This window comes from Streptomyces griseorubiginosus, assembly GCF_017614965.1.
Classification (GTDB): domain Bacteria; phylum Actinomycetota; class Actinomycetes; order Streptomycetales; family Streptomycetaceae; genus Streptomyces; species Streptomyces griseorubiginosus_B.
The window spans coordinates 1-56870 of sequence record NZ_WVUG01000016.1 but is presented as its reverse complement, the minus strand read 5'-3'; the positions used below and the strand labels follow the sequence as shown (position 1 = coordinate 56870).

Below are 56870 nucleotides of genomic sequence, written 5' to 3'. Positions count from 1 at the left end.
CGGCCTGTGCACTGCCGAGGATGTTCACTCCGAACGTTCCGCTGGCACGAAGGGCGGTCAGCAACTGCGAACGCCGGTCGAGCGAGACCAGCACCATGGGCGGCTCCATGGACAGCGAGGTGAAGGCGCTCACCGTGGTGCCGTACGGCAGGCCCTGCCAGCGGGTGGTGACCACCGCGACCGGCGTGCACACGACCGCCATGGTCTCGCGGAACGCGCTCTGGAGCGAGTCCGCGGTAGGCGTGGTCATACGTCCACTCCCTGCTTCCGCCATTGAACGACCCTCCCACTTTGATGTATCAGAATATAGCTCGTGACACTTCAGACGGGAATGGTCATCACGATAGTTCAGCAGCTGACATGGCAGACATGCCTCATTGACGTAGTACCGAACCCATGAGGGATAGTAGGCTCGAAGAAGGCGTACAGCGGAGGGCCGTTACCGACAGGTGGGGGTGACACATCGTGACTGTTCACGAACCCGAGGCGATCCCCTTGCGTGAGATCGCCTACCAACGCCTCCGCGAGGACATCCTTTCGTGTCGTCTCCACCCGGGACAGCGGATCAGCGAGCGCCGAATCGCGGCTGACACCAAACTGGGCATCTCCGCCGTGCGCGAGGCGCTGACGAGGCTCGACCATGAAGGGCTGGTCCACACGCAGCCGCGCCGGGGCTACCAGGTCAAGCCGATGACCCTCAAGGGAGTCGACGACCTGTTCAACTTCTGGGAGCTCCTCGGCCCGGAGGCGGTGCGCCGCGGCGTCAACCGGGGGGCACCGGAGCAGATCGACCGCGCGGTCACCGGACACAAACGGTTCAGGGAACTGGAATCCAGTGGCTTGTCCAGCAGCGAGTTGACCCAACGATGGCTCGACCTCTCGGAGGACACGTTCGCGGCACTGGCCGACGCGACGGACAACCCCTACATCACCAGTGCGTGGCGTCAGGTGGCCGCCGAGCTGCGACGGGTGTTGTCACTGCTCAATGACTCGGTGCTGATCTTCTCCTTCTCGTCCGAGTACATGACGGGCTGGAGCGAGGCGCTCAGCCGCCGCGACGGCGAGAGGGCCGCCGAGCTCACCCGTGACTACATTCATCAGTCACACAACCGGGTCCTTCACGTACTGGCGCGCTGGCCGTCGGTCACCGCCACGGAGATCGTCCCATTGCCGCAGTCGACCACACGGCCCGCGCGGCATGGGGCAGCGCAGCCTGGGACCATGGTCACCGACGGCACGTAGCAAGACCGGTATGCGCTCCAGCGGGCGGCGACATCGAGAGCGGTGCCGATAGCCGACTCCTGCCGGCGGGTCCCGACGCGGAGGTAAACAGTGACGCCGGTACCCGAGGCAGGAGCCCTCGCCGGAGACCACACACTTCGTTGGGGCCGCCGTTCATCGACGCGGAGAAGGGCTCGTTCGGCTCCCGGTCGCCGTGCAGCCGCATGATCGGGCTGAACCTGCCGTACTGGAACCAGCGGATCAGCGGTTCCCGGTACGCGGGGTCGTCCGGGTCGCCGCCCGAGCCAGAACGCGGCGACTCCGAGGGGCGGTAGTTCATCGTCGCCGGCTCCGGCCACTCGCCGCTCTCGGAGCGCTGATCGGTGCCCGAAAGTAGGGAACGGTTACTACCTTCGCAGCGTTCCAGTGCCGCGCGACCCGGCGCTACGGTCATGCGTGCCGCCCGGCCCCACACGTTGCCCCGACCCGCCAGGGCCGGTTGCTGCTTCATCACCGCACGCGGTCACTGCGCGCGGACCATGAGGAAGGACTACGGCACATGAGGCTCACAGCCGACGACATGGCCACACCATGACGATCATCGCTCTTGAAGAGCACTACACCACCCAAGCGCTCACCGACGCGAACGCCGGTCATCCGCTGCTGAAGCGCCTTCTCCTGCGGCAGCGCGACGGCCGCCTCCGCCAACCGGCGTTGCGCGGAAACATCCTGCAACAACTTCTCGACCTGGGCGATCAGCGGCTGGCGGCCATGGATGCCGCAGGCATCGACATCCAGGTCGTCTCGCACACCACGCCAGGTCCGGAAACCCTGGAGGTGAGTCTCGCCAGGCGGCTCGCCGTCGAGGCGAATGACATCGCGGCGGCGGCGATCGACGCCCGTCCGGACCGCTTCGCGGGGTTCGCCACGCTCCCGGTGCCCGATCCCGACGCGTCCGCCAAGGAACTCGAGCGTGCCGTCAACAGCCTCGGATTCGTCGGGGCGATGATCAACGGCCACGTAGACGGACGGTACCTGGACGACCAGTTCTTCTGGCCGGTCTTCGAAGCCGCCGAAGCCCTGGACGTCCCTCTCTACCTCCACCCGACTCTGCCGCCCCAGCCGGTGATCGACGCCTGCTACTCAGGATTCTCCGAGGACATCGAAACCGCTCTTTCCGCCGCGGCGTGGGGATGGCATGTCGACACCGGCCTGCACGTGCTCCGCTTGATTCTCGGCGGGGTGTTCGACCGCTTCCCCCGCCTGCAGCTCATCATCGGTCACATGGGCGAACTGCTGCCGCCCATGATCTGGCGCGCCGGCTTCATGCTGAACGGACTCAGCGGCCTGGACCGACAGTTGCAGGAGTACTTCTTCGAGAACATCAGCATCACCACCAGCGGCCTCTTCGATCACGCTTCCTTCGCCGCCGCGGTCCATGCCGTCGGTATCGATCGCATCCTGTTCTCGGTCGACTATCCCTACAGCAGCAACGACCAGGCGCGGGAGTTCCTCGACCGACTGCCGGTCAGCGTTCCGGACCGGGAGAAGCTGGCCCACGCCAACGCCGAGCGACTGCTCAGACTGAACGACCGCACACGAGCGCGGTAGATCGCGGAGCCGTCGACGACCGTCGGGGCGCGCTCGTAGCGTGTCCCGGCCCACGCTGCGCAGGCAGACCTCCGGCTGTCGCGGGGTCGGCCTGCGACAGCCACACCGGTGCCGGTACGTCGATCAGATCGGGTAGTGCCGCTCCCCCGACTGGATCGTGACCCAGCGCAGTTCGGTGAACTCCTCCAGCGCCGCCCGGGAGCCGAAGCGTCCGAAGCCGCTGGCACCGACGCCTCCGAACGGCATCTGCGGCTCGTCGTGGACCGTGGCGCCGTTGATGTGGCAGATTCCCGACCTGATGCGGCGCGCCACGTCCAGCGCGACGCCGCCATCGCGGCCGAACACCGCGGCGGACAACCCGTATTCGGTGTCGTTCGCCTTGGCCACGGCATCGTCGATGCCGTCCGATTCGATGACGGAGACGACGGGCCCGAACGACTCCTCCGAGTAGATCCGCATCTCAGCTGTGACGCCCCGGAGAACGGTCGGCTGGACAAAGAGCCCGTCCGCGTCGCCGCCGGCCAGCACGCGTGCGCCGTGCGCCCGGGCGTCCTCGATCAGCGCGAGCACGTGGTCACGGGCCTGCGCGTGCACGACGGGACCGATCTGGGAGGACGGGTCGTCGGGCGGTCCGACGACGAGCTTGGCGGCACGATCGGCCAGGGCCTGGCTGAACTCGGCGGCCACCGAGCGGTCGACGATCACCCGCTCGGTCGACATGCAGATCTCGCCCTGGTTCATGAACGCGCCGAAACTGGCCGCCGCCGCGGCGGCCTCCAGGTCGGCGTCGGGCAGTACGACCAGTGGCGCCTTCCCGCCCAGTTCCAGCACGACCCGCTTGAGGTGGCGCCCGGCGAGTTCGCCGATGATCCGGCCGACCCGCGTCGACCCCGTGAAGTTCACCCGGGCGGTGCCGGGATGGGCGACCAGGGCCTCGACGATCTCACCGGCATCCTCGGGCGCGTTGGTGACCAGGTTGACGGCACCGGCCGGCACCCCCGCCTCGTGCAGCACTTCGACGATCGCGGCGTGGGTACAGGGTGTCTGCTCGGACGCCTTGAGGACCACGGTGTTGCCGTACACCAGCGGCATCGCGATCGCCCGCACGCCGAGGATCAGCGGGGCGTTCCACGGGGCGATTCCCACGACGACCCCGGCCGGCTGCCGGATCCCGAGGGCTGTCAGCCCCGGCACGTCAGAGGGGATCACCTCACCGATCGCGGAGTACGCCTGCGCCGCGGCCTCGGTGAGCATGCCCTTGGCGACGTGGACGTTGAACATGGCCCATGGCCGGGTCGCCCCCATCTCGGCGCCCATGACCGTGGAGATTTCCTCTGCTCGCGCCTCGAGCAGCGCCGCCGCTCGCTCCAGTACCTCCCGGCGTCGGGCCGGCGGCAGGGCCGACCACGCCGGAAGTGCCGCAGCCGCGGCGTCCACCGCGCGGCGAGCGTCGGCGACGGAAGCGGCCGCGACCCGGGCGATCGGCTTGCCCGTCAGCGCCTCCGTCGTGTCGATGTAGCGCTCGGTCTCGGCCGGGACCCGGCGTCCGTCGATCAACAGGTCGCAGGTCGGGGTGGCGGACTTGGGCTTCGTCCCTGGCATGGGTGTCTCCTTTGGCAACACGGACTGCCCGCCGCGTCGGCGACCAGTGACCGCGAATAGGTGAAATGGCGTGGATCAACGCGGAGCGGGTCCGCTCAGCGGCGTCTTATGCGAGCGTCTGCTTCTCGGCTTCCAGACCCGCGTACCGGCCGCGGTGGAAGACCAACGGCGACTCCTCCGAAACCCCGTCGAAGTCGGCCGCCTCTCCGATGACGATGAAGTGGTCGCCGGGCTCGTACACGGTGGTGAGGCGGCAGTCGATCCACCCCGCCACCCCCTCCAGCACCGGCGAGCCCGTCACGGGTGCAGGGCGCCACGACAGACCGGCGAACTTGTCGGCCCCGCGCATGGCGAAGGTGTTGGAAATGTCCGCCTGTTGTGCGGTGAGCACGTTCACGCAGAAGGCGCCGGCCCGGCGTATCCGGGCGAAGCTCGTCGACGACACGCCGGGCAGAAAGCCGACCAGCGGCGGATCCACCGACACCATGATGAGACTGCCGACGGTGAGCCCGACCGGTTCGCCGTCGTCGAGGGCGGTGACCACGGCAATGCCGTTCGGCACCGCCGAAAGGACCTCTCGGAAACGGGCGGCGTCCTTTCGGACGTCGCCGTGCGTCAGTTCGGAACTGTCAATCACGGAATGCTCCTGTCCCGGGATCGCGGCTTCTCCGCGGTCCCGACAAATGATGTGTTTCTGTCGGCGCCGGGTCCGGTCGGCTCGACCGGGCCGCGGCTTCCGAAGTCTCTTTTCGTGAAAGTGCGCCGACGAGGCTCAGCTCAGCAGATAGCTGTGGAAGAGGCCGCCGGGGTCGTGTTTCTCACGTAGCTGCTCGAGGCGCTGCCGGTTCTCGGGCGCCATGAACGGAGCGGGGCGGTTGATGAGGTTCTCGTCGGCGAGCTGGATGCCCGCCGAGAGCGGCTCAAGCCGTCGCATCTGTCCGGTCGCCCACTCGATGCAGCGCTCGTCGTCCTGCCCGTCGTCCCAGACGGCGACCGGCGAGAGGTAGAGCGGGGCCTGCAGGGAGAACGCGCCGTTCGGCACCTCCGTCTCGCGCCACGGATAAAAGATGAGGTGGCTCTTCGGCGTGGGAAAACTGGTGAACAGTTCCTGGAGTTCCGGCAGGAGCGTGGCGGGCGACGCATGCGTCCACATGCCGTCCACGCAGTAGCGGCCCGGGGTGGCGGCGTTGCTCATGAATCCGTAGAGCTCGTCGAAGGAGGCCGGCGCGGCGAAACGGCGCTCCAGCGCCCGGTCGATCGCCGGACAGGTCTCGAGGACCGCGAGCGCGTCGCGTCCTTCCTGCTCGCTGTCGGTGAAGGAGACCGCGAGCAGCGGCAGGACGCGCTCCTGGGAGCCGGGCGGCTGCACACACAGGAGGAAGGGGTCCACGGACCGGGGCAGCGGCAGGGCCTCCAGAAACCACGGGAGCACGTCGGGGAGCGCGTCGATCGGATAGGTGTAGAAGCTGGCCAGGATGGACGCCGGCTTCGGATACAGGTCGAGGTAGAAGCGCGTGACGACGCCGAAGAAGCCGGAACCCGCACCACGGGCGGCCCACATGTAGTCGGGGTTGGTCGTGTCGTCGCAGTGGATGAGTTCTCCGTCGGCGGTGACCACGTCGATGGCCCGTACGCTCGAACAGGCCATTCCCATCGCCTGCCCGTTCCAGCCGAAGCCGCCCTGCAGCAGATACCCTCCCAGGCCGACGCCCGCGCAGTGGCCGCTGGGAAAGAAGAGCCCGTGCTCGCGCACCGCCGCGCCGAAGTCGTCCCCGGTGACGCTCGGCGTCACGGTCGCCGTCCGCGCCTGGGGATCGATGGTGTACTCGCGGAATTCCGAGAAGTCGATCATCATCCCGTCGCGGACCGCCGACCCGCTCATGCTGTGACCGCCGCCGCGGGCGTTGACCTTCAGGCCCTGCTCGCGCGCGCGACGTACGGCGTTGACGACGTCCTGGTCGTTCCTGACACGGACGATGACGTCCGGATACCGATCGGGCTTTCGCAGGTGCCAGACCGCGGACTGGCGCGCGACCTCGTACCCTGCGTCGCCTCTGTGCAGGACATCGCCCACAGCGGCAGGATCCGGGTTGCTCTGTCCGACCATGTCTCTCCCTCTTCGCGGCTCGGATGATCTTTTTCGCACCTCAGTGGTCCGGTCAGTCAAGATCGCTTCTTGGCGAGCTTTCCCACGAGGCTCATGAGTCGCGGGTTGCCGCTGGCGGCGAGCACGGCTCGCTCGACGGGGGCCTTTACCAGGCGTTCGGCCGGTGGGAGCGAGCCAGGCTGCCTGCTCTCACGGCCCATCCGGGGATTCACCGTGCAGCGGATGGGCATGCCCAGGGTCATGCGGCGCAGGCACTGGTTGTGGCGGTCGCACTGGACGATCTCCGGTGCGCGGCCGTCGCGGATCTTGTTCGCGAACTCGGGGTCGGCGAGCAGCGGACGAGCAAGCATCACAGCGTCACCGTGTCCCCCGGAGACGACCTGCGTCGCGCCGCCGGGACCATGGACGCCACCGATGAGCAGCGGGCCCGACAAGGCTTCGCGGAAGATCTTCGCCTCTCCGTGGGCGACCGTCGGCGTGTCGGTGGCGCTGATGCTGGCGTCCATCCGCTCGTAGTTGCCGTCTGTCAGGGCCACGTAGTCCAGGCCCGCTCGCTCCACATGCCGCGCGATGTTCGCGAACCCCTCGGGACCCTGACCGCCCTCGACATGCTCATTGGCACTGATACGCAGTCCGATCGGGAACGAAGCCCCGACCCGCTCGCGAATGAGGCGCACGATGTCCACCAGGACCCGGGCCCGGTTCTCGACGCTTCCGCCGTATTCGTCGGTGCGCCAGTTGGACCTCGGTGAAAGAAACGAGGCGAGAAAATAGCTCATCATCGCGGGGATCTCGACTCCGTCGAAGCCGGCTCGTTGGGCCCGCGCAGCGGCGACGGCTGTTTCCTGCGATATCTGAGCGATTTCGTCGACCGTCGCCTCCCTCGGCATCGCGGTGGTGACCTCGAACGGGGCGATGACACCTTGAGGCAATGTGTCCGGCTTGATCACGAGGTTCCTGGCACTCGCGGCGATGCACGGCCAGTCCGAGGGTTTCGCCATCGTCCCGAACGAGGCGGTGAGTTCGGCGAAGATGGGCGTCCCATGGGCATGGACCGCGTCCGTCATCCGTTTCAGGGCGGGCACGTAACGGTCGTCGTCGAACCGAAGAGTCCCCTTGACCGGCGACTCCTCGTACGCGCGGCGAGTCGCCGTCGTGCCGCCCAGGATGATCAGGCCGACACCTCCCTTGGCCCGCTCGCACAGGAAGGCGATCGTCTGCTCGCTCGGCCTGCCGTCCGGGCGCGGTGACACGGCGGCCATCGGACCCATGACGATCCGGTTGGCGAGCGTCACCTGGTTGATGGCGAGCGGAGAGAAGAGAACGTCGGTCGACTCGGCGTTGTCAGGCACGAAAAACCTCCGTCATTGGCGTCACGGGGGGGCGGGACTAGCACGTGATGGCGGTCAGCTGGGAGCGACTCCCAGTCGGCGACTTCGGATGGCCATGAGCTCGGCGCCGGTCGGGCAGGCATACCGCCGTGCCGACGTGACGGCGACGCGCGACGGCCCGACCCACCGCGCCCCGTTCGTCCCCCGACGGCGGACGTACGGCAGGCGATCGGCGCACGCCAGAGGGAGACCAACGTCATCGTCGCTCCTTGCACAAAGACCGGCGAAATATCTCCAAGCGCGGCCTGCGACAGCCATTGACAAATTTTCGTGTCCCAACGGTATGTTTGATGTGTCAGCTTGGCAAGGCTGATGTACCACAGGTTTCAAGTGAGGCAGCTGCGCCCTGGGAGCCGTCGGGTCCACGCCCGAACGAGTCCGCCCGCCCGCCCCACCTGACGCGACCAGCTCTTCCGAGCTCAAAGGAGAGAACGATGACTGTCACGTCCTCTGATCTGGACACCGGCACCGGTTACGGGCGCCCCGCATCGCGACACGACGCCCGCCTGACCGAGGTCGGTCCGGGGACACCGATGGGCGAGGCGCTGCGCCGCTACTGGCACCCGGTCGCCTCGTCGAGCGGGCTGACCAGCGACCTGCCGCACCGCGTCCGCATCCTGTGCGAGGACCTGATCGTGTTCCGCACCCGCAGCGGGCGCCCCGGCGTGGTCTTCGAGCGGTGCTCGCACCGCGGCAGCAGCCTCTTCTACGGCCGCATCGAGGAAGACGGCATCCGCTGCTGCTACCACGGCTGGAAGTTCGACGTGCAGGGCCACTGCCTGGAACAGGCCTGTGAGCCCGACCGCGGCCGGCGGCGGGATGTCGCCCGCCAGCCGTGGTACCCCGTCGAGGAGCGCTACGGCCTGGTCTTCGTATACATGGGCCCGCCGGAGCTGAAGCCCCCGCTGCCGCGCTACGAGTTCCTCGAAGACCTCGAGGAAGGCGAGATGTACGTCTCCGAGCTCCCCGTCCCGCACGGCAAGGTGACGGGAGCGCTCATCGACTTCAACTGGCTGCAGGCCTTCGAGAACGCGATGGACCCGGTGCACGCCACATGGCTGCACTACGAGCACAGCGGCCCGCAGTTCGACGGCGTCGGTACCACCGGAGCGCCCCACTCGTTCTACGACCCGTACTCCGTCTCCGACAAGATCGAGTACTTCAAGACCGATCACGGTGTCGGCTACCGCCAGCGCTACGAGGTCGAGCAGCCGGACGGCTCGACCGTCACCCGGTACTGGAGCCCGGAAGTCCACGTGCCCAACATCATCCTGCTGCCGGACTTCGTGAAGGTCGTCCCGGACGGGCGTCATGACTGCGTGCTCTTCGACGTACCGGTCGACGACACCCACCACCGGGCGTTCATGACGGCGCGGACGTCGGACCCCGACCGGCTCGCACGGATCACCAACAGCATCAAGCAGAACGGCAAGCAGCCCTGGGAGCTGACCGAGGAGGAGCACCAGCGCTACCCCGCCGACTTCGAGGCCCAGGGCTCCCAGGGCCCTGTCACCCAGCACTCCGAGGAGACGCTGGCCACCTCGGACAAGGGCGTGGTGATGCTGCGCAGGCTGCTGAAGCAGATGGTCGACGACGTCGAAGCGGGACGCACCCCGCAGAATGTCGACCTCGGTGAGGCCAAGCCGCGCAGGACGACAGCGGGTCACTTCACCGAAGGCGTGACCGCGCCCGTCACCGGTTCCTGAGAGAGAGCTGTTCGATGGCGACTACCTGGATAGACGCGGTCGTCACCGACCGAACCATGACGACACCGCGCGTGGTCGTACTGGACCTTGAACCGATCGACGGCAACCCGTTCCCGGAGCACGAGGCCGGCGCGCACATCGATGTGCTGCTGAGCCCGCTCGGCTCCGGCACCCCGCTGGTCCGCCAGTACTCCCTGTGCGGCGAGCCCGGCAACCGCAAGCGGTACCGGATCGCGGTCCTGCGCGAGGAGCGGTCACGGGGCGGGTCGGTCGCGATGCACCGGTTCGAGGTCGGCGACCACGTGCGGATCTCGGCTCCGCGGAACATCTTCCGGTTGGTGCCGGCGCGCCGGCACCTGCTGTTCGCGGGCGGGATCGGCATCACCCCGCTGGTGGCGATGGCCCAGCAGCTCGACGCCACCGGCGGGGACTACACGCTGCACTACTGCGCGCGTTCCGCCGCGGACGTCGCGTTGACCGAATGGTTCTCCGACCATCCGCGGATCGTCCTGCACCTCGATGACCAGCCGGCCGAGCAGAAGCTGGACCTGCGTCGTGACCTGGGGGATCCGGCCGAGGACACAGCCGTCTACGTCTGCGGCCCGGGTCCGTTCATGGACCACGTCCTCGACGGTGCCCGTGCGCTGGGCTGGCCACCGAGCGCGCTGCACAAGGAGCGCTTCACTCCGACAGCGGCCGCCGCCGAGGCCGCTCCGGGGGGCGAGGACGGTGACGGGTTCATCGTCCGGCTGGCCTCCAGCGGCGCCGAGTACCACGTCCCGCCGGAGGAGAGCGTCCTCGACGTCCTGCTCCGCAACGGCGTCGACGCCCCGTCCTCCTGCCAGCAGGGCATCTGCGGCGAGTGCGTGGTCCGTGTACTCGCCGGTGAACCGGACCACCGCGACGACGTGCTCACCGATGGCGAGCGGGCCGCGGGACTGTTCACGACGTGTTCCTCACGCGCGCTGAGCCCCCGCCTGGAACTGGACCTCTGACCGACACCCGACGAAAGGGAGCGCGCATGACCGCTCCGCCCCTGACAAGCATCGACGACGCCGAAGCGGCATTGCTCAAGGCGCTGCTGGCGCCGACCACCGAGCTCCTGAGCACCCTCCTGCACCCGCAGTTCACCGCCGTCCACTCCCCCGTCGGTCTGATCCACGACAGGGAACAGTTCCTCACCGACACGGGCAAACGCCCCACTCCCCAGGACATCCAGATCCTCACCGCCACCATCCGGCACTTCCCCGGCATGGCGACGGTGAGCTGCCTGCAGGAGATGCGCATTCCCTTCGTGCCCGACACGCCCGCCTTCGCGATCCAGCAGGCGGTCTCCCGGGTCTGGGTCCGCGCCGACGAGGGCTGGCAGCTCGCGCACATGCAAATGGCCCGGCGCCTGCCGCCCGCATAAGCACACGTCACTGGAGACACGCATGACCTCAGCACTCTTGAAGGCACACTTGCCACTCCTGTGCGTCCCCCCTCTTGTCGGCGGTGTGGCATGAGGGCCCCCCTGACCTACGACGCCGCCCGCACGGCCGCCGACGCGGTGATCGCGGCCGGTCGCGCCGAAGGGCTGCGGCTCGCCGTCGCCGTCGTCGACCGCGGCGGCATCACCCGCGTCCTGCTCGCCGACGACGGCGCCGGGCCGATCGCCGTCGAGACCGCCCGCCGCAAGGCCTACACCTCGGCCGTGTCCGGGTTCGCGACCGCGGCGTTCGCCCAGTTCGCCGCCAGCCCCGCGATGGCCGTCGCGCCGCCGCATCTCATCGACCCGAACCTGCTGCCCGTACCCGGCGGACTGCCGATCGTCGTCGACGGCTCCGAGGTCATCGGCGGCGTCGGCGTCGGCGGCGCCGACGGCGAGACCGACGACCGCATCGCCACCACCGCCGCCAAGAGCATCACCGACCTGCTCGCCTGAGCGGCCCGACTCCCAAGGATGTGCAGACCATGACGACTGTCCGCGATGTGACGTACGAGCTGTTGCGGACGCACGGGCTGACGACGATCTTCGGCAATCCGGGCTCCAACGAGCTGCCCTTCCTCGCCGGCATGCCCGACGACTTCCAGTACGTCCTGGGGCTGCACGAGGGCGCGGTGATGGCCATGGCGGACGGCTACGCGCAGGCGCGGGGCGGGCCCGCCATGGTGAACCTGCACGCCGCCGCCGGCACCGGCAACGCGATGGGGGTGCTGACGAACTCGGTGTACTCGCACAGCCCGCTCGTGGTGCTGGCGGGCCAGCAGGTCCGCAGCACGGTCGGTCAGGAGGTGGTGCTCTCCATCGTCGAGCCGGAGACTCTGCTGCGCCCGCTGGTGAAGTGGAGCTGCCAGCCGACCTGCGCCGAGGACGTACCGCGGGCGATCAGCCAGGCGATCCACACGGCGACGCTGCCCGCCCCGGGCCCGGTGTTCGTGTCGGTGCCGTACGACGACTGGGCCCGCCAGGCACCCGAGGAGACGGCGCACCTGCTGCGCCGGCGGACCGCGGCCGGGGCCTGCCTGGACACCGGCCAGCTCGGCGAGCTGGTGACCGCGCTCGACGAGGCGGCCAGCCCGGTGCTCGTGCTGGGGCCCGAGGTCGACGCGTCCGGCGCGAACGACGACGCGGTGCGGCTGGCGGAGTCCCTCGGCGCCCCTGTGTGGCTCGCCCCGTTCTCCTCGCGCTGCTCCTTCCCGACCCGGCACCGCAGCTTCCGCGGCCTGCTTCCGTCATCGGTGCGCGGGGTGACGGACGCACTGGCCGGGCACGACCTGATCGTGGTGATCGGCGCCCCGGTGTTCCGGTACCACCAGTTCGATCCGGGACCCTACCTGGCGCCCGGCGTCCGCCTCCTGCACGTGACCGGCGATGCCGCCGAGGCGGCCCGCGCTCCGATGGGGGAAGCCTTCGTCGGCGCGATCCACGACACCGTCACCCGGCTGGCGGACGCCGTCGCCTCCGGCCTGCGTCCCGGGCTCCCTCCCTTGCCCGACTTCCCGATCCCCTCGGCGTCGAAGGACCGGGTCCACCCGGAGCGGCTCTTCGCGGACCTGCGTGCGCTGGCACCCGACGACACCATCTGGGTGGCGGAGACGACGTCCACGACGAGCGCCTTCTGGGCTCAGATGGACATGCGCCACTCCGGCAGCTACCTCTGGCCGGCGGCCGGCGGTCTCGGATTCGGCCTGCCCGCCGCGGTCGGTGCCCAACTGGCCCGCCCCGAACGGCAGGTCGTCGCGCTCATCGGCGACGGATCGGCGAACTACGGGATCACCGCGCTGTGGACCGCCGCCCAGTACGACATCCCGGTCATCACGGTCATCCTCAAGAACGGGACGTACGGGGCGCTGCGCTGGTTCGCCGAGGTCCTCGACGTCGGCGAGGTGGCCGGGATGGACGTCCCCGGCATCGACTTCACCCTGCTCGCGCGGGGCTACGGCATGAACGCCACCTCGGTGAGCACGCCGGAGGACTTCGCCGCGGCGTTCAAGGCGGCCCTCGGCAGCGGCAAGCCCGCCCTGATCGAAGTCGAGACCGAGCGCACCCAGCCCTGATCGCAGTGCGGAGCACCGCGCGTGGCAGTCGGCAGCCTCCCTGTCCCTGCAGCTGAACCCCTACAACCATGAGGAAACACCGATGATCAAGCCTTGGCTGTTCGAATTCTTCCGCGCGGTCAACGACCCGATCGGTCGCGACGACCCCGCCGCGGCGCACGAGCACTTCCGTCGCTATCTCGACCTGTGGGTCGACGACGAGGCACTCGGCTTCGAGGGCATCTTCTTCAGCGAGCACCACTTCGGGCCGGGCTACAGCCCCTCACCCAACCTGGTGATCGCCAACCTCGCCGCCCGCACGACGAGTCTGCGCCTGGGCGTGCTCGGCACGGTGTCGGGCTACGCCACCCCGTGGCGGGTGGCGGAGGAGTTCGCCATGCTGGACCACCTGACCGAGGGACGACTGGAGATGGGGGTCGTCAGCGGCATCCCGCCCGAGCTCGCCGTGGTCGGCATCTCCCGTGAGCGTGCGGCCGAGATGCACGCCGAAACGCTGGACGTGCTGCTGGCCGCCATCGCCAAACCGGTCGTGTCGCACCAGGGCAAGCAGTTCTCGTTCGAGGACGTCCGGATCACGCCGGGCTTCCTGCGGCCCTCGCCCTCGGTGTGGACCGCCTCGACGAGCGAGGCCTCCGCCCGCCGGGCCGGATCCCTCGGACTGAAGATGTGCGGCGGTTTCAGCGATGTCGAGAAGCTGCTGCCGGTGTACGAGGCGTACCAGGACGCAGCTCGCGCGGCGGGCATGCCCACCGGGCCCGACCAGGTCGGCATCCGCCGCCAGGTCATGATCGTCGAGGACGAGGCGGACCGCGAGCGGGCCGGACAGCTCGGCAGGGAAGGGATCGAGACGCACATGCGCGTCAGTTCCGAAGCCATGAAGGTCCCTGACGCCGCACACATGGCACTCGACCCCGACGAGCTCATCTACGGCACCCCCACTCAGGTGGCCGACGAGATCATCCGCCAGTGCCAGGCCCTGGGCGTGGGTAACTTCGTGGCCAGCTTCAACATCTTCGACCTGGACGAACTCCGCAGGAACCACGAGCTGTTCGGCCGCGAGGTCCTTCCCCGGCTGCGCGCGGCCGAGATCGGCTGACCCGGCGATGAGTGAGATCTCCTCCTTCGACTACGTTTCCGACGGCGACCCGCGTCAGCGGCTGGACGTCTTCACCCCGGACCCGGCCACCGATCTCCACACCGCCGTCCTGGTGCTGCACGGCGGTGCCTTCCGCCTCGGCGACCGGTCGGACGTGCACACCCGGTGCCGGGCACTCGCCGCACGAGGCATCACGGCGATCGCCGTCGGCTACCGCCTGCTGGACTCCGCGGTGTGGCCCGCGCAGCTCGACGACGCCCGGGCGGCTCTGCGGTGGACGCACGAGCACGCGCACGAACTCGGCATCGACGCCGGTCGGATCGTGCTTCAGGGGCACAGCGCGGGCGCCCAGCTCGCGCTCCTCGTGGCTGGAACCGCGGACCGTGACGCTCCCGCCGTACGCGGTGACACCGCCCCGGTGCCGGTGCCCGCGGCCGTGATCGCCTATTACCCTCCCGCGGCGCTGTCCCTGACGCCCGGCCGTGGCGATCTGCCGGCGCAGCCGCTGCTCGGGCCCGATGCCACGGCCGACGCCACAGCTGCGGTCAGTCCGATCAACCACGTCGACGAGCATTTCCCGCCGACCATCCTGATCCACGGCACCCGTGACCGGTTCATCCCCCCCGTCTCGAGCCTGCGCCTCTTCGACGCCCTCACCGCCGCCGAGGTGGTCGGCGAACTCCACCTGATCGCCGGCCAGGACCACGAGTTCGACACGACACCCCGCTTCACCGAGAGCAGCCTCCACCTCGTGGTCGAGTTCCTGCGCGCGCAGGTCGTCGAACCCGAGCAGGTCGCGAAGGAAGTGCTCGAAGGCAATCCCCTCGCCTCTATGCCTCCCCCGGGGGGCGAGCCAGGTCGGACAGGCGAGCACGCCTGACACATCATGTTGTGCCGCTAGCGGGCAGTGTCAAGGCCGGTGTGTGCGGCCGAATGCACTGCCTGGTGGGTCGTGGCCCGGGGCCTTCCTCGCCGACGAGGGAGGCCCCGAGTGTTGCCCCTTACGCGAACGGTGACACTTCACAGACACTGTCGTAGCATTCCGCACGTCAGGCTACGACGGTGTGGCCCACCACACCGCGCGTGCGACGGTCGGCCGAAGGGCGGGACCATGGCAGTGAGACGGGTGCTTGCGACGGAAGCCGGATCGTCCGAGGCCGCGTACCGCGTGTTGCGGAACCGGATCATGACCTGCGAGCTGGCTCCCGGTCAGTGGCTCACCGAACGCAAATGCGCCGTCGAGCTCGGACTCGGACTGCCTCCCGTGCGCACCGCACTGACGCGTCTCATGCAGGACGGCCTGGTCCAGTCAACGCCTCCGCACGCGTTCCGGATCACCCCCCTCACGGTGAAGTCGGTCGGCGACCTGTTCGCCATCTGGGCGGTGCTCGGCCCGGACGTGGCAGCGCTGGGCACCAGCGGGGCCGACCCTGAACAGGCGGCCGAACTGCGACGGTTGACCGTGGAAGGCAACGCGCTGCTCGCCGGTCCGCTGGACCGGGATCGCGTCGTCCGGTTCATCGACATCACCGAGCGGCTCTTCGATCTGCTCGCCGTCGCCTCACGCAACGACCGGCTCATCGAGGTCTACCGGTCGCTCGCCGGCGAGATGTGGCGCGTTCTGACCTTGATTCTCATCGCGGCCGAGTCCGTCGACGCCCTTCTTGCCGCCGGCGTGACCTGGGACTCCACGTTCGACCGCGGCGACGCGCTCACGGCAACCCGGATATTCCGCGATGTCACCGCGGCAACCCGCGCGTCGGCGATGGCGGTGCTGGGTGACCGCCCGCAGATCGACGACGGCGTAGTGGTCCCCCTACGACGCTGAGCGGCCCAACCCCGCGTCGTGGGTCGCATGTCCCCCGGATCGATCCTCGGCGGCGACCGACACACTGTATGATCGCCTTGCTGGTATATCACTGAGTTTCTCGACCGTCCTGGAGCGAGCAACGTGTCAGTCACCTCGTCCGAACCCGTGTCACTCGGCGACGCCGCCTACCGACAGCTTCGGGCGGACATCGTGTCCTGCCGACTGCTCCCGGGACAACGCCTCACCGAACGATCGCTGGCCGAGTCCACCGGCTTCGGGATCTCGCCGATCCGCGACGCGCTCACCCGGCTCAACCACGAGGGTCTCGTCCTGACGTTGCCCCGCAAGGGTTACCAGGTGACCCCGCTGACTTTGAAGTCCGTGGACGACCTGTTCACGCTCTGGCGGATCGTCGGGCCGGAGACCGTCCGGCTGGGTGTTCAGGACGCGACCGTCGAACAGCGGCGCCAGATCGTCACCGCGCTCTCGGCGGCGATACCAGGCACCGATCCGAGCGGCGGCGACGCCGGCGAGCGGCCCCAGTGGCGGATCGAGGCGGCCACCGCGGCATTCGCCCGCATCGCGGAAGCGACCGACAACGACTACCTCATCAGGGTCCACGACCGGCTGCAGAACGACATCGCCCGGATCCTGGCGCTCATCATGGCCGAGGCCGACACCTCGATGCCCGATCCACCGGCCGACGCGGAGTTGATCGAGTTCATCGAGCGGCGCGACGGCGACGCCGCGGCGGCACGTGTCCGGGACTACATCGGTGACCTCCACACGCGTGTCCTGCGTATCCTGACCCGCTGGCCGTCCGTCGTCGCCAGCGAGATCACTTCGACACGCGGCTGACCGCATGGACAGACAGCGACCACCGGTAGGTGACGGCGCCAATGGCTCTGACCCTCAGGTGGTATCAGCAGCGCTACCGGCGCCCGAACGTCGATGGCTCGATCCACCATCGCTGCTCACCCGGCTGATTACCCCTTCGCACGCATCGGTCGGCCACCCGGCCGACCGACACATCCCCCTGTGGAAGGCGACTCGGCCGTGGCGGTCCAGCCTCGTGACCGCCACGGCCGCGGGAGCAGCCTCACGCGGGAAGGGCGGATTCCTGGGCCGCTGCCGTCGCCGGCGTCTCAGCCGCCTCGGTGCCGCTTGAGCGCAGGAGGACCGCACCGATCAGCAGGGTGACGAACCCGAGGGCCGCGAAGACCAGCAGACTGTCCGAGATACCGGAGTCGCCGTAGACGAGCACCCCTGGCGCCGGGGATTTGGCGGTCGGTGTCATGATGCTGAACGCCACGGTGGTCAGAGTGGCGCCGATGACCCCCGCGCTCAGTCCGCCGGCCGACGACATCGAGCCCTGCTCCGATGCGGGTGTGCCCATGATGACCAGGTTGGGCATGGCTCCTGTCGCGAACCCGAGCCCGAGGCCGAAGACCACGGCCCCGATGATGATCTTGCCCAACGTGTCGTGCGCCAAGGCCAGGGCGAGCAAGCCCGCAGTGAGCAGAACCAGGCCGCCGTGCATCAGCGGCCTGGGGCCGGTCCGCCGGGTCAGCACGCCGACCACGATGCCGCCCACGACACTGCCGAGGGCGAAGAGCGCCGTCACAAGGGCGTACCGGGTCGCCGACAGACCCAGGCCGTAGGTGCCGCCCAACTGCCGGGGCGTCATCACCAGCAACGCCAGCAGGGTCGTGACCACCGCTGCCAGACCGAAGGCCAGGCCTCCTCCCAGTACTCCGAACAGGACTGTCTTGCGGACCAGAGTGCGCAGGTTGAGAACCGGCTCCTGAATACGGAGCGAGACGGCTACATAAACCGACAGCACGACCGCCCCGCCGATCAGCAGACCTACAACGCGAGCCGAGCCCCACCCCCACTGCGCGCCCATGCTCACAGGCAGCAGGACCAGGGTGACGCCGCCCGCCACAAGCAGCACACCGAGCGCGTCGATGCGGGTGGGACGGCGCACGCTCGTCTCAGGGGTGGTCAGCACCACGATCACGCCCATCACGATGAGCCACCCGAGGTTGAACACATACAGTGAGCGGAACCCGAGGTGATCGATCAGGCCGCCGATCAGGAACGGCGCCCCGACCACCAGCAGTCCGGTGCCCGTCACGGACACGCTCGCCGCGAAGGGGACGAGATTCTTCGGGTAGACGTCCCGGATCAGCGAGTAGCAGAGGAACAGCAGGCCCGTGAGCGTACCGAGCAGCACGTGGCCGACGATCATCACCCAGAACCGGGGAGCGGTCGCCGCGAGGATCTCACCCAGGCCGGCCGCAGTCGCCGAGGCGAGGATCATCCGCCGTTTGCCGTAGAGGTCGGCAAGCTTGCCGAGAAGCGGTGCGGAAGCCGCTCCGACCAGCAGGGTTGCTGTGAGCAGCCAGCCGCCCTGCGTGGTGTGGAAGTGGTCGATGATCTTGGGAAGAGCGGTGGAGGTACTGATGTTGGTGAACGCCGCCGACTCGGTGAGGCAGAGCAGCGAGATCAGGGACAGGACAAGCCGAGGTGTCCATCCACCACTGCCGGAGGAGTGGGCAGCGGCGTGGGGAGACGTGGACGATTTCAAGGGGTCCTCCGAACGCATCGTCGTTGAGACGCCGTAGATGGCTTGAAATATCAGCTACGGCGCATGCGATGTCAATCGGCCAGACAAAGCGGATATTGACATGCCAGATTCGTTACCCGCGATCCGGAGCAGCCGAGAGGGGGTCGAGGCAGTTCAGGTCCACCAACCGGAGAGCCTCTCGGCTCACACACTCCGGCAGAGCCTAGGAAGCGGCCTGAGCTTCCGACTCGCCCGCGCCTCGAGGTCGGACTCAGTCCTCGCGGTCGCTCTGCCAGTCGAGGAGTTTGACCCGGCCCACCGTGTCGATGTGCGCGTGCATGGCGCGCGCCGCCTCCTCGGTGTCTGCCGCACGGATGGCCTCGGCGACGCGGCGGTGCTGTTCGAGAGAGCGAGCGGGCCGGCCCGGCTGACGCAGGGACTCGGTGCGGCTCTCGGCGATCGAAAGGGAGATCTCCGCCATGAAATCGGCCAGCAGCGGGCTGTGCGCTGCGGCCGTGACAGCGGCGTGAAAGCGCTGGTCCTCGTCGACGCCGAGCTCCCCACGGTCCACGGCGTCCGCCATCGCGGTCAACGCGGCGTCGATCTCCGACAGGTCCTGCTCGGTGCGGCGCAGTGCGGCAAGGGCGGCGAGCTTGGTCTCCAGTGCGTCGCGGGCGTCGAGGACGCCCGGGAGCCGCTTGCGGCGGTCGATCATCGTCTCCAGCGGCTCCGCGTTGAGGCGGTCACGCAGGAGGTACGTGCCGCCACCGTGCCGTACCTCGACCAACCCCTGCACTTCCAGGGCGACGATCGCCTGACGCACCGATGTGCGGCTCACCCCCAGCCGGTCGGCCAGATCCCGTTCGGGAGGCAGGCGGTCGCCGGCCTTGAGGCCCTCCGCCGACACGTACTCCCGCAGGCGCTCCACCACCTGCTCGTACAGGCGAGGGCGCGCCAGTGGACGTAGCGGCTCGTTCACGCACGCAGTTCCCTTCTCTGATCGAGCGTTCCCGGCCCTGAAATATCAGCCCTTGACAGCCGACCGCTGCCGCTCAACACTCTAACTCATCGGCCTAGTGGTCCAGTGGTCCATCCAATTGAGGAACGATCCCGGCCACACCGTCGTTCGCCCAGAGAAAGGCCCGCCGGCATGAGCGCAGCTCAGCGCATCCCCGAGTCCGCCACCCCAACTCCCGACGCACCGGCAGCCCTTGCCGGAATCCGCGTCCTCGACCTCTCCCGCATCCTGTCCGGCCCCCTGGCCACCATGGTCCTGGCCGACCTGGGTGCCGAGGTCATCAAGGTCGAGGACACCAAGGACGGCGACGACACCCGCCAATGGGCACCTCCCTACCAGGGCGACGAGTCCGCCTACTTCCTCTCCGCGAACCGCAACAAGCGCGGGATCAGCGTGGACCTCAAGTCCGAGCAGGGCCGGGAGTTCGTCCTGCGCCTGGCCGATCGCGCCGACGTCGTGGTGGAGAACTTCCGGCCGGGCACGGCCGACCGGCTCGGCCTCGGCTACCGCGACCTGTCCGCCCGTAACCCCGCACTGGTGTACGCGTCCATCTCGGGTTACGGACAGTCAGGGCCGTGGGCGTCCCGGCCCGGGTACGACGCCATCGCCCAGGCGCAGAGCGGAATGATGAGCATCACCGGCGAGGCGGGCGGGCCGCCACTGCGCCCCGGTGTCGCCACGGCCGACATCGGCGCCGGCATGTGGGCGACGATCGGCGTGCTCGCCGCGTTGCGCGCCCGCGAGTCCACCGGACGCGGCCAGCACGTGGACGTGTCCCTGCTCGACGGGCAACTGGCCTGGCTCACGTATGTGGCCGGGGGTTGGTTCGCCACCGGCACCTCGCCCGGGCCGCACGGCTCGGCCCACCCCACCATCGTCCCGTACCAGGCACTGCCCACCGCTGACGGCCATCTGATGATCGCCGCCGGCAACGACAAGCTCTTCCAGCGCCTGACCGAGGTCCTCGGTGTGCCGGAACTGGCCGCCGATCCGCGGTTCGCCGGCAATCCTGACCGGGTGCGCCACCGCGCCGACCTCGTCCCCCTCCTGGAAGCCGCCCTCATCCGGCGGGGCAGCGCCGAATGGTCCGCGCTGCTGGACGCGGCGGGCGTGCCGTGCGCGCCGATCGCCACGGTGGAGGAAGCGCTGACCAGCCCGCAGGCGCAGGCCCGCGACATGGTCGTAGAACTGGACCATCCCACCCTGGGCCGGCTGCGCACCGTCGGCTCACCGCTGAAGCTCGGTCAGACCCCCACCCGGTTGCACAGCGCGCCGCCCCTGCTCGGACAGCACACCGACGAAGTGCTCGCTGAAACCGGTTACTCACCGGAGGAAATAGCCGACCTGCACGCGGCAGGAGCCGTTCGATGACCGCCCCCAGGACAGTAGATGTCCGTCGCCCCGGGGGTGACGGCTCCTCACCGGCCGACGCGGCCAACAGCGCCGGCGCGCGAGGCGACAGCGACGCGGACATGCGGCCCGTCGGTCCGCTGGACGACGGCCGCACCAGCGCGGAAGGCGTAGGTCGCGAGGAGCCGGGCGACAGTCGGGGGGAGGATGTGACCGCCGATTACGCCGCCGACGCTCGCCACAGCGGCGCGGTCACGATCCGGCGTGACGGCACGCTCGCCACGGTGCACATCGGCACGGGCCGCCGGGCCAACGCTCTGCGTACGCACGACTGGCAGGTTCTGGCCACCGTCTTCGACAGCCTGGCTCAGGACGTCTCGCTCGGTGCCGTCGTCGTGACCGGCCGCGGCACCAACACCTTCAGTGCCGGATCCGACATGCGCGAATGGCTCTCCGCCGACCCCTCGGAGATCGACGGGAGCTTCGCGGCCATGGAGAGCGCGCTGTCCGCTGTCGAACGTCTCCCCGTCCCGGTCATCGCCCGGATCAGCGGCTCGGCCGTCGGCGCGGGCTGTCAGCTGGCCTGCGCCTGCGATCTGCGGATCGTCGCCGACGATGCCCGGATGGGGATGCCCATCGCCCGCTGGGGCATCCTCGTGCCCCCCGCCTTCGCCGCCCGTATCGCGCTGCTCACCGGGCCGGCCACCGCCCGGGACCTGCTGCTGACCGGCCGGCTCGTGGATGGTACGGAAGCGGTACGACTGCGCCTGGCGACGGCGAGCGTCCCGGCCGCGGACCTCGACACCGCGACCGCCGATGTCGTGACCGCCATCACCGCGCATCCGCCGGCCGCGATCCGAGCCGCGAAACGCGCCGTCGACACCGTCATCGCCCCCACCCGCGAGCGGCTGGGCCAGCTCCCCGCGGGTCCGGCCGTCGACTACGACAGCATGCAACTCGCTCTCGGCTCCTTCCTCGGCGGGGTCACCCGCGCCGGCTGACCCGGCCGGCACGACACGATTTCTCAGCCACTTCTGAAGGGCACACCAACATGGTCCTCAGGCGGAGCCGCCGGCCCGACGCAGCGTCCAGGAATCCGCTCACACTCCCGAAGGGGCATGCACCGGCCCGGGCACACCGGAGGCATCCGCGTGCGGGATGTCCTGCTCCGTCCAGATGCATTTGCCGTCGTCGAGATAGCGGGCGCCCCAGCGCTGGGACAGGGCCGCGACGAGTTGCAGGCCGCGTCCGTCCTCGTCCGTGTGGGCTGCACGGCGAATGCGAGGGGTCGTGAGGCTGCCGTCGTAGACCTCGCAGGTCAGTGAATGGCTGCGGATCAGGCGCAGGCGGATCGGGCCACTGGCGTGCCGCACCACGTTACCGACCAGCTCGCTCACCAACAGCTCCGTGGCGGGCACAAGATCCTCCAAGCCCCAGGCCCCGAGGTGTTCCCGCACGTATGCGCGGGCCTGTCCGGCCGCCCGAGGGTCCTCGGGAAGAGTGCGGTACGCGACATCACCCGCAGCGGTGCACCGGGCATGGACCATGAGCAGACCGGCGTCGTCATTCGTCCGGCCAGGGTCGGGCAGCAGAGCCGAGACGACGATGTCGCACAGATCTTCCAATCGCCGAACGTCCCCATCCTGGTGAGCAGGGTCGAAGTACGCCGTGTGGGCGGCGGCCCGGGCCACGGTCCGCCGAAGTTGAAGCAGTCCTTGATCAATATCCCGACTGGCCGATTCGACGAGGCCGTCGGTGCACAGGACGAGCAGACTCTCGTCGGGCAGGTCCAGATGGTGTGCGTCGAACGGCGGTTCAGCGGCGCCCAGCGGCGGGTCCGGGCTCACGTCAGGGACGTGGACGGTGCCGTCGGGATGGACGACGACGAGGGGAGGGTGACCGGCGAGAGCATAGGTGCACCTACGTGCGACGGGGTCGAACACGGCGTACAGGCAAGTGGCACAGCAGTCCTCGCCCAGGTCGCCTACGAGGTCGTTGAGATGGCTGAACAGTTCGTCGGGAGGCATCTCGAGGTCGGCGAGAGTGCGTACGGCGGTGCGCAGGCCGCCCATGGTGGCCGCTTCGGTGATGCCGTGCCCCATGACGTCGCCGATCACCAGGGCGACCCGGTCGGCGGACAGCGGAATCACGTCATACCAGTCACCGCCCACATCTTCCCCCCTCCCCGCGGGCAGGTAGCGTGCGGCAGCGATGGCGGCCGGCAGGCGGGGCAGTACCTTGGGCAGCAGACCGCGCTGCAGTTCCTGCGCACGGGCGTGCTCCACGTCGTACAGACGGGCCCGCTCCAGCGACTGGCCGACCAGTCCCCCGAGGGCCGTCAGCAGCGTGCGCTCGCCGTCACCGAAGGAACGCGGATGACCGAAGGACACCGCGCACATGCCCAGGACGCGTCCGGAGGCCATCAGGGGCAGGAACGCCCAGGCCTCCTTCGGCGCCAGCTCCCGCAAACCCCTCATCGTCGGATACCGCTGCAAGAACTCCGCACCCGATTCGACGAACCGGGGCACACGAGTGCGCACTGTGTCGAGAACGGGGGCACTGAGGGAGGCCGGGATGTCCCTGACCGCTTCGAGGAACTCCTGCGGGTAGCCGATGGCGGCGACCACACGGACTCGACCGCCCTCCAGCACCGTGAACATCAGCCCGTCGGCTCCGAACGGAGCCAGGACATGCTTCGCGAACGCCTCCGCCACGTCCTGAGAGGTGACGGCCTCGGCCAGCGCTGCGGTCAGCTCGCCCATGCGGACGGGGCGATCGGCCGCAGCCACCGGGTCGGGGCCCAGCGGTATGTCCGACCCGCCACCCAGGCGCTCAGCAGCCCACCCCGCCAGCGCGCGTAGGAAGGAGCGTTGCACCTCACCCGGCTCTTCAGCCCCTGCTGTGAGTACGGACAGCACGCCCATCGGCCCGCCGACTCCCAGGAGTGGCACCGCCGCGGTGCCCGCCGCCCCGACGCCCAGGCTGTCCCCGGCCATCCAGCAGAATTCGCCACCCCGCACGGCCCGCACGGGCGCCACGTGCTGGTCGACACGCAGATCTGCCCATGCTTCGGCACTGGCCGGAGCGAGCCCGCTGACCGAGAGCAGGCGCAGCCGACCGGCAGCGGGAATCCACTGGTGCACCAAAGCACCCAGGCCACCCAGACACCACGCCGCCTGCTGAAGTACCAGGTTCAGCGTCTCCGTGTCCTCCTTGCCCCGCGCTCCCTCGCGCTCCACCGGGGAGCCGGACGGCGGCTGAGGCTGCTCCTCACCGCAGTTCTCGGGGCCAGCACCCTCAGCGGTCACCTCGGCTCCTGCTCACCAAGAAGTCCACCCATACACTCACAGATGGTATGCGCCATCATAAAAGTCGCCATATCCACAAGACGCTGTTGCTCGCCTGCCCGCCCGCTACGGTCGGTGACCACGCAACGCACGACGTCTTCGTGTCCGCCCGCGTCGCTACCGCACTGCCGGGATCAGGGCTGGTCACGCAGCAGGGCGCCCCGCAAGTACCGCCGTCCACCAAGAGGGCGGAACCGGTGATGTGTGCTGCTCGCGGAAGGCGGCGGCTGCCCCGGGTGCGAAGCCCATCGTTCGGGAGGCGATGTCGTTGTTCATGCCGGCGGGGATGACGATATCGACGCGGATGCCGTCGGCGACGACCTCGGCGGCGAGGATGCGCGTCAGATGCTCGAGTGCGGCCTTGCTGGTTCCGTAGGCAGCGGTTCCCTGGCCTCGTCCATGTCGTCGAGGCGCTTCATGCCCGCGTGCCCGGCGTTGACATAGGCGGCGTCCAGTCGCTCGACCTGTGCGGCGACCTCGCCGATCGCGGCCTCGATGCCCGCCACCGAGGAGAGGTCGGCCGCGACGGTGACCGTGCCGTCGCCGATGATGCCGCCCGCGATCTTCAGCTGGTCCGGGTCTCGCGCGATGATGACCACGCGGGCGCCCTCACGCGCGAAGGCCTGTGCCGCTGCCAGGCCCAGTCCCCTGCTGCCGCCGGTGACGAGGCAGGTCTTGCCGAGGAAGCGCTGCCGCCGGTCCACGAACGGCAGGTCGCGGCTCATGCGTCGACCTCGATGCCACCGAACGGAGCTCCGCCATTGAGGACGCGCTCCTCCGGAGGAATGGGCGCGAGGCTGACTCGTACGTCGATGCAGGTCGGCCGGCGGGCCGCGAGGGCGGCCTCGATCGCCGGGCGCAGCTGGTCGAGCTCGGTGACGTCGACGCCGTCGGCGCCGAGCGCGCGTGCGACCGCGCTGTAGGAGCCGTTCTCCAGGCGGTTGTTGGTGACGCGGTCCTGTCCGAAGAAGAACTGCTGGGTGTGCAGGGTGGCCCCCCAGGCCCGGTTGTTCAGCACGATCACGACGACCGGGAGCCCCGCCCGGACGAGGGAGTCGAACTCGGCGAGGCTGTAGCCGACGGCGCCGTCGCCGGTGACGAGGACCGTCGCCTTGTCGGGGGCTGCGTACTGGGCTCCCAGCGCCACGCCGAAGTTGCTTCCCATCGAACTGAGGTATCCGTGGCCGAGGTAGTGGGACAGCGGCGCGAGCGCGATGGTCTCGGAGAGCCACAGCTCGGTGAGGGCGCCGTCGACGACCACGGTCGCCTGGTCGGGGACGCTCTCGGCGATCGTACGGACCGCGAGGTAGGGGTGGATCGCGGCGTCCTCGTGCTGCTCGGTCTCGGCGGCGAGGGCGGAGCGCCGGGTGGCGGAGATGTCCCGCAGGGTCGCGAGCCAGTCGTCGCGCCCCGAGGGCGCGGCGCGCTCGCTCAGCCGCTCGTTCAGCAGGCCGATCGTGCCGACCGGGTCGGCCTGGATGCCGAGTTCGACCTCCTGCAGCCTGCCGAGTTCCCGGCCGTCGGGGTCGATCTGGAAGATGCGCGAAGTCTTCGGCAGCAGTCGGCCCGTGCCGAACTGTGTGGCCATTCCGAAGCGCAGCCCCAGCATGAGGACCAGGTCGGGCCGCTGGTCCTCGGGGACGGTGGCCAGAGTCTGCAGGAGCCCGACGTGGTGTTCGGAGCCGACGATCGCCCCGAGGCCCTCCCAGTCGGAGAACAGGGGCACTCCGGTACGGGCGGCGAACTCGTGCAGCCGGGCCCGCGCCTCGGCGGTGACGAAGGACTTGCCGACCAGCGCGATCGGGCGCCGGGCGGCGCTGAGCGCCTCGAGGATACGGTCGACGGCACCGGCCGGGGATACGCCGGTGCCGTCGACCTCGATGCGGTAGTCGTCGACTTCGTCGACGTCCACCGACTGGCGCAGGACGTCCCAGGGAATGTCCAGGAGCACCGGGCCCTTGGGTTCCGACCGGGCGATGCGGATCGCCTGGGCGACCAGGCGAGGGATCAGCTCGGTGCGGGTGACGCGGTGCGCGAACTTGGTCACCGGGGCCGCCATGGCGACCTGGTCGAATCCGGCCTGCTGGTCGTTGATCTGGTCCGTCCCCAGGGGCCCGGAGCCCGCGAGGTACAGGACGGGGCTGCGGTCCAGATGGGCGTTGGCGACCGAGGTCAGGACGTTGGTGAAGCCACCGCCCGCGGTGACGACGGCGACGCCCAGCTCCCCGGTGACCCGCGCGTATCCCTCGGCCGCGTGGCCGGCGTTCACCTCGTGCCGTACGTCGACGACGCGCAGCTTGGCGTCGAGGGCGTCCTGGAGGATGCCGTCGATGTGCGCCCCGGGCAGGCCGAAGGCCACGGTGACTCCGGCTCGCTGCAGGGTTCGCACGACGAGTGCGCTGCCGGTTGCGGTTGCCATTCGTTGGTCTGCCTCTCTGGGCGATGCAAGGTTTCGACACATGCTGGGGGCCTGGCCCGAAGGCGGGCCGCCGTACGGGAGTCTTGAGCGGGAGCTGGGTTACGACAACGGCTGTGTTCGTTGGACGGTCAACGCCTTGCCCGGCATGGGAAAGATCGGAGCCGCGCGGAGCGGACTGTTCGCGGAAGCAATGTCAGGGTTCGGGCATCCTGAGCACGGCCTTGATCACACGCCCGGAAGCGGTCTCCGTCCACGCATGGGCGAAGTCGCTGAAGGGGAACTCCTCGATCATCCGGTCGAAGGGGAAGCGGCCCGCTCGCCAGTAGTCGACGAGCTGGGGTATCAGGACGTGGGGGTTGGCCGAGCCGCCGATGATCCCCTGGAGCCTGCGACCGCCGGCGAGCAGGAACCCGGTGTCCGCAGTCCAGTCGCCCGCCGGTGCCACGACGTATCCCAGGGTGCCTTCAACTCCCAGGCATGTCGTCGCGGTCGCGTAGACGGAGGGCACGTCCGCGGTGACGTACGCGAAGTCGAAGCCCTCGGGTTCGATGTCTCGCAGCGCCTGTTCCGCACCGGCACCGCCCGGCACCGTGTCGGTCGCACCCAGCTCCGTGGCCAGGTCCAGCCGCGGCCGGTTGACGTCCACGGCGACGATGCGCCGGGCACCCGCGAGACGGGCGGCCATGACGGCCGCGAGCCCCACACCTCCGGTGCCGAACACCGCGATCGACTGTCCGGGGCGGAGCCGGAACGCCTCCAGGACCGAGCCCGCGCCCGTGATGACTCCGCAGCCGAGCGGCCCCATCAGGTGCAGCGGGACGTCCTTCGGCAGCAGGACCGCGCTGCGTGCGGGCGCCAGCGCGTACGTGGCGAAGGACGACTGACCGAAGAACATCGCCGCGAGACGGTCACCGGCCTGGCTGATCGGTGAGCTGCCGTCGAGTCGCGCACCGCCGAAGGCCACCCGCATCGCCTCACGGCAATACGTGGGCCGGGCGTCGAGGCAGCGGGGACACGCACCGCAGGAGTTGCCCGACAGCACGACGTGGTCACCGGGCACGAGACGGGTCACCCCGGCGCCGACCGCCTCCACGACACCCGCGCCCTCGTGCCCCAGCACGATCGGGTGCGGAACGGGAACCCCCCGGCCGTTGTGAGCGTTGATGTCGGTGTGGCAGATGCCGGTTGCCGCCATGCGCACCAGGACCTCGTCCGGTCTCGGGTCCTCGAGGTCGACCTGTTCGAGTTCGGGGAGGGTCCGGCTGTGGCGTGACACCGCCGCGGTGACCTTCATGACAGGGCGCCCTCGGGGTCGTACTCGTAGATCCAGCCGTTCTCCCTCAGCGGGTCGGCCTGTGAGTAGCGCAGGTCGCGTGCCTGCTGCTCGGGGCCGTCCGGCAGGTGGTTGATGTGTGACCTGCCGTGCGACACCTCCTGCAGACGTGCCGTGCGGCGTCGGCGCAGTTCCTCGTAGCGGCTCAGCGCGGCGGTCGGGTGGTCCGGGTCGGCCGCGAGGCACAGGGACAGGACGGCGCCGTCCTCGATCGCCTGGGCGGCGCCCTGGGCGAAGAACGGGAACATCGGGTGGGCCGCGTCGCCGAGCAGCGTGGCGTTGCCGCGGCTCCAGCGGTCGAGGGGCTCGCGGTCCAGCAGCGCCCAGCGTCCCGGGGTCTCGGCGGCCCTGATCAGGTCCACCAGGCGGGAGTCCCAGCCGGCGAACTCGCCGAGCAGTTCATCGACCGTGGCGGTGGCCGTCCACGACTCGACGCTGTTGGTTCCGGCCGGTGCGAAGGCGACCAGGTTGATGTAGTCGTCGCCGGAGACCGGGTAGTGCACGAGGTGGTGGTCGGGGCCGATCCAGAGGGTCTGGGCGTGCCGCCTGGCGAACTCGGGTGCCTTGTGGGCCGGTACCAGCGCCCGGAAGGCGCAGATGCCCGACTCCCTCGCCTCGGTCGGGCCGACGACGGCGCCGCGCACGCGGGAGTGCACCCCGTCGGCGCCGATGAGGATGTCCGGGCGGACCGTCTCGCCGTCCTCGAACCGCAGAACGGCCTGGTCGCCATCGAACTCGACCGAGACGCAGCGCCTGCCGAGGTGGATCGACTGTTCGGGCACGGCCGACCTCAGCGCGTCCAGCAGATCGGCGCGGTGGGCGGTGTAGGTGTGCTCGCCGTACAGGCGGATGCAGCCTTCCTCCAGGTTCTCCGCGGACAGGACGGCGCCGTTCTCCCACCGTCGGAACTCCCAGCCGACCTCCATCCGGACCGCGCGCTTGACGAACCGGTCCAGGACCCCCAGACGTCGCAGCAGGCGGGCCGCGTTGGGCGCGATCACCAGGCCGGCGCCGACCTCGGTCAGGGCGGCCGCCTGTTCGTAGACATCACTGTCGAAGCCCTTGTCCCGCAGGAACGCCGCGGCGGCGAGGCCCCCGATACCGCCACCGAGGATCGCGATCCTGGGGCTGTCTTGTGTGCTCATCATGCTCCTAGAGTTCGGCACGTCACCCATTGGAAGAATCACCTCATCCGTTCAATGAACAGAGGAGGTAGAGTGACCCGGGTCAAGAACGACGAAGGAGAGGCACATGCCTCGCGCCAACGAGCCCGGACGGACCGTCAGTTCCCGGCTGTGGGACCTGCTGTTCGCCTTCGACCCCGACCACACCGAGCTGAGCCTCGCCGACCTGGTCAGGCGGACCGGCATGCCGCACGCCACCGCGCGGCGCCTCACCCTCGAACTCGTGGAGGCCGGCGCGCTGGAGCGCACCAGCGACAACCGGTTCGCCATCGGCCTGCGGCTGTGGCGTCTCGGCACGCTCGCACCGCGCGCCGAGACGCTCCGCAGCGCCGCCCAGCCCTTCGTGGAGGACCTGTACACGGCCCTGCGCCAGCATGTGCAGCTGGCCGTCCTCCAGGGCGACCAGGCCGTGATCATCGAACGGCTCTCGGCGGTCAACGCCGTCGGTCTCACCTCGCAGGTCGGCGGCCATCTGCCGCTGCACTGCTCGGGTGTCGGCAAGGTGCTGCTGAGCCACAGCAGTCGGGAGTTCATCGACGAGGTGCTGGCGGGCAGACTGCGACGCTTCACGGCGAAGACGATCGTGGACCCGGCCGAGCTCCGTCGCGAACTGGCGTCCTGTCGCTCGACCGGAACGGTGGTCGTCAAAGAGGAGTTGAGCGAGGGCGCCGAGTCCGTCGCGACGCGCATCGTCGACGGCCGGGGCAAGGTCGTCGCGGCGCTGTCGGTCGTGGTCGCCGCCGGCTCGATCAAGCTGCAGGCGGCCGTGCCCTCACTGGTCGCGAGCGGACTGGGGCTGTCCAGAAGTCTCGGCTGGCGGCCGGGCATCCCCATCCGCACCTCGTGACCTCGCGCGCGGCGGGGAAACCGGCGCGTCATGCCGCGGGCTGCCGCCGGGAGAGCTGCATGTGCCCGAGCCGCCATCCCTCGTCGGTCGCGAACCACACCCGGGTGACCACGGCCTGCACCAGGAACGGCGGCAGGTCGGGCACGCGCCGTATGCGCATCTTCTGAAAGCAGGTCACCACGGCCCGGCCCCCGCCCTCCCGGCACGTCACCTCACTCGTCTCGGCCTCGAGGGTGGCTCCCATCGACGCGTTGTAGGTGAGGAAGCGCTCGCGGTCGTGGACGTTCCCGGCCGGCCCGTGGACGATCACGCAGTCGGGCAGCATGAGCGCACGCTGCTGCTCGTCCCCTTCCGTGATCGCGACGAGCCATGCCGCCTCCGCCCGGGCAACCGTGTCCAGCCCGCGGACCTCGCCCGCACCGCCCGGCGCTGTTTGCGTGGTGGTCATGATCCAACTCCTGTCTCGTCGTTCGTGGTACGGCGTCGCCCGCCGCGTTGCTGCTCCCGAGGAGGAGTCGCGGCGGGCACCCCGGCGTTCCTGGCCGGCCGGATGTCTCGGTCCGGCACGGCCGGTTCGTCGCGCGGTCAGTCGTCGAGGGTGTGCGGATCGTCGTCGAGATGGGTCTCCCCCGGACCACCGCGCCCGCCCACGAGGGTGAGTGCGGCCGCCACGAGAGCGGCCACACCGCCGAGCACGTAGGCGTGGGAGTAACTGTGGCTGAGGGCGTGGAACGCGACGTCCTTGAGCGGGTTGAAGGGGATGACCTGACCGTCCGGCGACGTGACGGCGGCCGGTACCGAGTTGGCGCCGAGCGGCCCCGAGGCCACGGCGTGCACCGCCGCTTCGAGCTGTGGTCTCTGGTCCGCGGGGGCCTGGGCGGGAGCGGCCTGGAATGCCGCGTACGCCTTGCTCAGGCCGGGGTTGCCGGCCACCTCGCGGGCCATCTCCTTGGCGGCCTGGCCGAGCGCGACGGCGCCCGCGATCGCGGGGCCGAAGGCGAACCCGAGGTCCCGGAAGGTGCTCGTGGCGCCGCTCGCCATGCCGGCGAGGTGGTTGGGCAGCGAGTTGACCGCGACCGCACTCATGGCGGCGAAGGCGAGTCCCGAACCGACACCGGCGAGGATGAGCGGTCCGACGATGGAGCCCAGCGCCCGGTCGCTCGCCGGGACGCCGGCGAACCACAGTCCGCCGACGCCGATGAGACCCAGGCCGACGAAGAGCACCCACCGGGGGTTGTAGCGCTCCAGCAGCTTGGAGGTGAGGGGCAGCAGGACGAAGCCGATGCCTCCGAAGAACAGGTAGGCGATGGAGCTCTTCAGCGGGCTGAATCCCTGGACGGTGGTGAGGCGGATGCTGGTGGAGTACATGATCGCGAGGAAGCCGAACATGCCGACCAGGGTGACCACGGAGTTCACGGCGAACGCCCGGTTCCTGAACGCGCTCAGGAGAAGCAGCGGCTGGGCGACACGGCCCTCGGCGAAGACGAACAGGGCGAGGAAGACGCCCGCGGCGATGAACGCGATGACGATCTGCGGGCTCCCCCAGCCGCTCTCGGGGCCCTGGATCACGGCGTACAGCAGAGCGAACAGACCGAGCGCGGCCGTGATCTGGCCGGGCCAGTCGAGGGAACGGCCCTCGGGCGCGGCGGAGTTCTGGGCGAGGGCCAGCGACAGACCCACGCTGACCGCGGCGATGACGAGGACACCGACGTAGGCCCAGCGCCAGTTCCCGTTCCCGTCCCAGCCGGTGTGGATCTTGGCGGCGACGCCGGCGAGCAGCGGGCCGAGGAAGCCGCCGATCGACAGCGCGGCGGCCCAGACCGCCACGCCACGAGCGCGGGTGGCGGTGGTGTGCGTGCCGGCCGCCACCATGGCGAGGCTCGTGGGGAAGATGGCCGCCGCCCCGATGCCGCTGAGGAGTTGACCGATGATCAGCAGTGTCACCCGGGTGTCCGTCGACGACCCCGCGCCCGGCACCAGGACCGCGACCGCGGAGCCCACGACGACGAGGGCGGCGCCACCGACGAGCAGGCGCTTGCGCCCGAAGAGGTCGCCGAACACGCCGAAGCCGAGCTCCAGGGCGGCGACGGGGATGAAGAAGGCGTCGACGATCCACGTCAGCTGTGCCGAGGACGGTGCGAGATCCTGCTGGATCAGCCCGGTGATGAGCGAGGGGACGGAAAGGGCCATCTGCGAGAGGCACACGGCGAGCACCACCGCGGCCAGCGTGCCTGGCCGCAGGGTGTATCTGGCACTCTCTCCGCTTGCCTCGGCGGGTGAATCGATCTGGACCATGGATGACTCCTTGCGCGCGCGGCGCGCTGCTGTGGGAACCGGCGTTCGCCGCCGGACCTTGCTGCGGGTGCTTGTGTTGGGCGATGCGGTGACACCACTGCCGAACCGCCCCGGGGGGCCTGCGCGGACCTGCCTCCGCGTGACTCTGCGACCGACGCTGCTTCAGGTCACCCGACGTGGTGACCGGTGTGCTGAGCAGCGTCAAGGTAGGAAGTGACCCCCGTCACTCTCAATGGACATGTTCGTTGGACGAACAAGCCCGCAGCGATACGGCTGCTCAGCGACGTGTGCTGCCGCCGTCCGCGACAACGATCTGGCCCGTGATGAAGGCGGCGTCGTCGGAGGCGAGGAACGCCACGACGCCCGAGACGTCGTGGGGCATCTCCACGCGTTTGATGTCCTGAATGTGGACGGCCTGTTCGAAGAATGCCTCGTCGGTGTTCTCCACGGCCGCGGCGGTCCGCACCAGTCCCGCGGCCACGCCGTTGACGGTGATGTCATGAACGGCGAGGTTGGCGGCCAGGACGGAGGTGAGGCCGTTGAGCGCGCCCTTGGCGGAGATGTAGGAGACGAAGGGAGGGGGCGCGGTCCAGTAGCTCGACGAGGTGATGTTGATGATCCGCCCCGATCCGGACCTCTTCAGGTCCGGCAGGAAGGCCTTGGAGGCCAAGAAGGGGCCGTCCACGTTGACGGCGAAGGTGCGTCGCCATGCTTCGTACGTCACGTGGTCCAGGTCCGCCGGCAGAACCACGGCCGCGTTGTTCACCAGGATGTCGGCGAAGCCGAGTTCGCCGCGTACCCTCGCGGCGAATCCGGTGATCGCGTCCTCGTCCGAGACGTCGACCTTGTCGCTGAAGAACCGCCGGCCCGTCGCCGTGACCAGTTCCCGCGTCTCGTCCGCCGGGCTGACGTCCGCGACCGCGATGTCCGCTCCGTCGGCCGCGAGTCGCCGGGCGATCTCCTGCCCGATACCCGTACTGCCTCCGGTCACAACGGCGGTCCTGCCCGCAAGTCGTCCTGCCATGGCTCATGTCTCCTTGGTCGGCGTTCGAAGACAGGCTTCTGCGCCGAAGCGACCGACGCGTGCGGCTTGTTCGTTCAATGAACACGCACGCACGGCGGCGAGCGCCGTTCCGACATGGTTATGTGCCGGGCTGGAGGTGACCGGTCAGGAGCCGTCGCGCGAACCCTCCCCGGGAAGCGCGGCCACCGCCCGTGCGATCTCCTGCCGGAGCCGGTCCATGCCGAAGTCGGGTCCCAGCACCATGCGCCGCAGTTGGGGCATGGCGACGCTCCAGCTCGCCAGGGCGAGGGTGAGGAACACGCGGATCCGGGCGTCGTCATCCTCTTCACCGGCCGCCTGCGCGGCGGTCACCTTGTCGCCGTAGTGCGCGGTGCGCTCCTCCTCGGCGGGGACCGGCCCGTCGCCGATCTCCAGGGCCTCCCACATCACCAGGCGAAGGGCCTCGGGGTGGGTTCGGTGGTACTCGAAGAGCCGCTCCGCGTACCCGGGCAGGTCCTCGGACGGCGGGACGGCCTCGGCCAGTTCGGCGAGGCGGCGCTCCAGGACGACGGCGAAGAGCTTGCTCTTGTCGCCGAAGTAGTCGTAGATCGCCCGCTTGTTGGCCCGGGCGGCGGCGGCGATGCGGTCGACTCGGGCGCCGGCGACACCGTGCGCCGCGAACTCGGTGCTCGCCGCCGCGATGATGCGCTCTTTGGTCGCCGCTGAGTCATACGCCATGCGGTCATGGTAACGAACCGGTTCGTTTGACCCTCGCGAGTCGGCGTGCGAGGCTGGGTGTCCCATAACCGAACCAACCAGTTCGTTCGAAGGTGGTTCTCGTTCCCCATGCGGGACGTCCGCACGTCGAAAGGAGCACTCGGTCGTCATGTCGGCCACCACACCCACCGCGTCCCCCGCGCCAACCACCCTCGGCCGCGGGCTTCCGCTCGTCATGGCGCTGGCCTGCGGTGTCACCGTGGCCAACGCCTATTTCCCGCAGGCCATCACCCCCCTCATCGCCCGGAGTCTCGACGTCTCCGACGGCACGGCCACGACCCTCGCCACGCTGACCCAGCTCGGCTACGCCGTCGGCATCTTCCTGCTCGTCCCGCTCGGGGACCGCCTCCCCCGCCGACCCTTGATCACCGTGCTGCTCGCGGTGACCAGCGCGGCGTTGCTGACCGCGGGGCTCGCCCCCGGAATCGGGCTGCTGCTCGCCGCGGGCACGCTCGTGGGCCTGGCCACCGTGGTGCCACAGATCCTGCTTCCCATGGCGGCGGGGCTCGTCGCACCCGAGCGGCGCGGCCGCGTGATCGGCACCCTGCAGGCCGGACTGATCGGCGGCATTTTGCTCGCCCGCGCCTTCGGCGGAGTTCTCGGCGAGCACCTGGGCTGGCGGGCCCCGTATCTGGTCGCCGCCGTGCTGACCGCACTGCTCGCCGCGGTGCTCGGCACCGCCCTGCCCACGACCGTCCCGGCCGTCCGCGACATCTACGGCTCTCTCCTCGCCGACACCCTGCGTCTGCTGCGTACCGAGAAGGAACTGCGCCGGTCCGTGCTCTTCCAAGTCACCGTCTTCGGCGGCTTCAGCGCCGCCTGGACCGCGGTCGCGCTGCTGATCACCGGACCGCGCTACGACATGGGCACCCAGGCCGTGGGCGTGCTCGCCCTCGTCGGCGCGGGCAGCATGTTCCTCGCCCCGTCCGCCGGTAAGTGGGTGGACCGCTACGGGCCCGACCGCGTCAACCTGTGGTGTGTCACGGCCGGACTCGCCGCGGCGGGCGTGCTGACGGCCGGCGCGCTCGGCGGCATCGCCGGCATCGTGGCCCTGGCCGCCGGACTGCTGCTGATCGACGTGGCGGTGCAGTGCGGACAGGTCGCCAACCAGGCCCGCATCTTCGCCCTGCGCCCGGAGATCCACAGCCGGCTCAACACCGGCTACATGACCTGCTCGTTCCTCGGCGCGAGCGCCGGGTCCTGGCTCGGCACCCGCGCCTACACCCACCTCGGCTGGTGGGCGGTCTGCGCGCTCATCGCCCTCGCCGTCGCGTCAGCCGTGGTGATGTACGTCGTCGGAGGCGGCGGGCGCCGTAACTCCGGGGCCCGGGAGCAGGACGCCAGCAAGTCGGCGGCACCGGCCCGAACCCGGTGAGCGACGGCATGTGACGCCGCATGTGGTTCCACCCGACCGCTCGGTGCTCCAGGTCCTCACGGAGGCCGGCGTCGAGGTCGACTTCTCCTGCCGGGAGGGAACCTGTGGCACCTGCGAGACCGACGTGCTCGAGGCAACGCCCGACCACCGCGACCCACCCTTGCGCGAGGACGAGCGGGCGGCCGGCGACACCATGCTCATCTGCGTCGCCCGCTCCTGCGGGCCCCGCCTGGTCCTGGGCCTGTGAGCGCACGGCCGTTGCGACGGTGCTCAGGGCGCGGAGGCCGCCCGCGTGCGGGCCACCTCGCTCGCCCGGCGCCGCCGTCACATGCTGGAGAACGGCACGGAGAACAACACCCTTTCGGGAATGGCCGGTTGCTTCCACGCTCCGGCGGAGTCCGCGGCCCATTCGGTCTGTGACCACAACTGCTGGGTGCTCCACCACAGCGACATGCCCTCGCTGTGCTGGGCCCAGCATGCGTTCGCCTGGACCTGTCCGCTGCAGGTGTGCGACGTGGCGGCGCCGCTGGTGCTCATCTTCCACAGGATGCCGTGCACCCCCGGCCCCCACAGGGCGTCGGCGGCGTAGTACTTGTCGTTGTTCGCGAGCACCGCCTGCAACCCGGCCGCGTTGTTGGTCACGTAGCTCTTGGTCGGGTCGGCATAGGCCTTGCCCCCGCTGGTGACGAGCGGCATGGCACCGCCTGGAGCGGCGAGGTCGTAGCGGAAGATCCGGGCGGGCTGGGCGTCACCGCCGGTGGTGCGCCATTCGTTGGCGACGATGCTGTACGGGCTGGTGCTGCGGTCCATGGTGAGCCCGTCGAAGCAGGGGTAGCCGGTGACGGATGCGCCACTGCACTTGCCGCCCAGGCTGTAGGAACCGATCGCGGGCATGATGTATTGGTAGCCGCGTGCCGAGTAGCCGCCGCTGACCTTGCCGATCTCGTGCGAGTTCACGGTCGCCTGCAGGATGTGCTTGAAGTCGAAGACGAACAGCGCGTTGTTGCTGTCGTCGCCGCGGGACGCGGTGACCAGGAGCTTGTCGCCGTACCAGACCATGCCGCCGAGGTGCGAGCCCAGTTTGTCGAAGTCGTCGCCGCCATTGATGGGCACGACCAGCAGCACCCACCGGTATTTGAAGGCGCCGGGGGTGTTGGCGTCGATGAACGCCACCCGTGCCAGGCCGTCGTCGTCGGGGGTGGAGCTCGCGAGGTCGTCGTTGTTGGTCCACCCCGAGAGGATCACCTTGTTCGTGCCCCACATGCCGTCGTCGTCGGCGTCGCCGGACGAGGTGAGTCCCTGGGGTACGAATTGTTGGGTCAGGGCGTCGCCGGTGTCCCAGCAGTAGGCCGATGACGCCGCAGGGTTGATCGGCCGCGCGGCCAACTCGGTGCTCGTGCACCCGGAACCACTGCTGCTGTACATGGGGTGGTTGGCGGACTTCAGGACCGTGTCCACCCCGACATTGGGCAGGTGACCGTCCAGCGTGCTGATCGTCGTGGGGGACACACGGTGCTCGGTCAGCTCCAGCTTGCTCATCGCTGCACTGGTCCCGTTCGGGAGCAGCGCCCCGGGCGTCGGCACCGGGGTCGCGGCCTGCGCCGGAGTCCCCCACGCCAGCACGGCCATGGCAGCCGCGGCCAACACCCCTGCCACCCCACGTCTCGTCCTCATCCCACTCCCCCTTCGCCGGCAACGGCAACAACAACCCCGAATGCTGTCATGGGCACGTGAAGTAGGTGGAGTTTCCACGGAATTCGCCGAGGATCCACCTCGGGGCTCCACCTCTCAGGCCGCGTCCTCGGCGGAGTCCCCGATCCTGGAGGGGCGTGAGCGAAAGGACGCGAGCATCGAGCGGCGGGTTCCCTGCGCCCACGGCCCTCGGGTGCGGAGACCTGACGCGCCACAAGGCCCTGCCCCTCTCGCAGACGACGAAACGAGAAGCCGCGAATCACGGTGGCCCTACCGGTAGTTGAGCTCGGCGAGTTCGGTGGCGAGCTTCTTGGGCATCGGCGTGTGGCCGAGCAGGGGAAGCGCGATGTTGCGTGCTCCGCGAGCCATCGCGTTGCGCGTGGTGGCGACGCGGGTCATCCGGTCGGTGAAGGCGACCACCCGCTGGGCGACGGGCCGGCGCCGCGCCTCGTAGCCGTCGAGCTCTCCGGACGCGAACGCCCTGCCCAGAGCGTGGCCGTCCTGGATGCCGGTGTTCATCCCCTGACCGCCGGCGGGGCTGTGCACATGGGCGGCGTCGCCGGCCAGCAGCAGACGGCCGGCACGGTAGTGTTCGGCGACCCGGTGGTGCACCCGGAACCGTGACGACCACGCCAGGCCGGTTACCTTGGCCTGGCCCGGGGCGCGTTCGTCCAACAGCCGCTGGACGAAGGCGAGATCCGGGGTGGCGGGCGCGTCGTCCACGGTGGCGACGACCCGGTAGTGCCCTCCGGGCAGCGGCGCTACGACGGTGAGTCCCGCGGTGCCGAAGGTGAGCGAGACCTCCCCGGGGCCCGGGGCCCAGTCCATCATGACGTCGGCGAGCACGAAGGACTCGGCGTAGGCGTTGCCGGTGAATCCGATGCCCGCGGCCTCGCGCACGGTGCTGTGCATCCCGTCGGCGCCGACGGCGTACGCGGCGCGCAGCGTCTCGCCATTGGTCATGGTGAGCGTGACACCGTCCGCGTCCTGGACGACGGAAGTGACCTCGTAGGGGCGGTGCACGTCGCCACCGAGCGCCCGCAGCCGCTCCAGCAGCACGCTCTCGGTCTCGTACTGCGGGACCATCAGCGTGTAGGGGTGCGCCGTGGGCAGCTGGTCGAACGGCACGGTCAGCAGCCTCCGGGCACCGTCGCGGACGGCGAACCGGGTGACTTGGACGCCTCGCGCGATCAGGTCCTCGGACGCTCCCAGCTCGTCCAGGACCTCCAGGGTGCGGGCGTGCACGACGGCGGCCCGTGAGGTGTTCGCGCCTTCGGCCAGCCGGTCCAGGACGACGAAGTCGATGCCGGCGGACGCGAGCGTGACAGCGAGCGCGAGTCCGGTCGGGCCGCCGCCGACGATGGCGACTTCGGTGCGGCCGGGGAGCGCGGTGGTGTTCATGAGGGGGTTTCCCTTCCGGTGGGACAAAGCCGACGAACGTTTGCCAACAGTTGTTGGCCAACGCCTGTTGGCATCATGCTTGATTCCGCACTGGAAAGTCAACACTCGTTGGCCTACAGTCGTTGGCATGACGCAAGGCACCGAGAACACCAGCACCGACAGGCGTTCGGACCGCACCAAGGCCGCCATCCTGCGCGCCGCACGCGAGCGATTCGCGGAACACGGCTACGAGCGCACGACGATCCGAGCCGTAGCCTCCGACGCCGGCATCGACCCCTCGATGGTCATGCGCTACTTCGGCAACAAGGCCCAGCTCTTCGACGCGACACTCACCATCGACCTGCGACTGCCCGACCTCACGGACGTCGCGGCGGACGAGCTTCCCCAGACCCTGGTGCGGCACTTCCTCGCACGCTGGGAAGGCGACCCGGCCGACGACGCGCTGCTGGTCCTGATGCGCTCGGCGGTCACCAACGAACAGGCCGCGGCACGAATGCACGAGATCTTCGCGGCGCAGGTCGCCCCCGCCCTGGCCGCCGCTCTCGGCCCGGAAGCCGCCGCACGCCGGGCCGGCCTGGTCTCAGCACAGCTCCTCGGCCTCGGACTCACCCGCTACCTACTGCGGCTCCCCGCAGTGACCACCCTGACGCCGGACGAGATCGAACGCGGCCTCGCCCCGGCCATCCAGGCCGTCCTCGATCCGGACTAGGCGCGATGCCGGCCGCCAGGACGCCGGAGCCGAGCCGCGAAGATGCAGCGGCCGCACGGATGCGCTGTCCCGGTGCCTGCTGCGTCTCAAACCCCGTCCAGAAGTCGTGTCCGCCAGAGGGTGAGGCCGTGGGACAGGTCGGTGTCCGCGGGCGTCAGTCCGGCGAGGCAGCTGTCGATGTAGTGGAGGTAGAGGGGGACGAGGTCGGTACGGAGGAGTTCGGTGAGGTGCTCTGCCGGGTCCGGCTGTCCGTGGCGTGCGCGCGTCGCGGCGCGTACGAGTTCGCCGGCCACTGGTGAGGGATGGGCGAGGTGGTGGTGGATGGCGTCGTCGGTGGATCCGGGATCCCCGGTGGCGGCGGTATAGAGGAATCGGAGAGGGAGCAGAACCGCCTTGGTGAACCGTCTGATGTCGCCCGCCAGAGGTGCGGGGTCGTGGAACTCGGCCAGGACGGGGCCCGTGGCGAGCGTCTGCAGCGCGAAGCGGACGCTGTCGGTCACCAGCACGGCGGAGCCCGGTTGTTCCACCTCCTGACGAATGTCCTCACCCATGAGCAGCATGCCGCTGTTCTTGAGGTCGAGCCGGTCGACAGCCGGGAACCTCCCGTCGTCCCGGTTCACGCGCAGGGCCGGCAGCGAGCTCCAGAACACGGACAGGCGTCCATGAGCGCCGTCCCTCGCCTGGAGCTCGCGGGTGACGTGGTCGATGATCCGGTCGTCGTCGTGTCGGCGGTCGGTCAGGACCAGCCCGAGGTCGATGTCGCTGACGGCGGGCGCGAACCCACCGTGCGCGAGGCTTCCCAGCGCGTAGGCCGCGATGAGGCGGTCGGCGAGAATGCGCCGGAACTCCTTCGCGCAGCTCTCGGCGATCGTGGCGGCAGAGCCGGAGTCAACGGCCTCCTCGGGGACCATGCTCATACCGGGGCGGTGGTGTCGCGGCGCGCCAGTTCGACGATCCGGTCGGAGACCATGGTGATGATCTGCCAGGCGCGGTCGAGGAGTTCGGTGACATCACCGAGCTGCCACTCCTGGCGCTCGGCGAGCAGCCGGTAGCCCATCTCGATGTGCTCCTGGTCCGCTTCGTCGTGCAGGGCGAAGTAGGCGTTGCCCGGGAACGCCAGGGAGCCTGCGTTGCTGAAGGTGAGGCTGCCGGCCTCCAGTACGAGGTGGGCGAGGACCACGCGGTGCAATCCGGGCAGGGTGCGGAACTGCTCGACGAACCAGGCGGCTCCGGCTTCGACGACGGGGTCCCATTCGGCCGCCCGGCCGGAGGGGTGGCTGTCCGCCAGGATGTCGTCGTGGCCGATCTCCTCTTGTCGGTGTTGTACCGCGAGTTCCTTGAGTTGGGGGTCGGTCTCGAACTCCGCCCGGACACTGATCATGCGCTGGAACGCCTCCGACCACGGTGCCAGGTGTGTCAGTACGGCGTCCTTGGTGGCTGCCGGTGTCGCGGGGTCCTCCAGCAGGAGAATCAGGTCGCTGCAGCGGTATGCGCGGACGTGTTGTTCGTTCCTGTCGGCGACTTCCCGTAGAGGCGCGGGCATGGTGGTCATCGGGAGGCGTCCTCCTGGAGGGTTGTACGCAGTGGCCGTGGCAGCGGGCTGGGCTGTGCGGCCGGCTGAGGGTAGAGCGGAAACCTGAAGTAGACACATACGTCGCCGTCGTGACCGAGCGAGCGGTAGCTGACCAGTTCCTGCAGGCCCCGGCTCTGGCTCAGAGGCCGCGGCGCCACGGCACGGAGAAGGGCACGGTGACGTTGCGGGTCAAGGCCTTCGTGCACCATCAGCGCCCCGATCCTGGCCGCGGCTTCCGCGTCGGATGTGGTGAAACTTGACACCCGGAAGTAAGTGGTCGACTCGTCGGCGCAGAGGGCGTCCGGCCGGAAGGCCAAGCAGGTCAGCGGCGCTTTGCCGGCGGCTTCAGGGTCCGTGCCGAGCAGAGCCCGGAAAGCGGAGCGCGCTCTGTGCGGATCATGGGCACGGGCGAGGGCGGCCATCTGTTCCAAAGCCGCGACGCTGCTGGTGTGGTTGCGGTAGTAGACCTTGACTCGGGACCGGGCGCTGGAGTCGAGGTCGAGGGCGAAGAACTCCAGTTCGCGCTCGGCTCCGTCCGTCTGTGTCCCTCGGGCCACCCGTGCACAGGTGTCGGCCCACGCGGTGCCCATCGCGAGGCGTTCCATCGCCTCGCCCACCAGGGAGTAACGTTCCGGCATCGGCACGGCGTACAGACCGAAATAGACCTTGAAGGCCGGGGGGTGCCCTGGTCGCCAGGCCAGGGAGTGCCACACGGGCACGGGCACTGCCCCCTGGCCGGTGCCCGGCATGAACACACCGGCCACCTTCCCGTAACGATCCAGACCAACCCCGGGCTCGGCGGCCAAACGGTCCGTCAGCGCCACCGCCGCGGTCCGGTTGGAATCCGCGGTGATGGGCCTGGAGGCGCCCAGTGTCTCGAACAGGATGCGCAGTTCAGGTCTCCCCCGGGACCACTTCACGGACATCTCGGCGGGGAAGCCGTCCTCGGCGACGTACGAGGGGAAGGGGCTTTCCTGCCCGACGGGCATGTCGGCCCACGGCCGCAGAAGGTCCTGGACCTGGTCTGTCACAGGCCCGCTCGCAGACCCCGGCAGACCAAGCCCGTCGCACATGTCGATCCAGCGCTCCCGAAGGAACCCGCCGATGGAACGGCCCTCACCCGAGAAGATGCTGTCCATTCCCCTGTCCGCTCTCCCAGCGTGCTGTCTCCTCCATACCGGCATGGGCCACCCATCGCGGGCAGCACAAAGGCATCAGCAGTGAGGACATCTGCGGGAAACGCACGAAGCGACCCCGATATCGGCAGACCGCACCCTGCCTTTTGCCGCGAGCACCACTCTCCAAGCGCCGAAGCGCCCGGTCCAACTTTTCGACGAGCATCAAAACGGTGGACTTCGGCGCGGAACCCCAGCTATCCGATGCGGCGTTGGTCCGGCGGCCTGCTGTGCAGCGTCCGCAACTGGGCCCAACCGAACAGACCGTCCGGGTCGCACCGTGTGCTCGAAGGCGGTCAGCTGCACGAGCGTGTCGTACTGAGCCTCTGATCGCCGCTCCAGCCAATACACAAGGGAGCGAGCACGGCTTCCCTGGGTTCTGTAGGGCTGCCGTGCTCGCCGAGGGTGTTCAGAGAGAGGGACGGATGCCTGTCAGTTCCAGGGGGAGGCGGTGAGCCAGCTGGTGTCCTGGGTCCATGAGGATGTGGAGTCCCAGGCGTTGGAGCCGCCGTTGCTGGCGATGTAGGCCGTGTAGTTGTAGTGGCGGATGTACTTCGTCGGGTAGTTGACGGACTGGAAGGAGTGGCCGACCCCGCTGTTGCCCGTGGTGGGGCAGAAGGTGGCGTCCTGTGCGAATGTGCTGCCGCCGTTGTCCGTGTTCAGGTAGAGCTCGTAGTTGTAGTGGCGCAGGTACTGGCCGGGGGCGTTGGCGGACTCGAAGGACAGGCAGGAGCTGTTGGCCAGGCCCGCGCGGACGATCCACGTGGCGTCGGACTTGTCGGTGGCCGAACTGGAGGAGCTGATGGTGGAGATGACGACCTTGGTGTCGGCGTCGTCGTGGCGGAGGTAGTCGGTGGTGCAGCAGGGTGAGGTGGTGGCCTGCAGGGAGATCCGGGAGCCGGGGGAAAGCGAGCCGGTGCTGGTCGAGCCGCTGTTGTAGCCGGCGGCGGTGATGTTGGCCTGTACGGCGTTCTCGGTGGCGTCCGACGGGTAGCCGGAGGTCATGACGCCTTCGTAGAAGGTGCCTTGGGCGCCCTTGCTGTTGTCGCCGCCGATGCCGAGGATGATCGCGCCTTCCTTGTGCATCGGGTTGTAGCCGGAGACGTTGGGGCGTACGCCGCTGTAGTAGGTGGACAGGCTGCCGGACTGGGCGTCGCCGCCGCGGATGGCCCACTGGTTCGGGCCGCCCTTGACCATGGCGGTCAGGAATCGGTTGGTGACGGTGGGGTCGCCCGAGTTGAGGTGCTGGTTGACGCCGGAGAACAGACCGTTCTCGAGGTCGGCCATGATCCAGGGGCCGTTGCCGCTGCCGTAGCCCCAGGACTTGCTGTTGCCGAAGTAGATGGCCTCCATGTGGCCGTTGCCGGTGTCGGTGCTGCTGGTCTCGGCGTTGCCGTAGTCGAAGCAGCAGCCACCGTTGAAGTGGGTGCCGTCGAAGATCGCGTACTCGCCCTCGGCCTGGTCTCCGGTGGCGGTGCCGTTGGTGTTGTTGTTGCGGTAGCCGGTGCCGGGGGCGACGTACACGCCGTACGCCTCGTGTCCGCCGACGGTGACCGGCGCCTCGAAGGCGTTGGCGAGGTTGTCCGGTCCGCCGGCTGCTCCGCCCGCGGGTGCCTGACTGAGGTTGTTGCCCTTGCCCGACTGGTCGTAAATGACGGTGATGACACAGCTGGTGTTGGCGCAGAAGGTGTCCTGGGCGGCGGCGTTCGCGTATCCGCCGGCGCTCAACAGGCCGATGTTCAGGGTGGCGTTGTCCGACGCGCGCCTGACCTGGTACAGGGGGCCGTTGTACGCCGCGTACAGGGCGCGTGTTGTGCTGTGCGCGGCGACGCAGGGGGTGCCGCCGGCGGCGTAGATGTCGCACGGCCCCTGGGCGGCGGCCTGGGAGGGGGCTGCTGTGGCGGTGAGGAGGCCGGCGGCCAGGGCGGCTGTGGCACCGGCCGCGAGGAGTGCGCGTCTGACGCTGCGTATCCACGGTGGTTTGAACATGCGGAGACTCCTTCACTGGGTGGGTGATGTGCGTGTCGGCGGTACCCCGTGTCCGGCTGCGCGGACGGCGCGGCTCGCGTGGGCACCTATCGGGGTTCGGCCTGGCTTCGGCTCTCTTCGGCACCGGACCCGGGGGCTTGTTGCTCGTCAGCTCCAGGGGGAGGCTGCGAGCCAGCTGGTGTCCTGGGCCCACATCGAGGCGGTGTCCCAGGTGTTGGTGCCGCCGTCGCTCGCGATGTAGCCGGTGAAGCTGTAGTGGCGGATGTACTTGGCCGGGTAGTTGAAAGATCTCAGCGAGTAGCCCGTGCCACTGTTGCCCGAGGTGGGGCAGAAGGTGGCGTCTGCGGCGAACTGGCTGGTGCCGTCGTTGGGTTGGAGGTGGAGCTGGAACGCGTAGTGCCTGAGGTATCTGCCGGATGCGTTGGCCGACTCGAAGGAGACGCAGTTGTCGTTGGCCAGGCCGGCGCGCACGATCCAGGTCGCGTCGCCCTTGTCGGTGGCCGAACTGGAGGAGGTCACCGGCGCGATGACGACCTTGTCGTCACTGGTGTCGTGCTGCAGGTAGTCGCCGGTGCAGCAGGCGGTGGTGGCCTGCAAGGACAGTTTGGCGCCGGGGGTGAAGGGGGTGCTGGTGCTGTAGCCGACGGCTGCGATGTTGGCCTGGACCGCCGCCTCGGTGGCGTCGGAGGGATAGCCGCTGACCATGGCGCCTTCGTAGAAGGTGCCCGCGCTTGCGTTGTGGTTGGTCTGGCAGCAGTCGCCACCGCTGCCCAGGATGATGGCGCCCTGCTTGTGCATCGGGTTGTATCCGCTGGGCAGCGCGCCGCCGTACAACTGGGTCAGGCTCGTGGACTGGGCGGCCGCGCCTTTCAGGGCCATCTGGGTGGTGCCGTTGTTCTTGAGCATCGCCGTGACGAAGTGGCTGGTCTCGGAGACCTGGTCGGGGTTCCACGCCTTGCTGCCGCCGGTGAACAGGCCGTTCTCAAGGTCCGCCTGCACCCACGGGCCCGTCCCGCTGCAGCCGCCGAACCAGCATTCCGTGCTGAAGTTGATGGCGTCCATGGCACCGTTGCCGTCGGCGTGGTGGTCGGTCTCGGTGTTGCCGTAGTCGAAACAGCAGCCGTTGTTGACGTGGGTGCCGCTGGTGATCATGTACTCGCCCTCGGGTGAGCTGCCGGTCGGCACGCCTCCGGTGGAGTTGTAGGCGAAGTAGCTGTTGCCGGGGTTGATGTACAGCGCGTAGGCCTTCTGGCCGCCCACACTGACCGCTTCGGTGGTCGCGTTGGCCGCCGTGTCGGCGCCGCCGGTGCCGCCGGGCCCCTGGTACACCAGGGTGTTGCCGGCGCCGGTCTGGTCGTAGACGCGCGTGATGGTGCAGGTGGTTCCGGCGCAGAAGGAGTCCTGTGCCGCGGCGTCGGCGACTCCTCCGGCGGACAGCACCCCGATGTTCCGCGAAGCGCTGTCCGATGCTCGCTGCACCTGGTAGAGGGCGCCGTTGTAGGCGGCGAAGAGCGCGCGCGTGGTGCTGTGCGCGGCGACGCACGGGGTGCCCCCCGCCGCGTAGATGTCGCACGGCTCCTGCGTGGCGGCGTGCGATGTGCCGGTGAAGGCGACCAGACCGGCGAAGGCGAGCGCGATCGAGGCCAGGGAGACGCTCACTCTGCGGCGCAGTCGGCGGAAATGGAACAGGGCAGGCACCTAGAACTCCCTTGTTCGTCGGTACGGAGCGGCAGGCCGCGCCCCCAACCGGCTTCGCGGTGGGCTCTGGGGAGCGGGCTGATGGGGCGCTGAGGTGGGCAAACGTGTCCGGCAACCGGGGACAGGCATCGGAACACGCTCTGGAATTGTTAGCGCTAACAATTGGGGACGAACTGGGCCCTCCGTCGATCCTGTGAGGTGGGTGGATATGTATGGCGAGCGCGCCCAATCTCGAGTGCCCCCGGATTGTTAGCGCTCACAATTTGAGGAGCAATCAGACCGCCTTTGGTCGGCCGGATCAACCCATGACTATCGGCGAACACCCCATCCACGTCAAGAGGTTGAACCGCGGCTTGCACGAGTGCGGCGATGAGAGGCCGCCTCACCAGACCTCATCTCATTTCGTGGGTCCGACGCAGCAGAGCAGGGCGCAGGCGACGGCGGTGAGGCACTCGACGGGTCAGCGATGGCGGCGCCCCGCCTTGAGGGCTCGCGCGTTCACCAAGTCGATCGCGCAACGGGACCACTCCTGCTCGTCACGAATGGCGAGTTCTTTGCAGAGCAGCCGACGGAGCTCGGTCCACACCCCGGCCTTCGCCCACTCGGCGAAGCGCCGGTGAACGGTGGACCCCGAAGGACCGAACGACGCGGACGGCAACTGTTGCCACGCACAGCCCGACGTCGCCACGAAGACGATCGCGGCCAGCACGTCCCGGTCACCCGGCCGCCGCCTTGAGGCCGCGACGGGGGCTCGGGAACCACCCGCTGGAACAGTTGCCACAACTCGTCCGGCACCAGCCGCTCAACGATCGAGACCACGACCGGCAGCGTATCGAGCCAAGTGAGATGCCCCTGGCTGGTCACCCTCATGGCGTAGCACTCCGCCGGAGCGCTCGGCGCCGCCTCCTTCCCAATCCCGCCGCCCTGCGCACTGCCGGCACCAGTCCCAAATGCGCGAAACCGGCCCACCCCGCACGCTGGAAACATGCCCACTGACCAGAGCGTCATCATCTATCCGCCAGCGGAAGACGGCGGCCGGCGTGTCCGCATCGGCGATCACTTCGTCGGTATCGCCTATGGGCTCCTGGACGTAGCCGTTCTCCTTCAGGAGGCAGGTCTGCAGGACTGGGACAAGATGGACGTCGCAGGGTCCGCCCTCATCGAATGGCGTGGCGGCGGCCCTGACCAGTGGAAAAGCTCATGATGCTGGATCTCCTCGAATTCCCGAATACGTGCATTCGGTAAGAGAGGAAGTGGTCGCCGCCGCAATGGCCGCCGACGCCCTGCCCCCGGCTACGACGCACGGCCCACATCCGGCCACGCGCGCCGGCGGCGAACATGACGGGCCATGAGGCCGGGCACAGGACCATGGGGGTGACTTTTCAGCCACACAGAACCAGTACTCTTCCGCTTGCGTCGTAGGGCAGTGTGCCGACGGCTTGGCCTGTGGGGGGACCACGTGAGCAGCGAGATCTACTTCAGCAACAACTACCGGGATTTGTGCGAACGCACCGGCACCGGAGCGGGTTTCCAGTTCGAGTTCTCCTGCTCGCGCTGCTATGACACCTGGCGGTCGTCCTTCGAGGCGTACACGGGTGAGCGCGCGGCCAGTTGGCTCCGGAAGGGGACGGATCTGGCCTGGAGCCTCCTCGGCAACACGGGGCGGGGTGTGACGTCGGCGGCCGACGGGCTCGCGGGGGCCGGCTGGGGACAAGCCCGCGACCACGCCTTCCAACGGGCGATCGGCAACGCGCAGGCGCACTTCAACCGCTGCGCCCGCTGCACGAACTACGTCTGCGGTCGCTGCTGGAACGCGGCGCAGGGGCTGTGTCTGAACTGCGCCCCCGACACCGCGGCCGAGGCCATGGCGGCCCAGCAACGTGGCCTGAACGACATGGCCTCACAACGGGCTTACGCAGCCGGGCAGCAGGGGGGACAGAACTACGACCCCACCACGCCCCGCCAACTGGTCTGCCCCCAGTGCCGTACCGAGACCCACGGAGCCGCTTACTGCTCCGGCTGCGGCTACCACCTGGCCCAGTCCGACCACTGCTCCTCCTGCTCGGCCGTCGTACCGGACGGCGCGGCGTTCTGCCCCGGATGCGGCACACGAAGGTAGCGCTCTCATCGGCGGCGGCGCCGGGTGGGCGCCGCCGCCGCTCAGTCGCCCTTGCGCCAGCGTGTCCGCAGGCTGAACGCGGCGCTTTTCGGGCGTCGTTCGCGGGTGAAGACGCCCTTCTTGTTGCCGTCGACGCGGAAGACGCCGGGTGCGGTGGCGAAGTCGGCGAAGTGCCAGACCTGTTCGCCGACCACGGCGTCGACCCGGTCGAACACGCGGTGGTACACGTCGAGCAGCTCGGTCTGGTATTCCTCCGTCCACGGGCTCGGTACGGTGCTGCGCAGGCCGGGGTAGGTGTCGGCGCCGTACTCGGTGATGACGATGGGTTTGTCGTGCCGCTCGGCCCACTGGCGCAGTTCGGCTTCCAGCTCCGTCTCGGCCGTCGCCAGGTCGTCGGGGCCGAAGTACCAGCCGTAGTAGCGGTTGAGCAGGACGACGTCGAAGAGGTCGGTGACCGCGCACTGGTCCGGCGACCCCATCAGGGCGTTGACGTAGGCGATGGGCCGGGTGGAGTCCAGCCGGCGGGCTTCGGCTGCCAGTGGTGTGAAGTAGTCGCGGGCTTCGGGCTGGACGTTGTCGGGTTCGTTGGCGATGGACCACAGGACCACACTGGGGTGGTTCTTGTCGCGGGCCACCAGTTCCCGGATCGCCTGCAGATGGGTGCGCTGGGCGGCCTGTCCGATGGTGTCCGGTGAGAACGTCGACATCTGCTTGCCGGAGGCGAAGACTCCCCCGGCGATGTTGAGGTTCTGGCCTACGGCCGCGGTCTCGTCGATCACGACCACGCCGTGTCGGTCGGCATAGTCGAGGACCTCTTCCGCGTAGGGATAGTGCGAGGTTCTGAAGGAGTTCGCGCCGGTCCACTCCATCAGCGCGAAGTCGTGGACCATCAGCGCGTCGTCGTGGCCCCTGCCGCGGACGGCGGCGTCCTCGTGCTTGCCGAATCCCTTGAAGTAGAAGGGGGTTCCGTTGATCAGGAACTGCTGTCCCCGTGCTTCGACCGTGCGTACGCCGACCGTCTGGCGGTAGTCGTCGAGGAGTCGCCCCGTCGAGTCCCGCAGTGTGGCGCGGAGTTCGTAGAGGTAGCCGTCTCCGGGGGCCCAGGGGTGGACGTCGGGGACCCGCAGTACGCCGGTCGTCCCGGTGGCGGTAGCCACCTCGGTGCCGGAGGCGTCGTGCAGCGACACCAGGACCGTGTCCGTCTTTCCGGTGCTGTCCACCTGGTAGGTCACCACGCCGGTCGTGCCGTCGAAGGTGGTGGTCACGGTGATGTCGTTGATGTGGGTGGAGGGCGTGGTGTAGAGCCAGACGGGGCGGTGCAGGCCCGCGTAGTTGAAGAAGTCGTGGAAGTAGCGCTGTTTCCGGCGGCCGTCGGCGTGCTCCTCGATCCGGCCCGGAGGGATCGACTCCCAGGTGAGTTCGTTGTTGACCACGGCCGTGATGCGGTTCTCGGCACCGGGGAGCAGATGTGCGGTGACGTCGGCCTCGAACGGGGTGTAGCCGCCCTCGTGCGAGACGACCTCGGTGTCGTTGACCCAGACGGTGGCGCGGTGGGTGGCCGCGTCGAACCGCAGGACGATGCGCTCCCCCGCCCACCGGGCCGGTACCCATGTGCTGGTCTGGTACCAGGCGTCACCGACGTGGTCGCGGACCGTCACGTCGGGGAAGATGTCGTTGTAGCTGGCCGGTACCGGGATGTCCACGGCGGCGGCGAGCGGAGAGCGCCACCAGCCTTCGGTGCGGCCGGCTCCCTCCGGGTCGAGACGGAGCCTCCACAGGCCGCTGAGTGAACGACGTTCACGGGTGGGTCCGTCCTGCGGACGAAGCATCGTCGGTTTCTCCTGTTCCTCGCGTGACGGTCACGCGGTGGGTGAGTGGGTGTGCGGGGCGGTGGCCCCGACTACTTGATTCCGGTGCTGGCGATGCCCTGGATGAAGTACCGCTGGAGGGCGAGGAACAGCAGGATGATCGGGGTCACGACGGTGACCGCGCCGGCGAGCAGCAGGCCGTAGTTGGTGCCGTTGGCCCCGACGGAGAACAGGGCGAGCGCGACCGGCAGGGTGTAGTGGTCCTCCGTCTGCGCGATCACCAGGGGCCACAGGAAGTTGTTCCACTGTGCCAGGAAGGTCAGGATCGCCAAGGTCGCGAGAGCCGGCCGGCACAAGGGGAGGATCACGCGGAGGAAGGTGCGGGTCTCGCCGGCCCCGTCCAGGCGTGCGGCCTCGACGAGGGAGTCGGGGACGTCGCGGATGAACTGGCGCATGAGGAACACACCCAGCGGTGTGACCAGGAAGGGCAGGATCAGTCCCAGGTAGGAGTTGCTCAGGCCCATGTTGCTGACGAGGACGAAGAGCGGCACGAAGGTTGTGACGCCGGGAATGATCAGCATTGTGAGGACGAGGCCGAACAGCAGGCTCTTGCCGGCGAACTCCAGTTTCGCGAAGGCGTATCCGGCCATCGAGCAGAACAGCAGGTTCCCCAGGACGCAGGCCACGGCGACCAGCGCGCTGTTGAGGAAGTACAGTCCGAAGTTCTGCTTCGACAGCAGCTGTTCGAAGTTGGTGAGCGTCGGTGCGGCGGGGAGCCAGCTGCTGGGGTGAGCGACGATCTCGCCCGTCGGTCTGACCGAGCCGAGGAACATCCAGGCGAACGGGGCCAGCGTCGCGCACACGCCGAGTGTGAGGGCGCCGTAGAGCAGGAGGCGGGTGGCGGGGAAGCTGCGGCGGGTGGTGGCATGGTTCGTCATGTCAGTCCTTCGCTCGGAAGATGCGGAACTGAAGGAGACTGAGCAGGCCGATCGCGATCACCAGAACGTAGGAAGCCGCCGCGGCGGAACCGTAGTTGCCGAAGCCGAACTGCTCGTAGGCGTAGTAACTGATGGACGTCGTGCTGTCCAAGGGGCCGCCGCTGGTCATGACGAAGGGTTCCTCGAAGAACTGGAGGTAGCTGATGCTCAGCAGCACGGCAACGACCAGCGTGGTCGGGCGCAGCAGGGGAAGGGTGACGCTGCGGAAGGCGCGCCAGCGTGTGGCCCCGTCCATGCGGGCGGCCTCGTGGAGGTCGGCGGGCACCGCCTGAAGTCCCGCCAGGAAGATCACCATGGGGATGCCGAAGTGGCGCCAGACCGCCATCAGGATGAGCGCGGGCATCGACCAGTGGGGATCGTTGAGCCAGTCGGGACCGTGGATTCCCACAGCCCCAGGACCGAGTTGATCATTCCGTCCGGCTTGTAGAGGTACCTCCACACCACCGCGATGGCCACGATGCTGGTCACCACGGGCGCGAAGTAGGCGACCCGGAAGAGCGCCTTCCCGCGCTGGATGCCCGAGTTGAGCGCGACGGCGAGAGCCAGGGCGATCACCATGGTCAGCGGGATTCCCACGGCGACGAAGTAGAGCGTGTTCAGGACGGCGCGGACGAACGTCGGATCGGCGAACAGTTCACGGTAGTTGTCGATGCCCACGAAGTTGACGCTGAACGGTGTCCGTACGTCCCTGCTGGTGATGTCGGTGACGCTCATCGACAGCGAGGAGAGGACGGGCCAGAGTCCGAAGGTGGCGAACAGCGCGATGAAGGGCGAGCAGAAGCCCCAGGCGATCAGGGTGCGGCGCAGTCTGCCCGACGCGGCCTTGGCCGGCGGCGTCGGCCGAGGGGTCGGAGCTTGGCGCGGCGGCATCGTGACGGAGGCGGGAGACGTCATCGCTTGTTCCCGGTTCCGATCGCGGCCGCCTTGGACTGGATCTGCTCCAGAGCGGCCTTCGGCGAGGTGACCCCCTTGGCGACCTTCTCGATCTCGGCGTCCACCACCGCGGTGACCTGCTTCCAGGTGGTCGTGGTCGGGCCCGGCTGCGCGGTTTTGAGCTGGGTCTGGAAGACCTTCAGGGCGGGATCGGTCGCGAGTTTGCCCTGCTTCCATGCGGACTGCACGGCGGGGAGGTCGCCGGACAGCCCGTACCATGCCTTCTGCTGTTCGGGCTGGGCCATCCACCGGATGAACTTCCAGGCGGTCTCGCGGTTCTTGGCGTCCTTGAAGACCGTCCACTGACCGCCGCCCATGTAGCTGGCGTTGGAGTCCGGGCCCGCCGGGAGCGGTGCGATGCCGACCTTGTCGGCGACGAACGAGGCTCCGCCGGCCGACTTCAGCAGACTCTCCTCCCACGGGCCCGAGATGAGGGCGGCGGTGGACCCCGCGACGAACTGCGGCTCGATCTCCCCGAGGCTCACCGGGCCGTTGCGGCTGACGGTCTTCGAGGTGAAGAACGACTGGTAGAACTCCAGTCCCTTGAGCGCCTCGGGGGTGTCGAAGGTGAACGCCGTGCCGCCGTCGTTCGTCAGGCGGGCTCCGGCCTGCCACATGAAGGGCAGGACGCCCTGCCAGCTCTGTGCCGCGCCGGTGGGCAGCGACAGGCCCCACTTGGCGCCCTGTTTCTGCAGGGCCTTGAGGAACGGGCCGTACTCGTCCCAGGTCTTCGGCGCTGACACGTTGGCGGCCTGCGCCAGGTCCTTGCGGTAGAAGAGGGAGCGGGTCTCCACGTACCAGGGGACGCCGTAGGTGGCTCCTTCGAAGGCGCTGCTGCGTGCGGCACCCGGGTAGAAGGCCGCGTCGTCCACGAGCTTCGGCGGGACCTGTTCGAGCCCTCCGGTGGTGGCGAACATCGCGATGTCGGCGGCCCCCACCAGTGTGGCGTCGGGGGTGTCGCCGGAGGCGATCGCCGTCTCGACCTTCTTGCCGTAGTCCTGCCACGGCACCGCCGTGACCTTCACTTTCGCGTCGGTGTTCGCCTTCTCGAAGCCGGCGGCCAGCTTGGGCAGGAGCTCTCCCTCCGTGCCCATCGCCCACACGGTGATGGTGCCGGTGGCAGGTGAGCTGTCGATAGGGGAACCCGCGGAGCCCGGCTTCTGGCGGGTGTCGGTTCGCCCGCAGCCGGTCAGGAGCAGGGTTGCGACCGAACCGACGACGACCGTCCTGACGAGGTGTGATCTGAAGAGCATGGTCCGTTCCTCTCCACCGGATGAATGCGTGAGCGGCTCTTGCACACGCCTGGTGTGGGGTGAGCGAGACGGTACAGCGAAAACAGAACAGGTGCCATACTTTCGACCGGGTGAACTCAGTCCCCCGCTTCGTCGCCATAGGGTTGGTGCCATGACCGAAGAGATCCGCTCCGTCGCACGGCGAGGGCCGTACGCCAAGACCGCACGGCGCCGAGCCGAGATCATCGGCTCGGCGACAGCCGTCTTCTCCTCGCGCGGTTACCGAGGCGGGTCCTTGCGGGAGATCGCCAAACAACTCGATCTCAGCCTGACCGCGGTCGTGCACCACTTCCCCAGCAAGAGCGACCTCCTCGTGGCCGTCCTGGAGAACGCCGACTTCGCGAGTGGAGACTCCTTCGAGACCGACAGCCGCGAGAAGGGCGTGGCCCACGCCGTCCTCCGCTACGTCCGCCGCAACCTCCAACGGCCGGAGATGCTGCGCCTGCTCGCTCTCATGGCGGCGGAGTCATCCGCTCCGGACCATCCCGCACACCAGTGGTTCCGCGACAGGTACGAACGGGTCGTCGCCGGCGTCGCGAGCGCCATCCGCCGGGACCAGGACATGGGCCGCATCTCCAACAGCAGAGATCACCACGAGATCGCGCAGTCCCTGGTCGCCCTCTGGGACGGTCTCCAACTCCAGTGGCTCATCGATCCCCGGCGCGACCTCGCGGCCCGGATGACAGCGGCGCTGGAAGACCTGCTGGGCACCAGGGTTCCCACGGAGCGGCTCCCCTCCTCACCGGGCTGAGCCCGAGGCCGCCCGGTCGCATGTGGCGCCAGGAAATGCGGTTCCGAACGCCGGCGGGTTTACGCGGGTCGGGGCTCCTGTTCGCTCGCCCCTTCCTCTTGCTGCCGGTCCGTGCCCTTTTCGGCGGTGGTGGGGCGGGAGGTCGACCGGGCGTACCAGCTGGCGAGGATGCGTAGTTTTTCGAGGTCGTCGTCGGTCTTGCCGGCGTAGACGAAGAGGATCTGGTCGGGGTCGCCGGGCAGGGAAAGGGCTTCGTAAGTGATGTCGAGGCGGCCGACGACGGGATGGTCGAACCGTTTGGTGCCCCAGGTGCGTTCGACGACGGTCCGCTCGGCCCACCAGGTGCGGAACTCGGGGGACGCGGACCGTAGTTCGGCGACGAAGGCGGCGATCTGCGGGTCGTGGGGGTTGCGTCCGGCCTCGGCGCGCAGCACGCCGACGACTTCGGAGGTGACCTGCGCCCAGTCGAGGTACAGGGAACGGGCGGCGGGGTCGAGGAGCATCCAGCGCAGCAGGTTGCGATCGTCGGATGGGCGGTGGTTGAACGGGGTGAGCAGGGCGTCGAGGAGGTCGTTGGAGGCCAGTACCTCGTTGCGGCGGCCGAGGACGAAGGCCGGCTGGTCGTGCAGCCCGTTCAGCAGGCGCAGCAGATCGGGCCGCACCTCCTGGGGCGGCGGCTCTTCCACGCCGCGGCGGGGCTGGGGGCGCAGCAGGTCGCGCAGGTACTGGGTCTCGGCCTGGGTGAGGTGCAGGGCCTCGGCGATGGAGAGGATGACACCCTCGGAGGCGCTGGTGAGCCGCCCCTGTTCCAGGCGGGTGTAGTAGTCCACGCTGACCCCGGCGAGCTGCGCGACCTCTTCGCGGCGCAGACCGGGTACCCGCCGCCCCGGGTAGTTCGCCAGGCCGACCTGGGTGGGACGGACCGCGTCACGCCGGGTGCGCAGGAACTTCTTGATCTCCTCGGCATTGTTCGCCATGTCCGCCAGTGTTCCCCGGCTCGTGCCGGGGATCCACCGGTGAAGGGGGGAAGGTCTTTCCCCGGCAGCAACGGCCCCCGTTCACGGCTTGGTCTGCCGCGTTACGGCGTGCATCAATGGTTGGGCGGCCATCGCAGCGACCTTGAAGGTTCGCGGCCCGCCTGCCGTGTGTGTGGCACCGGCCGGAGCGGGAGCCGCCTTTCCCCCGTACACAGCGCCCCTTCGCCGTCACCCTTGTGATCGGTGTGGGAGGGGTGCACCCGTTCTGAGGAAGATCCGTATCGTGACTGCTTCGCAGAAGGTCTGGTTCATCACCGGCTGCTCGACCGGCTTCGGCCGCGCCCTGGCCCAGGAGGTCCTTGCCGCAGGCCACAAAGCGGTCGTCACCGCCCGCGACGTCGCCCAGGTCAAGGATCTCGTCGAGGGCAACCACCGGGCGCTCGCCCTGCCCCTAGACGTCACCGACGCCGTCCAGGTCAGGGAGGCCGTGGACGCGGCGGAGAAGCACTTCGGCGCCATCGATGTGCTGGTCAACAACGCAGGCATCGGCTACTTCGCCGCCGTGGAGGAGAGCACCGACGACGAGATCCGCCGGATCTTCGACATCAACGTCTTCGGCCTGTCCGACGTCACCCGCGCCGTACTGCCCGGCATGCGCGCCCGCCGCTCCGGAGTGATCGTGAACTTCTCCTCCATCGGAGGACTGCGCGCCTTTCCGGCCGTCGGCTACTACGCCGCCACGAAGTTCGCCGTCGAGGGCCTGACCGACGCCCTGCGCCAGGAGGTCGCCCCGCTGGGCATCACCACACTGCTCGTGGAGCCCGGCCCCTTCCGCACCGACTGGGCCGGCCGGTCCGCCAACGAGACGCTGCCCGAGCGGGAGATCGCGGACTACGCCGACACGGTCGGCGCGCAGCGAGCCGCGTTCCGCGCGGACACCGGCAAGGAGCCCGGCGACCCGCGCGCCGCCGCCCGGGCGATCATCACCGCCCTCGCCACCGACACCCACCCCCAGCGCCTGCTGCTGGGCGCCCCGGCGTACGACATGGCGATCGAGCAGCTGGAGTCCATGCTCGCCGAGATCCGCGCGAACGAGGCGTTGACGAAGTCGGCCGACTTCGACGCCCCCGCCGCCTGATCTCCAGTCGGTGCACGTGCCGGCCGGTGGCGAGACCGTACGGCCTCTCGCCGGCCGGCTCGGCCGGGCACGTCGGCACATCGGCACATCGGCACATCGGCACGTCGGCACATCGGCACATCGGCACATCGGCACATCACACGGTGCCTCGACGACCTGCCCCACCAGCCCGGCGCGATCGCAGCCGCGCCTGTTCCTCGATTCCGGAAGCCGCCCGCTCATTCGTCTCAGCACTGCGCACGAGGGAGACCAACCATGGCAGACAGCCGCGAAGACCACCTCCAGGGCCGTGTCAGCGTCATCACCGGCGCCTCCTCCGGCATCGGTGCGGCCACCGCCCGCTCCTTGGCCGCCCGTGGCGCCCGCGTCGTCCTCGCCGCCCGCAACGCCGACAAGCTCAACGCCCTGGTCACCGAAATCCGTGACGCCGGCGGCACGGCGACCGCCCGCGTCACCGACGTCACCCGCCTGGACGACGTCGAGGGCCTGATGGAGTTCGCCGCGAACGAGTACGGAGCCGTCGACCACCTGGTCAACAACGCCGGCCTGATGCTCTTCTCCAAGTGGTCCGACCGTGCCGTCGACGACTGGGACAAGATGATCGACACCAACCTCCGCGGCTACCTGCACGCCATCAGTGCCGTCCTGCCCGACATGATCGCCCGCCGGTCCGGCCACATCCTCAACCTCGGATCGGTGGCCGGAATCCGCGTCGGGGACGCCAGCGGTGTGTACAGCGCCACCAAGTTCTTCATCCGCGGCATCACCGACAGCCTCCGTCGGGAAGTCGGCGTCACCCACGGCATCCAGGTCTCCATGATCAGTCCCGGTGTCATCGACACCGGCTGGGCCGACAAGGTCTCCAACGCCGAGGGCAAGCAGATCGCCCAGGACCTCAACGCGGGCGCGATTCACCCGGACCGCGTGGCCGACGCCGTCGTCCACGCCCTCGACCAGCCCGCCGAGGTCACCGTCAACGACATCGTCATCCACCCCACCCGACAGGACTGGTGACC

At 69.2% G+C, this 56870-nt stretch carries 49 protein-coding genes and 5 pseudogenes (1 of these 54 running past the window's edge); 23 read left to right on the top strand and 31 right to left on the bottom strand.

Translation table 11 applies throughout. The annotated features are described in order from the left end of the window. Nucleotides 1-250: the 5' end (the start) of a flavin reductase family protein gene (locus GRC12_RS05450; protein ID WP_208777898.1), read on the bottom strand. 254 nt of this gene lie to the left of the window's left edge; 250 of the gene's 504 nt are visible here — the first part of the coding sequence; the start codon lies at nt 248-250; its stop codon lies off the left edge, out of view. 245 nt (nt 251-495) lie between these two features. Between GRC12_RS05450 and GRC12_RS05445 the strand changes: the two genes are divergently transcribed. Next, nucleotides 496-1242 carry a GntR family transcriptional regulator gene (locus tag GRC12_RS05445; protein ID WP_208777896.1) on the top strand — a complete coding sequence of 249 codons (747 nt, stop codon included), beginning with the start codon at nt 496-498 and terminating at the stop codon, nt 1240-1242. Between the two features lie 88 nt (nt 1243-1330). Here GRC12_RS05445 and GRC12_RS46875 read toward each other — a convergent pair. Beyond that, nucleotides 1331-1522 (bottom strand): annotated as a pseudogene (locus GRC12_RS46875) (TIM-barrel domain-containing protein); the annotation flags it as partial. Between the two features lie 290 nt (nt 1523-1812). Between GRC12_RS46875 and GRC12_RS05440 the strand changes: the two are divergent. Then, nucleotides 1813-2832: an amidohydrolase family protein gene (locus tag GRC12_RS05440; protein ID WP_208777893.1), complete on the top strand. Its 1020-nt coding sequence runs from the start codon at nt 1813-1815 to the stop codon at nt 2830-2832. Nucleotides 2833-2955: 123 nt separating this feature from the next. Here the strand turns inward: GRC12_RS05440 and GRC12_RS05435 are convergent, their stop codons facing one another. The 4 genes from GRC12_RS05435 to GRC12_RS05420 all read right to left on the bottom strand — a co-directional run bounded on the left by GRC12_RS05435 (nt 2956) and on the right by GRC12_RS05420 (nt 7893). After that, nucleotides 2956-4434, bottom strand: coding sequence for an aldehyde dehydrogenase (locus GRC12_RS05435; RefSeq protein WP_208777891.1), 1479 nt, complete (start codon nt 4432-4434; stop codon nt 2956-2958). A gap of 106 nt (nt 4435-4540) precedes the next feature. Continuing rightward, nucleotides 4541-5071, bottom strand: a complete 531-nt coding sequence (locus tag GRC12_RS05430) for a flavin reductase family protein (RefSeq protein WP_308286481.1) — start codon at nt 5069-5071, stop codon at nt 4541-4543. A gap of 135 nt (nt 5072-5206) precedes the next feature. Beyond that, the gene (locus GRC12_RS05425; RefSeq protein ID WP_208777889.1) at nt 5207-6541 is read right to left on the bottom strand and encodes an FAD-binding oxidoreductase; all 1335 of its coding nucleotides are present in this window, start codon (nt 6539-6541) and stop codon (nt 5207-5209) included. A 56-nt stretch (nt 6542-6597) separates the two neighbouring features. Continuing rightward, a complete protein-coding gene (locus tag GRC12_RS05420; protein WP_208777887.1) occupies nt 6598-7893 on the bottom strand; it encodes an oxidoreductase in 1296 nt (431 codons plus the stop codon). Between the two features lie 473 nt (nt 7894-8366). On the opposite strand from GRC12_RS05420, the gene GRC12_RS05415 reads away from it, so the two are divergent. The 10 genes and pseudogenes from GRC12_RS05415 (at nt 8367) to GRC12_RS05375 (ending at nt 16942) form a co-directional block, all read left to right on the top strand. Further along, nucleotides 8367-9638, top strand: coding sequence for a Rieske 2Fe-2S domain-containing protein (locus tag GRC12_RS05415; RefSeq protein ID WP_208777885.1), 1272 nt, complete (start codon nt 8367-8369; stop codon nt 9636-9638). Nucleotides 9639-9694: 56 nt separating this feature from the next. Beyond that, on the top strand, nt 9695-10633 hold the full coding sequence (locus GRC12_RS05410) for a PDR/VanB family oxidoreductase (RefSeq protein ID WP_244372050.1): 939 nt from the start codon (nt 9695-9697) through the stop codon (nt 10631-10633). A 26-nt stretch (nt 10634-10659) separates the two neighbouring features. After that, on the top strand, nt 10660-11049 hold the full coding sequence (locus GRC12_RS05405) for a nuclear transport factor 2 family protein (RefSeq protein ID WP_208777881.1): 390 nt from the start codon (nt 10660-10662) through the stop codon (nt 11047-11049). Between the two features lie 90 nt (nt 11050-11139). Further along, nucleotides 11140-11562, top strand: a complete 423-nt coding sequence (locus tag GRC12_RS05400; protein WP_208777879.1) for a GlcG/HbpS family heme-binding protein — start codon at nt 11140-11142, stop codon at nt 11560-11562. A 29-nt stretch (nt 11563-11591) separates the two neighbouring features. Then, nucleotides 11592-13178, top strand: coding sequence for a benzoylformate decarboxylase (gene mdlC, locus GRC12_RS05395; RefSeq protein WP_208777877.1), 1587 nt, complete (start codon nt 11592-11594; stop codon nt 13176-13178). Between the two features lie 82 nt (nt 13179-13260). Beyond that, nucleotides 13261-14274 carry an LLM class flavin-dependent oxidoreductase gene (locus GRC12_RS05390; RefSeq protein ID WP_208777874.1) on the top strand — a complete coding sequence of 338 codons (1014 nt, stop codon included), beginning with the start codon at nt 13261-13263 and terminating at the stop codon, nt 14272-14274. Between the two features lie 7 nt (nt 14275-14281). Then, nucleotides 14282-15154 (top strand): alpha/beta hydrolase, encoded by an 873-nt coding sequence (locus tag GRC12_RS05385; RefSeq protein WP_208777872.1) that lies wholly within the window; start codon nt 14282-14284, stop codon nt 15152-15154. A gap of 231 nt (nt 15155-15385) precedes the next feature. Beyond that, nucleotides 15386-15589 (top strand): annotated as a pseudogene (locus GRC12_RS46870) (GntR family transcriptional regulator); the annotation flags it as partial. A 33-nt stretch (nt 15590-15622) separates the two neighbouring features. Beyond that, nucleotides 15623-16102, top strand: coding sequence for an FCD domain-containing protein (locus tag GRC12_RS05380; protein WP_308286480.1), 480 nt, complete (start codon nt 15623-15625; stop codon nt 16100-16102). A gap of 123 nt (nt 16103-16225) precedes the next feature. Then, nucleotides 16226-16942, top strand: a complete 717-nt coding sequence (locus GRC12_RS05375) for a GntR family transcriptional regulator (RefSeq protein WP_208777867.1) — start codon at nt 16226-16228, stop codon at nt 16940-16942. 241 nt (nt 16943-17183) lie between these two features. Here the strand turns inward: GRC12_RS05375 and GRC12_RS05370 are convergent, their stop codons facing one another. Then, nucleotides 17184-18674, bottom strand: a complete 1491-nt coding sequence (locus tag GRC12_RS05370; RefSeq protein ID WP_208777865.1) for an MFS transporter — start codon at nt 18672-18674, stop codon at nt 17184-17186. Between the two features lie 250 nt (nt 18675-18924). Continuing rightward, nucleotides 18925-19632, bottom strand: coding sequence for a FadR/GntR family transcriptional regulator (locus GRC12_RS05365; RefSeq protein WP_208777863.1), 708 nt, complete (start codon nt 19630-19632; stop codon nt 18925-18927). A gap of 171 nt (nt 19633-19803) precedes the next feature. Between GRC12_RS05365 and GRC12_RS05360 the strand changes: the two genes are divergently transcribed. Beyond that, nucleotides 19804-21042 carry a CaiB/BaiF CoA transferase family protein gene (locus GRC12_RS05360; protein ID WP_208777861.1) on the top strand — a complete coding sequence of 413 codons (1239 nt, stop codon included), beginning with the start codon at nt 19804-19806 and terminating at the stop codon, nt 21040-21042. Beyond that, the gene (locus GRC12_RS05355) at nt 21039-22022 is read left to right on the top strand and encodes an enoyl-CoA hydratase/isomerase family protein (RefSeq protein ID WP_208777859.1); all 984 of its coding nucleotides are present in this window, start codon (nt 21039-21041) and stop codon (nt 22020-22022) included. Before GRC12_RS05360 ends, GRC12_RS05355 begins: the two co-directional genes overlap by 4 nt. 99 nt (nt 22023-22121) lie before the next feature. Here the strand turns inward: GRC12_RS05355 and GRC12_RS05350 are convergent, their stop codons facing one another. The 5 genes and pseudogenes from GRC12_RS05350 to GRC12_RS05330 all read right to left on the bottom strand — a co-directional run bounded on the left by GRC12_RS05350 (nt 22122) and on the right by GRC12_RS05330 (nt 29268). Further along, nucleotides 22122-24260, bottom strand: coding sequence for an ATP-binding SpoIIE family protein phosphatase (locus tag GRC12_RS05350; RefSeq protein WP_308286479.1), 2139 nt, complete (start codon nt 24258-24260; stop codon nt 22122-22124). 252 nt (nt 24261-24512) lie between these two features. Continuing rightward, a pseudogene (locus GRC12_RS05345) lies at nt 24513-25093 on the bottom strand (SDR family NAD(P)-dependent oxidoreductase). Then, the gene (locus GRC12_RS05340) at nt 25090-26787 is read right to left on the bottom strand and encodes a thiamine pyrophosphate-binding protein (RefSeq protein ID WP_208777857.1); all 1698 of its coding nucleotides are present in this window, start codon (nt 26785-26787) and stop codon (nt 25090-25092) included. Before GRC12_RS05340 ends, GRC12_RS05345 begins: the two are co-directional and overlap by 4 nt. A 193-nt stretch (nt 26788-26980) precedes the next feature. Then, nucleotides 26981-28081, bottom strand: a complete 1101-nt coding sequence (locus tag GRC12_RS05335) for an NAD(P)-dependent alcohol dehydrogenase (protein ID WP_208777855.1) — start codon at nt 28079-28081, stop codon at nt 26981-26983. Then, entirely contained in the window at nt 28078-29268 is a 1191-nt protein-coding gene (locus GRC12_RS05330; RefSeq protein ID WP_208777853.1) for an FAD-dependent monooxygenase, read from the bottom strand. Before GRC12_RS05330 ends, GRC12_RS05335 begins: the two co-directional genes overlap by 4 nt. Before the next feature lie 103 nt (nt 29269-29371). Here GRC12_RS05330 and GRC12_RS05325 point away from each other — a divergent pair, with 103 nt between their 5' ends. Further along, on the top strand, nt 29372-30151 hold the full coding sequence (locus tag GRC12_RS05325) for an IclR family transcriptional regulator (protein ID WP_208777851.1): 780 nt from the start codon (nt 29372-29374) through the stop codon (nt 30149-30151). Between the two features lie 28 nt (nt 30152-30179). Here the strand turns inward: GRC12_RS05325 and GRC12_RS05320 are convergent, their stop codons facing one another. The 4 genes from GRC12_RS05320 to GRC12_RS05305 form a co-directional block, all read right to left on the bottom strand. Then, nucleotides 30180-30599, bottom strand: coding sequence for a nuclear transport factor 2 family protein (locus GRC12_RS05320; RefSeq protein ID WP_208777848.1), 420 nt, complete (start codon nt 30597-30599; stop codon nt 30180-30182). A 137-nt stretch (nt 30600-30736) separates the two neighbouring features. After that, complete coding sequence (locus GRC12_RS05315) at nt 30737-32446, bottom strand: MFS transporter (RefSeq protein ID WP_208777846.1); 1710 nt, start codon at nt 32444-32446, stop codon at nt 30737-30739. Between the two features lie 277 nt (nt 32447-32723). Beyond that, nucleotides 32724-33470, bottom strand: a complete 747-nt coding sequence (locus GRC12_RS05310) for an SDR family NAD(P)-dependent oxidoreductase (RefSeq protein WP_208777844.1) — start codon at nt 33468-33470, stop codon at nt 32724-32726. Between the two features lie 144 nt (nt 33471-33614). Further along, nucleotides 33615-34187 (bottom strand): TetR/AcrR family transcriptional regulator, encoded by a 573-nt coding sequence (locus GRC12_RS05305; protein ID WP_208777842.1) that lies wholly within the window; start codon nt 34185-34187, stop codon nt 33615-33617. 148 nt (nt 34188-34335) lie between these two features. On the opposite strand from GRC12_RS05305, the gene GRC12_RS05300 reads away from it, so the two are divergent. Together GRC12_RS05300 and GRC12_RS05295 are read left to right on the top strand one after the other, a co-directional pair. Next, on the top strand, nt 34336-35601 hold the full coding sequence (locus GRC12_RS05300) for an MFS transporter (protein WP_208777840.1): 1266 nt from the start codon (nt 34336-34338) through the stop codon (nt 35599-35601). 25 nt (nt 35602-35626) lie between these two features. After that, a pseudogene (locus GRC12_RS05295) lies at nt 35627-35848 on the top strand (2Fe-2S iron-sulfur cluster-binding protein); the annotation flags it as partial. Between the two features lie 77 nt (nt 35849-35925). Here the strand turns inward: GRC12_RS05295 and GRC12_RS05290 are convergent. Continuing rightward, complete coding sequence (locus tag GRC12_RS05290) at nt 35926-37275, bottom strand: hypothetical protein (protein WP_208777837.1); 1350 nt, start codon at nt 37273-37275, stop codon at nt 35926-35928. A 288-nt stretch (nt 37276-37563) separates the two neighbouring features. After that, the gene (locus GRC12_RS05285; protein ID WP_208777835.1) at nt 37564-38694 is read right to left on the bottom strand and encodes an FAD-dependent oxidoreductase; all 1131 of its coding nucleotides are present in this window, start codon (nt 38692-38694) and stop codon (nt 37564-37566) included. Nucleotides 38695-38821: 127 nt separating this feature from the next. Between GRC12_RS05285 and GRC12_RS05280 the strand changes: the two genes are divergently transcribed. Further along, the gene (locus tag GRC12_RS05280; RefSeq protein WP_208777833.1) at nt 38822-39403 is read left to right on the top strand and encodes a TetR/AcrR family transcriptional regulator; all 582 of its coding nucleotides are present in this window, start codon (nt 38822-38824) and stop codon (nt 39401-39403) included. Between the two features lie 86 nt (nt 39404-39489). Here GRC12_RS05280 and GRC12_RS05275 read toward each other — a convergent pair whose 3' ends face one another. From GRC12_RS05275 to GRC12_RS05250, 6 genes and pseudogenes are all read right to left on the bottom strand, one after another. Continuing rightward, a complete protein-coding gene (locus GRC12_RS05275) occupies nt 39490-40320 on the bottom strand; it encodes a hypothetical protein (RefSeq protein ID WP_208777831.1) in 831 nt (276 codons plus the stop codon). Next, on the bottom strand, nt 40317-40955 hold the full coding sequence (locus tag GRC12_RS05270; RefSeq protein ID WP_208777829.1) for a hypothetical protein: 639 nt from the start codon (nt 40953-40955) through the stop codon (nt 40317-40319). Before GRC12_RS05270 ends, GRC12_RS05275 begins: the two co-directional genes overlap by 4 nt. Next, nucleotides 40952-42115 (bottom strand): tryptophan dimethylallyltransferase family protein, encoded by a 1164-nt coding sequence (locus GRC12_RS05265; protein ID WP_208777827.1) that lies wholly within the window; start codon nt 42113-42115, stop codon nt 40952-40954. The genes GRC12_RS05270 and GRC12_RS05265 overlap by 4 nt, the downstream gene beginning before the upstream one ends. A gap of 468 nt (nt 42116-42583) precedes the next feature. Next, on the bottom strand, nt 42584-44140 hold the full coding sequence (locus GRC12_RS05260; RefSeq protein ID WP_208777825.1) for an alpha-L-arabinofuranosidase B: 1557 nt from the start codon (nt 44138-44140) through the stop codon (nt 42584-42586). A 147-nt stretch (nt 44141-44287) separates the two neighbouring features. Continuing rightward, the gene (locus GRC12_RS05255; protein WP_308286478.1) at nt 44288-45838 is read right to left on the bottom strand and encodes an alpha-L-arabinofuranosidase B; all 1551 of its coding nucleotides are present in this window, start codon (nt 45836-45838) and stop codon (nt 44288-44290) included. Nucleotides 45839-46319: 481 nt separating this feature from the next. Further along, nucleotides 46320-46708: pseudogene (locus GRC12_RS05250) on the bottom strand (transposase); the annotation flags it as partial. A 115-nt stretch (nt 46709-46823) separates the two neighbouring features. Between GRC12_RS05250 and GRC12_RS05245 the strand changes: the two are divergent. Both GRC12_RS05245 and GRC12_RS05240 read left to right on the top strand, forming a co-directional pair. Further along, nucleotides 46824-47042, top strand: a complete 219-nt coding sequence (locus GRC12_RS05245; protein ID WP_208777821.1) for a hypothetical protein — start codon at nt 46824-46826, stop codon at nt 47040-47042. A gap of 255 nt (nt 47043-47297) precedes the next feature. Further along, nucleotides 47298-47957: a zinc ribbon domain-containing protein gene (locus tag GRC12_RS05240; RefSeq protein WP_208777819.1), complete on the top strand. Its 660-nt coding sequence runs from the start codon at nt 47298-47300 to the stop codon at nt 47955-47957. Nucleotides 47958-47998: 41 nt separating this feature from the next. On the opposite strand, the gene uidA is transcribed toward GRC12_RS05240, so the two are convergent. The 5 genes from uidA to GRC12_RS05220 form a co-directional block, all read right to left on the bottom strand. Then, nucleotides 47999-49786 (bottom strand): beta-glucuronidase, encoded by a 1788-nt coding sequence (uidA, locus tag GRC12_RS05235; RefSeq protein WP_208777817.1) that lies wholly within the window; start codon nt 49784-49786, stop codon nt 47999-48001. Between the two features lie 71 nt (nt 49787-49857). Further along, complete coding sequence (locus GRC12_RS05230) at nt 49858-50703, bottom strand: carbohydrate ABC transporter permease (RefSeq protein WP_208777815.1); 846 nt, start codon at nt 50701-50703, stop codon at nt 49858-49860. Between the two features lies 1 nt (nt 50704). Beyond that, nucleotides 50705-51106 carry a carbohydrate ABC transporter permease gene (locus tag GRC12_RS45350; RefSeq protein WP_244372049.1) on the bottom strand — a complete coding sequence of 134 codons (402 nt, stop codon included), beginning with the start codon at nt 51104-51106 and terminating at the stop codon, nt 50705-50707. Further along, nucleotides 51088-51657 carry a carbohydrate ABC transporter permease gene (locus tag GRC12_RS45345; RefSeq protein ID WP_244372048.1) on the bottom strand — a complete coding sequence of 190 codons (570 nt, stop codon included), beginning with the start codon at nt 51655-51657 and terminating at the stop codon, nt 51088-51090. The genes GRC12_RS45350 and GRC12_RS45345 overlap by 19 nt, the downstream gene beginning before the upstream one ends. Beyond that, entirely contained in the window at nt 51654-52949 is a 1296-nt protein-coding gene (locus GRC12_RS05220; RefSeq protein WP_208777813.1) for a sugar ABC transporter substrate-binding protein, read from the bottom strand. The genes GRC12_RS45345 and GRC12_RS05220 overlap by 4 nt, the downstream gene beginning before the upstream one ends. Nucleotides 52950-53100: 151 nt before the next feature. Between GRC12_RS05220 and GRC12_RS05215 the strand changes: the two genes are divergently transcribed. Then, nucleotides 53101-53739 (top strand): TetR/AcrR family transcriptional regulator, encoded by a 639-nt coding sequence (locus GRC12_RS05215; protein ID WP_208777811.1) that lies wholly within the window; start codon nt 53101-53103, stop codon nt 53737-53739. Between the two features lie 59 nt (nt 53740-53798). On the opposite strand, the gene GRC12_RS05210 is transcribed toward GRC12_RS05215, so the two are convergent. Beyond that, nucleotides 53799-54716: a helix-turn-helix transcriptional regulator gene (locus GRC12_RS05210; RefSeq protein WP_208777809.1), complete on the bottom strand. Its 918-nt coding sequence runs from the start codon at nt 54714-54716 to the stop codon at nt 53799-53801. Nucleotides 54717-54999: 283 nt separating this feature from the next. On the opposite strand from GRC12_RS05210, the gene GRC12_RS05205 reads away from it, so the two are divergent. Both GRC12_RS05205 and GRC12_RS05200 read left to right on the top strand, forming a co-directional pair. After that, complete coding sequence (locus GRC12_RS05205; protein WP_208777807.1) at nt 55000-55854, top strand: oxidoreductase; 855 nt, start codon at nt 55000-55002, stop codon at nt 55852-55854. 255 nt (nt 55855-56109) lie between these two features. Then, nucleotides 56110-56868, top strand: a complete 759-nt coding sequence (locus GRC12_RS05200; RefSeq protein WP_208777805.1) for an SDR family oxidoreductase — start codon at nt 56110-56112, stop codon at nt 56866-56868. Nucleotides 56869-56870: the final 2 nt, after the last annotated feature.

Bases quoted from the DNA above. Each gene is read 5' to 3' on its own strand.
- GRC12_RS05215 (WP_208777811.1), top strand. From the start codon at position 53,101: ATGACCGAAGAGATCCGCTCCGTCGCACGGCGAGGGCCGTACGCCAAG.
- GRC12_RS05285 (WP_208777835.1), bottom strand. From the start codon at position 38,694: ATGAACACCACCGCGCTCCCCGGCCGCACCGAAGTCGCCATCGTCGGC.
- GRC12_RS05330 (WP_208777853.1), bottom strand. From the start codon at position 29,268: ATGATGAGCACACAAGACAGCCCCAGGATCGCGATCCTCGGTGGCGGT.
- GRC12_RS05335 (WP_208777855.1), bottom strand. From the start codon at position 28,081: ATGAAGGTCACCGCGGCGGTGTCACGCCACAGCCGGACCCTCCCCGAA.
- GRC12_RS05290 (WP_208777837.1), bottom strand. From the start codon at position 37,275: ATGAGGACGAGACGTGGGGTGGCAGGGGTGTTGGCCGCGGCTGCCATG.
- uidA (WP_208777817.1), bottom strand. From the start codon at position 49,786: ATGCTTCGTCCGCAGGACGGACCCACCCGTGAACGTCGTTCACTCAGC.
- GRC12_RS05425 (WP_208777889.1), bottom strand. From the start codon at position 6,541: ATGGTCGGACAGAGCAACCCGGATCCTGCCGCTGTGGGCGATGTCCTG.
- GRC12_RS05200 (WP_208777805.1), top strand. From the start codon at position 56,110: ATGGCAGACAGCCGCGAAGACCACCTCCAGGGCCGTGTCAGCGTCATC.
- GRC12_RS05315 (WP_208777846.1), bottom strand. From the start codon at position 32,446: ATGGTCCAGATCGATTCACCCGCCGAGGCAAGCGGAGAGAGTGCCAGA.
- GRC12_RS05245 (WP_208777821.1), top strand. From the start codon at position 46,824: ATGCCCACTGACCAGAGCGTCATCATCTATCCGCCAGCGGAAGACGGC.
- GRC12_RS05440 (WP_208777893.1), top strand. From the start codon at position 1,813: ATGACGATCATCGCTCTTGAAGAGCACTACACCACCCAAGCGCTCACC.
- GRC12_RS05405 (WP_208777881.1), top strand. From the start codon at position 10,660: ATGACCGCTCCGCCCCTGACAAGCATCGACGACGCCGAAGCGGCATTG.
- GRC12_RS05360 (WP_208777861.1), top strand. From the start codon at position 19,804: ATGAGCGCAGCTCAGCGCATCCCCGAGTCCGCCACCCCAACTCCCGAC.
- GRC12_RS05275 (WP_208777831.1), bottom strand. From the start codon at position 40,320: ATGAGCATGGTCCCCGAGGAGGCCGTTGACTCCGGCTCTGCCGCCACG.
- GRC12_RS05305 (WP_208777842.1), bottom strand. From the start codon at position 34,187: ATGGCGTATGACTCAGCGGCGACCAAAGAGCGCATCATCGCGGCGGCG.
- GRC12_RS05385 (WP_208777872.1), top strand. From the start codon at position 14,282: ATGAGTGAGATCTCCTCCTTCGACTACGTTTCCGACGGCGACCCGCGT.
- GRC12_RS05435 (WP_208777891.1), bottom strand. From the start codon at position 4,434: ATGCCAGGGACGAAGCCCAAGTCCGCCACCCCGACCTGCGACCTGTTG.
- GRC12_RS05265 (WP_208777827.1), bottom strand. From the start codon at position 42,115: ATGGACAGCATCTTCTCGGGTGAGGGCCGTTCCATCGGCGGGTTCCTT.
- GRC12_RS05300 (WP_208777840.1), top strand. From the start codon at position 34,336: ATGTCGGCCACCACACCCACCGCGTCCCCCGCGCCAACCACCCTCGGC.
- GRC12_RS45350 (WP_244372049.1), bottom strand. From the start codon at position 51,106: ATGCCCGCGCTCATCCTGATGGCGGTCTGGCGCCACTTCGGCATCCCC.
- mdlC (WP_208777877.1), top strand. From the start codon at position 11,592: ATGACGACTGTCCGCGATGTGACGTACGAGCTGTTGCGGACGCACGGG.
- GRC12_RS05390 (WP_208777874.1), top strand. From the start codon at position 13,261: ATGATCAAGCCTTGGCTGTTCGAATTCTTCCGCGCGGTCAACGACCCG.
- GRC12_RS05220 (WP_208777813.1), bottom strand. From the start codon at position 52,949: ATGCTCTTCAGATCACACCTCGTCAGGACGGTCGTCGTCGGTTCGGTC.
- GRC12_RS05415 (WP_208777885.1), top strand. From the start codon at position 8,367: ATGACTGTCACGTCCTCTGATCTGGACACCGGCACCGGTTACGGGCGC.
- GRC12_RS05260 (WP_208777825.1), bottom strand. From the start codon at position 44,140: ATGTTCAAACCACCGTGGATACGCAGCGTCAGACGCGCACTCCTCGCG.
- GRC12_RS05340 (WP_208777857.1), bottom strand. From the start codon at position 26,787: ATGGCAACCGCAACCGGCAGCGCACTCGTCGTGCGAACCCTGCAGCGA.
- GRC12_RS45345 (WP_244372048.1), bottom strand. From the start codon at position 51,657: ATGACGTCTCCCGCCTCCGTCACGATGCCGCCGCGCCAAGCTCCGACC.
- GRC12_RS05230 (WP_208777815.1), bottom strand. From the start codon at position 50,703: ATGACGAACCATGCCACCACCCGCCGCAGCTTCCCCGCCACCCGCCTC.
- GRC12_RS05280 (WP_208777833.1), top strand. From the start codon at position 38,822: ATGACGCAAGGCACCGAGAACACCAGCACCGACAGGCGTTCGGACCGC.
- GRC12_RS05410 (WP_244372050.1), top strand. From the start codon at position 9,695: ATGACGACACCGCGCGTGGTCGTACTGGACCTTGAACCGATCGACGGC.
- GRC12_RS05270 (WP_208777829.1), bottom strand. From the start codon at position 40,955: ATGACCACCATGCCCGCGCCTCTACGGGAAGTCGCCGACAGGAACGAA.
- GRC12_RS05355 (WP_208777859.1), top strand. From the start codon at position 21,039: ATGACCGCCCCCAGGACAGTAGATGTCCGTCGCCCCGGGGGTGACGGC.
- GRC12_RS05400 (WP_208777879.1), top strand. From the start codon at position 11,140: ATGAGGGCCCCCCTGACCTACGACGCCGCCCGCACGGCCGCCGACGCG.
- GRC12_RS05210 (WP_208777809.1), bottom strand. From the start codon at position 54,716: ATGGCGAACAATGCCGAGGAGATCAAGAAGTTCCTGCGCACCCGGCGT.
- GRC12_RS05325 (WP_208777851.1), top strand. From the start codon at position 29,372: ATGCCTCGCGCCAACGAGCCCGGACGGACCGTCAGTTCCCGGCTGTGG.
- GRC12_RS05310 (WP_208777844.1), bottom strand. From the start codon at position 33,470: ATGGCAGGACGACTTGCGGGCAGGACCGCCGTTGTGACCGGAGGCAGT.
- GRC12_RS05320 (WP_208777848.1), bottom strand. From the start codon at position 30,599: ATGACCACCACGCAAACAGCGCCGGGCGGTGCGGGCGAGGTCCGCGGG.